A 56,194-nucleotide genomic window follows, 5' to 3' on the forward strand; every position below is an offset into this window, starting at 1 on the left:
ACGTCGCGCGGGGGGTGTCGATCTGCTGGAGGACGCCGTCCTTCATGACCGCCACGCGGTCGCCGAGCGTCATGGCCTCGACCTGGTCGTGCGTGACGTAGACGGTGGTCGTGCCGAGGCGGCGCTGCAGCTGCGCGATCTGGGCACGGGTCTGGACGCGGAGCTTGGCGTCGAGGTTCGACAGCGGCTCGTCCATCAGGAAGACCTGCGGGGAGCGCACGATCGCGCGCCCCATCGCGACGCGCTGGCGCTGGCCGCCGGACAGGGCCTTCGGCTTGCGGTCGAGGTACTCGGTGAGTCCGAGCATCTCGGCCGCCTCGGCCACGCGCTGCTTGATCTCGCTCTTGGGGGTGCCGGCGATCTTGAGCGCGAAGCCCATGTTCTCGGCGACCGACATGTGCGGGTAGAGCGCGTAGTTCTGGAAGACCATCGCAATGTCGCGCGACTTCGGCGGCAGGTCGGTGACGTCGCGGTCGCCGATGAGGATCCGGCCGGCGTCGACGTCCTCGAGCCCGGCGAGCATGCGCAGGGAGGTGGACTTGCCGCAGCCGGAGGGTCCGACGAGGACGAGGAACTCCCCGTCCGCGACCTCGAGCTCGAGCTGGTCGACGGCCGGGCGCTCCTGGCCCGGGAAGACGCGCGTCGCCTTCTGGAAGGTGACAGATGCCATGACGAAAACATCCCTTCAGCGGCAGGAACGTGCCGCACGATCCGAGTGAAGTGGTGACGACCCGGGGCCGGGCCTGCGCTCATTGTTGCTGAGAACGACATATCCGTCCACGGGTTGCGCCGAACCGTTATGGACGCGGTGACCGGTCGAGTCCGGTTTGTGCCAGGCGTTGGCGCTGCTCACCGCCCCGCGCAGTGGCCCCGAGGTCTTCTCCCGGCTTGGACGGCACTGATAGATTCGCCCGTTGTGACGACGCCCCCCGAGCACCGCGCCGACACGGCACCCACCCGGATCTCCGATCCGGTCTTCGTCGACGCCTCCGGCCGGCGCGCTCACAAGGCACGGCGCTGGGCACTGGTGCTGGCCCTCCCCGCAGCGGCGTACGTCGTCGCGCTCGGCAGCAGCGTGCTCGGCGGCCCGTCGCTGCCGTCGGCGCTCCTGCCGCCCGCGGTGCCGGATGCCGCGGCGCCCGCGCAGGACAACGGTCCGCGGCCGTCCACCGCCGGCTCGAGCGACCCGACGGTCGATCCCGCCGCTGCTGACGATGCCGGCACCGACAGCACCGAGCGCGGAGCCGACGGCGCCGACGGCGGCGATGGGGCTGACGACCCTGCGCCGGGCAACGGCTCCGACGACACCGACGACACCACCCCGTCGCCGACCGAGCAGGTGACGGCGCCGGCCCCGACGACGCCCGCCCCGACCACGGCTGCACCGACCACGCCCGCTCCGACGACGCCGTCAGCGACGCCGACGCAGGGCCGGCCGGCCTCTCCGGGCAACAGCGACACCGCTCAGGACGCCCACAAGCCGACCGAGGCGCCGGGCAAGCCCAAGGCGACCCCGACCCCCTGACGATGCCTTCGCACGCGGCACCGCGCCACCGCACGGTGCGAGACGTCAAGCCCCGAGCGCACTGGGTGCTGCTCGTGGTGCTGCTGCCGACCCTCCTCGCCGCCCTGCTGGTCCAGGGCTACGCCCGCCACATGTTCGGCACGGCGGCGGACGGCTCCGTGAAGCCGTCGGGCGAGGCCGGCACCGTGCCCTCGGCGGTGTCCGACGGCGGTCCGATCGTCGACGCCCGCGGCGACCAGGTCCGTACGCTCTCGCCGGAGCGCCGTACCGTCGCGCTGACCTTCGACGACGGGCCCGACCCGCGCTGGACCCCGGAGATCCTGGACGTGCTGGCCGAGCACGGCGTCCATGCGACGTTCTTCGTGGTCGGCACCCAGATCGCCGACCATCCAGGTCTGACGCGCCGGATCCTCGCCGAGGGCCACGAGATCGGGATGCACACGTTCACGCACACCGACCTCGGCCAGATCGGCGACTGGCGCCGCGGCTTCGAGCTGCGCGAGTCGCAGCTGATCCTGAACGGCGCGACCGGCACGACGAGCTCGCTGCTGCGCCCGCCCTACTCGTCCACGCCCGACGCCGTCGACGACGTCCAGTGGCGTGCCCTGGAGTCCGTCGGCGGGGCCGGATACGTCTCCGTCCTCTCGACGCTCGACAGCGAGGACTGGCGCCGGCCGGGCGTCGACGCGATCGTGGCCAACTCGACGCCGACCTCCGACGCCGGCGAGATCCTGCTGATGCACGACGCCGGCGGCGACCGCAGCCAGACCGTCGCGGCCCTCGACGAGCTCCTCCCCCAGCTGAAGGCGTCGGGTGTACGCGTGGGCAGCGTCGGCGAGACCTCCGGGCTGTCGGCGGCCACGGGCTCGGCGTCGGCGGTCCAGGAGTGGCAGGGGCGCGCGCTCCTGCTCGCCTTCAACGCGAGCACCTGGGTCCTGCGGATCTTCACCGTGCTGCTCCTCGCCGCGGGCGCCCTCGCGGTCGGCCGGTCGCTCCTCCTGGTGGTGGCCGCGCGCCGGCACCGGCGACGCGGCACCGACCGCTGGGGGCCTGTCCCGTCACGCGCGGAGTGCCCGCCCGTGACGGTCGTCGTGCCCGCGTTCAACGAGAGCGCCGGCATCGAGGCCGCCGTACGCTCCCTGGTCGCCTCCGACGTCCCGGTCGAGGTCATCGTGGTCGACGACGGGTCGACGGACGACACCGCGGCTCTCGTGGAGTCCCTCGCCCTCCCCGGCGTCCGCCTGATCCGCCAGCAGAACGCCGGCAAGCCCGCGGCGCTCAACACCGGCATCGCCGCGGCGTCGCACGAGATCGTCGTGATGGTCGACGGCGACACCGTCTTCGAGCCGAGCACCATCCGTCATCTGCTGATCCCGTTCCGCGATCCTGAGGTCGGAGCGGTCTCGGGCAACGCCAAGGTCGCCAACCGCGGAGGCCTGCTCGGCCGCTGGCAGCACATCGAGTACGTGGTCGGCTTCAACCTCGACCGCCGACTGTTCGACCTCGCCGAGTGCATGCCGACGGTCCCGGGCGCGATCGGCGCGTTCCGGCGCTCCGCGCTCCTCGCGGTCGGCGGCGTCAGCGACGAGACGCTGGCCGAGGACACCGACCTCACCATGGCGCTGCTGCGCTCCGGGTGGCGGGTCGTCTACCAGGAGGACGCGCGCGCCTGGACGGAGGCGCCGGCCACGCTCGACGCGCTCTGGCGTCAGCGCTACCGCTGGTGCTACGGCACGCTGCAGGCGATGTGGAAGCACCGCGGCGCGTACGTCCAGGGCGGACGTGCCGGGCGCTTCGGCCGCCGCGGCCTGACCTACCTGACGCTCTTCCAGGTGCTGCTGCCGCTGCTCGCCCCCGTGGTGGACGTGTTCGCGATCTACGGCCTGATCTTCCTCGACCCGGTGAACGTGATCGGGCTCTGGCTCGCCTTCCTCGCGCTGCAGCTGGCGACGAGCGTGTACGCGTTCCGGCTCGACGGCGAACGCCTGGCGCCGCTGTGGACGCTCGCGCTCCAGCAGGTCGTCTACCGCCAGCTGATGTACCTCGTCGTGATCCAGTCGGTGTGGACCTCCGTCGCGGGTGTGCGGCTGAGGTGGCAGCGCATGGAGCGGTACGGGTCCCTCCGCGCGCCGGAGGAGGTCGAGCCGGCCGCCGCCGCTCCGACCCGCGCACCGGCCCACGCCGGGTCCACGACACCGACCGGTGCGTCGGTGGGGACGGCCGACGACCCCCGATAGGGTCGGAGGCGTGGACCCGCTCTTCGCCCCACCGGCCGAGGCCTGGCACCCGGTCTCGGTCAAGCTCCGTACGCTGCACCGGCTGATGCTGGTCGTCTGGACCGTCGTCCCGGCCGTGGTCGCGATCGCCGTGGTCGCGCTGGTCCTGCAGTGGTGGTGGCTCGTCGCGCTGCTCGCGGCCGTCGCCGTCGCCGTGATCGTGTGGGGCTGGTTCTGGGCGGCGCGCAACCAGGCGGCGTGGGGCTTCGCCGAGAACGCCGAGGACCTCTGGATCCGGCACGGCGTCGCGTGGCGGCAGATCGTCGCCGTGCCGTACGGGCGCGTCCAGTACGTCGACGTCACCGCGGGGCCGCTCGAGCGGTCGTACGGGATCGCGAAGGTCTCCCTGCATACGGCGAGCTCCCAGACCTCGGCCGTGATCCCCGGCATCCCCGCCGACGAGGCGGCACGGCTGCGCGACCGCCTGACCGAGCTCGGGAAGACCCGTGGCTCCGGGATCTGAGCAGCCCCCGCTCCCCCCGCAGCAGGCGCCGGCCACGGTCGGCCAGCGGACCCACCCGGCGAGCGCCCTGGTGCGCGTGTGGATCTGGATCGCTGCCGGTCTGGTGGCGTTCGGGCGCGACGCGGCCGAGGGCGGGCCGGAGCGCAGCCTGCTGTCCGTGCTCTGGGTCGGGCTCGCGATCGTCGGCGCGGCGGCGGTCCTCGGCGTCGCGTTCGGCTACCTGTCGTGGCGGTTCACGCGCTACTTCATCGACGGTCGCGAGGTCCGCGTGGAGAGCGGGATCCTCACCCGCCGCTCCCGGCGTGCGCCGTACGAGCGGATCCAGTCGGTCGACGTGGCCGAGCCGTTCGCGGCGCGGATCTTCGGGCTCTGCGAGCTGCGGATCGAGCTCGCCGGCGGCGACGACTCGCGCGTCTCCCTCCAGTACCTGCGCCGGAGCGAGGCCGACCGGCTGCGCGCGATCCTGCTTCAGCGAGCGTACGAGGCGGGCTCGCAGGCGATCCGCTCCACGATGACCGTCGCACCGTACGACGCCACGGCACCGGCGGCGCCCGGTGACGCGCCCGCGGTGCCACCGTCGTACGAGGGTGGTGCGGCGCCGTACCCGCCGCCCGTGGTCCCCCACCTCGACATGTCGCCGCCGATCCTCGTCGTCAAGCCCACCCGGCTCGTCGTCGCGACGGTGCTGTCGGCGGAGTTCCTCGTCCCAGCGCTGTTCCTGAGCGCGATCGTGGTCGGTGGGGTGGTGTTCCCGGGCGTCATCGTCTTCGGTGTCCTGCCGCTCCTGCTCTGGGCCGGCCAGGTGATCATGTCGCGGGTGGTCGCGCAGTGGGACTTCACGCTGCGCCGAGCGCCCACGGGTCTGCACGTCACCCGCGGGCTGCTGTCGCGGATCTCGCAGACCGTCCCGTACGACCGGGTGCAGGCGGTCGTCGCGCACCAGGCCGCGCTGTGGCGACCGCTGCGCCTCCTCCGCGCCGAGGTCACGGTCGCCGGGGCGTCGCACGACTCCGACGACTCCGGCAGCGCGACCCTGGTGCCGGTCGCGACCCCGGAGGAGGTCCGGCGGGTGCTCGGCGAGCTGTTCGGCGACGTCGATCCCGCCTCGATCCCGCGCGTGCGGGCGCCTCGACGCTCGTGGCTGTTCGCGCCGATCGGGTGGCGGTTCCGTGCGGCCGGGTCGGACGCCCGTGCGTTCGTCACCGAGCAGGGGTGGATCACGCACCGGACCGACCTCGTCCCGCACGCGAAGACGCAGTCCGTCGCGATCTCGCAGGGGCCGCTCCAGCGTTTCCTCGGCGTCGCGGACATCACCGTGCACACGCCGGACGGGCCGGTCGCGGCGACGGGCCGCTCGCTGGTCGCGTCGGACGTGCGCGCCCTCGCGGAGACCCAGCTCGCCCTGGCCCGTCAGGCCCGTGCGTCCGTCGGCGAGGGGTGACCGCGTCGCTATGCTCCCGGGTATGAGCGGCCGGCTGGTCTTGCGCGACGGGCACTTCCGCGATCCCGAGAGCGGCACCGTCGTCGACGGCGACCTCCTCGTCGAGGACGGCGTGGTGCGCGAGATCGGCAGCGTCGGAGCCACCGACGCCCCCGTGCTCGACCTCGGTGGAGCCACGGTGGTGCCCGGGTTCATCGACGCCCACTTCCACGCGTACAGCACGTGCATGGGCGGGCTCGAGCTCGAGCGGCGGTCCCTGAGCTACGTCGCGATCAACGCGACGAAGCGCCTCGGCGCGTGCCTCGCCCGCGGGTTCACCACGGTCCGCGACGTCGCCGGCGGCGATGCCGGGCTCGCGCAGGCGCTCGACGAGGACCTCGTCGCCGCACCCCGCTACCTCTACAGCGGGCCGGCGCTCAGCCAGACCGGCGGTCACGGAGACCCGCGCCCGGCGACGCTCGACGTGTGCTTCCACGAGGGCCACATGAACGAGGTCGTGGACGGCGTCGACGACCTCCGCCGCGCGGTACGCCGCCGCTTCCGCCAAGGCGCCCACGTCATCAAGATCATGACGTCGGGCGGCGTGGTGTCACCGGTCGACCCGATCCGCGTCCCGCAGTACTCCGCGGAGGAGATCGCCGCCGTCGTGGACGAGGCGACGCGGCGCGGCAGCTACGTCGCGGCGCACTCCTACTCGAGCGAGGCCGTCATCCACTCGGTCACGAACGGCGTCCGCTCGATCGAGCACGGCAACCTCATCGACGCGGCCGCGGCGCACGCGATGGCCGAGCACGGCGCCTACCTCGTGCCGACGCTCGCCGCGTACGACTCCATGGCGCGCCGCGCGGACGAGGTCGGGCTCTCGGCGGTGGGCCGCGCGAAGAACGCGGAGGTTCTCGACTCGGGCCGAGAGGCGATCAGCCTGGCAGCCGCTGCGGGCGTCCCGGTCGGCTTCGGCAGCGACCTCATGGGCGATCTCGAGGACGATCAGCTCCGCGGGCTGCAGCTGCAGGCCGAGGTCCAGACGCCTGCGGAGCTGCTGCGGTCGGTCACGACCGTCAACGCGGGGCTGATCCGGCGGCCGGAGCTCGGCCGCCTCGCCGTCGGCTCCCCGGCGGACCTCGTCGCCCTCGCGGCCGACCCGGTCGACGACGTCGAGGTGCTCTGGGACGCGTCGCGCCCACGGACCGTCGTCCGGGCCGGGATCCCGGTGCGCGTCCCGGCGTAGCGGGTCAGCCGCCCGAGGTCGCGTCCTCGGCGTCGGGATCGATCGCGTCCACCTCGCGCGACGTCAGCCAACCGTCGGGCAGCGCGACCTTGCGCGCGCTCCCCTGGCGGCCGCGCGGCTTGCCCAGCTCGCCGAGCGGGTACGGCTCGTCGTGGTCGAGGTCGGCGAGGAGCGCGTCGAGATCGGCCAGCGAGCTGATCGTCGCCAGCGCGTGCCGCATGCGCCCGCCCGCCCGGAAGCCCTTGAGGTACCACGCGACGTGCTTGCGGAACTCGATGCAGCCGCGCTCCTCCCCCATGTCCGCGGAGAGCAGCTCGGCGTGGCGGCGCATCCACCCGGCCACCTCGCCGAGCGTCGGCAGCGCGGTAGCGTCCTCGCCGGCGAAGGCCGCGGCCAGGTCGCGGAACAGCCACGGCCGCCCCAGGCACCCGCGTCCGACGACCACACCGTCGACCCCGGTCTGCTCGACCATCGCGACCGCGTCGGAGGCCTCCCAGATGTCGCCGTTGCCGAGCACGGGGATGTCGACGGCCTGCTTGAGGGTCGCGATCGACTCCCAGTCGGCGGTGCCGGAGTAGTGCTGCGCCGCCGTCCGTCCGTGCAGCGCGATGGCGGCGCACCCCGCGTCCTGGGCGATCCGTCCCGCGTCGAGGTACGTCAGGTGGTCCTCGTCGATGCCCTTGCGCGTCTTCATCGTCACCGGGACGCCGTACGGCTGCGCCGCGCCGACCGCCTCCGTGAGGATCTCGCCGAGCAGCGTCGCCTTCCACGGCAGCGCCGCTCCCCCGCCCTTGCGGGTGATCTTGGGGACCGGGCAGCCGAAGTTGAGGTCCACGTGGCCGACGCCGTACTCCTCGCAGAGGATCCGCACCGCCTTGCCGATGTACACCGGGTCGATGCCGTACAGCTGCACCGAGCGCACCGTCTCCGCCTCGGCGAAGCGCAGCATCCGCAGGCTGATCGGGTCGCCCTCGACGATGCCGCGCGACGTGATCATCTCGCAGACGTAGAGCCCCGCACCCTGCTCCGCGCACAGCTGTCGGAACGCGGCGTTGGTGACGCCGGCCATCGGCGCGAGCACGACCGGCGTCGCGACCTCGAGGTCGCCGAGGCGCAGCGGTCGTGCGGGTGCGGTGGTGGCGGTGGGCATGGCGTCCATTCTCGCAGGCGTGGCCAACCGACGGGTCTTGGAACGGTCGTTGGTCGAGTAGGGCGGGGCGCTCGCGGAGCCCGTATCGAGACCCGCGTGCGGTCTCGATACACCTCGCCGAGCGGCTCGGCTGCTCGACCAGCGTCAGGCGGCGTACGTCTCGAGGAAGCGCGCGATCCGGCCGACGGCGTCCTCGAGGTCCTCGACCCGCGGCAGCGTGACGAGGCGGAAGTGGTCCGGAGTCGGCCAGTTGAACCCGGTGCCCTGCACGACGAGAAGCTTCTGCTCCCGGAGCAGCTCGTAGGCGAACTTCTCGTCGTCGACGATCGGGTACATCTGCGGGTCGAGCCGCGGGAACATGTACAGCGCGCCCTTCGGCTTCACGACGCTGACACCGGGGATCTGGGTGAGCAGGTCGTACGCCCGGTTGCGCTGCTCGAGGAGCCGCCCGCCCGGGAGCAGCAGCGCGTTGATCGACTGACGACCGCCGAGCGCGGTCGCGATCGCGTACTGCGAGGGCACGTTGGGGCACAGCCGCATGTTGGCGAGCATGTTGAGGCCCTCGACGTAGCTGTGGGCGTGGTGCTTCGGGCCGGAGAGCATCATCCAGCCGCTGCGGAACCCCGCGACCCGGTACGCCTTGGAGAGGCCGTTGAAGGTCACGCACAGAATGTCGTCGGCGACCGACGCCATCAGGGTGTGCTCGGCGTCGTCGTACAGGATCTTGTCGTAGATCTCGTCGGCGTAGACGATCAGGTCGTTCTCGCGCGCGACCTGCGCGATCTCCTCCAGCACCGCCGGCTCGTACACGGCACCGGTGGGGTTGTTGGGGTTGATGACGACGATCGCCTTGGTGCGGTCGGTGACCTTGGAGCGGATGTCGGCGAGGTCGGGGTTCCAGTCGGAGGCCTCGTCGCAGCGGTAGTGCACCGCCGTGCCGCCGGCGAGGCTCACCGCCGCGGTCCACAGCGGGTAGTCCGGCATCGGGACGAGGACCTCGTCGCCGTCGTCCAGCAGCGCCTGCATCGCCATCACGATGAGCTCGGAGACGCCGTTGCCGAGGTAGACGTCCTCGACGTCGACGCCGGGGATCCGCTCCTCGTAGTGCTGGACGACCGCGCGCCGGGCCGGCATGAGGCCCTTGGAGTCGCTGTAGCCCTGGGCCTGGTGCAGGTTGGCGATGATGTCGACGAGGATCTCGTCGGGTGCCTCGAAGCCGAACGGGGCCGGGTTGCCGATGTTGAGCTTGAGGATGCGGTGCCCCTCGTCCTCGAGGCGCTTGGCCTCCTCGAGCACCGGTCCGCGGATGTCGTACAGGACGTCGGCCAGCTTCGTGGACTGCATCACCTCGCGCATGGGCCAAGCATGCCAGCGTGACTCAGGCCACAGGCCAGGAGACCGGGGTGCTCGCGGGATCGCTGGTGCGGACCTGCACGGACTGCAGCGTCGCGCCCTTCGGCACGAGCAGCACGAAGCAGCCCTTCCACGTCGCGCCGGCGTCGAACGCCTTCGGCAGCGCGCCACCCGGGCAAGGCTTGAACGCCTCCCCCGCGAAGGTGGTCGGCGGGAAGTAGGCCGGCGTCGAGTCGAAGCCGTACACGGGCACCGCGGCACCGCCGAGCGGGTCCGGCCCGTCGTTGCGGACCTGGACCTGCACGTAGTACGGCGTCGAGGTCGCCGACGCCGGGTCGAGCACGTAGCCGTCCAGGTCGGCGATCTTGCCGGGCTTCACCGACGCGACCGTGACGGTGATGGCGCTCGCAGCCTCGCCCACGGGGTAGCCGACCGTCGCGGGCTTGCCCAGCGCGACCTTCGTCCCCGCCTCGGTCAGCGTCACGCCCTCCGGGACGTCCACCGCCGAGGTCGTCTCGGGCGCCGCCTTGGCGGTGTCGTCACCCTTGTCGTCGCCGCTGCACCCGGCGAGCGCCAAGCCCCCGGCCAGCACCGCGGCGAGGCTCAGCGCGGTCAGCGCCCCACCCCGCGTCGTACGACGGGTCGTCCGCCGGCTCATGCGCCGATCAGCCGGGCGGCGAGGTAGGCCGGGACCTGGTCGAGGGCGACGCGCTCCTGCGTCATCGTGTCGCGCTCGCGGATCGTCACCGCGTTGTCGTCGAGGGTGTCGAAGTCGACGGTGATGCAGAACGGCGTGCCGATCTCGTCCTGGCGACGGTAGCGGCGGCCGATTGCCCCGGCGTCGTCGAACTCGACGTTCCACGACTGCCGCAGCTCCGCAGCGAGGTCGCGCGCCGCCGGGCTCAGACGCTCGTTGCGCGAGAGCGGGAGCACCGCGGCCTTGACCGGCGACAGGCGCGGGTCGAGGGCGAGCACCGTGCGCTTGTCCACGCCGCCCTTGGCGTTGGGGGCCTCGTCCTCGCGGAACGCGTCGACGAGGAACGCCATCATGGAGCGGTTCACGCCGGCTGCGGGCTCGATGACGTACGGCGTCCAGCGCTCGCCGAGCTCCTGGTCGAAGTAGGACAGGTCGTTGCCGGAGTGCTTCGCGTGCGTGCCGAGGTCGAAGTCGGTGCGGTTGGCGACGCCCTCGAGCTCGCCCCACTCCGAGCCGGCGAACCGGAAGCGGTACTCGATGTCGACCGTGCGCTTGGAGTAGTGCGACAGCTTCTCCTTCGGGTGCTCGTAGAGCCGAAGGTTGTCCGCGGCCACCCCGAGGTCGGTGTACCAGCGCATGCGCTCGTCGATCCAGTACTGGTGCCACTCCTCGTCGGTGCCGGGCTTGACGAAGAACTCCATCTCCATCTGCTCGAACTCGCGGGTGCGGAAGATGAAGTTGCCGGGCGTGATCTCGTTGCGGAACGACTTGCCCATCTGCGCGATGCCGAACGGCGGCTTCTTGCGGGCGGCGGCCATCACGAGCGCGAAGTTGACGAAGATGCCCTGCGCGGTCTCCGGGCGGAGGTAGTGCAGGCCCTCCTCGGAGTCGACCGGACCGAGGAACGTCTTGAGCAGGCCGGAGAACTGGCGCGGCTCGGTCCACTGGCCGCGGGTGCCGCAGTTGGGGCACACGACGTCGGTCATCGGCACGTCGTCGGGGTTGTCGAGGCCCTTCTTCTCCGCGTACGCCTCCTGGAGGTGGTCCTGGCGGAACCGCTTGTGGCAGTGCTGGCACTCGATCAGCGGGTCGGTGAAGACGTCGACGTGGCCGGAGGCCTCCCAGACCGGGCGCGGCAGGATCACCGAGGAGTCGAGGCCGACGACGTCGTCACGGCGCTGCACCATCGCACGCCACCACTGGCGCTTGATGTTCTCCTTGAGCTCGACGCCGAGCGGACCGTAGTCCCACGCGGAGCGGGTGCCTCCGTAGATCTCGCCGCTGGGGAAGACGAACCCCCGGCGCTTGGAGAGGCTGACGACGTTGTCGATCACAGAGGCAGGCACAGGGGTGCTCCGTTTCCGGCTGGGTGTCGGCGGGCATGGGCGGAGCGCCGTGGCGTACCGCGCCCGAGATGGCCGGTCCAGGCTACCCGACGCCCCGCCGGCCCTACTCCCGCCCGGCCGACACCCAGGTCGGGTCGGCCGAGCGCCCGCCGACGACGGCGCCGGAGACCTCGTCGAGCGCGGCCAGCGCCGCGGCGTCGAGCCGTACCGACAGCGCGCCGAGGTTCTCGTCGACGCGCTCGGCCCGCCGCGTTCCCGGGATAGGGACGACCGGGAGGCCCCAGCGGGCGCTCTGCGCGTGGACCCAGGCGAGGGCGACCTGCGCCGGCGTCACGCCGGCGTCCTCGGCGACCGCGCGGACCGCCTGGACGACGACCTGGTTGGCGTCGAGGTTGTCGGCGTCGAAGCGCGGGAACGTGCGGCGCATGTCGCCCTCGGGGATCGTCGTACCGACGGACCCGGCGAGGAACCCGCGCCCGAGCGGCGAGTACGGGACGAAGCCGACACCGAGCTCGGCTGCGGTCGGGACCACGTGGCGCTCGACGTCACGGCTCCAGATCGACCACTCGCTCTGCACGGCGGCGATCGGGTGCACGGCGTGGGCACGCCGCAGCTCGTCGGCGGTGACCTCCGACAGGCCGAGGTGCCGGACCTTGCCCTGCGCGACGAGCTCGGCCATCGCGCCCACCGTCTCCTCGATCGGGACCCGGGTGTCGACGCGGTGCAGGTAGTAGAGGTCGATGACATCGGTGCCGAGGCGCCGCAGCGACTCCTCCGCGCACTCGTGGACGTACGGGGCGTCACCACGGGCGGCACGCTCGCCGACCCGGATGTTGCCCGAGACCCCGAACTTCGTCGCGACCTGGACGGCGCCGGGGCGCGTCACGAGGAGGCGCCCGACCAGCTCCTCGTTGGTGCCGTTGCCGTACACGTTGGCGGTGTCGACGAACGTCACGCCCACGTCGACGGCGTGCTCGAGGGTCGCGAGGGCGCTGTCGGGATCGGTGCCGCCGTAGACGGCGGTCAGCGCCATCGCGCCGAATCCCTGCGGGCTGGTGCGCAGCCCGTCTCCGAGGTCGAGGGTCTCCAGGCTCATGCCGACGGCCAAGACGTGGCGCGGCTCACGTATTCCCGTCGCGCGGCGCGTCGTCCTGCACCGCGTCGGCGACGACGTCCTCGTACGCATCGGTGTAGGCCGACGGCTCCCCCAGCGCGAACGCGTACGGCCCGGCGGAGGCGACCTTCACGTCGTACGACGAGAGGGCTCGTCGGTACGCGCCGACGCTCTCCCACCGTGTGGTGAGGGTCCACAGCGTGGGGTCGTCCAGGTTGCGCCCGACGAAGCCGTCGCCGAAGCCCGGTCGCGCGCCGAGGGCGTCGGCGACGGCGCGCAGCTCGGCGGCGAAGGCGTCGGCACGCGCGGACGGGACGCGGAACCTCGTGATGACCAGCACGCGCGCAGCGTATCCACCGGCGGCGGCGTGCGGCAGGATGACGGCATGAGCGACCTGTACGAGCGCATGGTGGACTCCCGCGGCGCGCGGATCGCCGTCCCGATCGTCGCGGCGGTGCTGCTGGTGGTGGGCCTGGCGGCGGACCCGTGGATCGGCATCCCGGCGCTGCTGGTCCTCATCGTCTTCGTGGCCTGGCTGGCCTATCGCTCCCCGGACTCGACCTCCGGGCTCGCACGGCTCCGCGTCCTCATGGTCGGCATCCTCGTCGCCGTGGCGGTCGGGCGCTTCCTCACCGCGGTGCTCGGCTGACGCACTGCCACGAGAAAGTGATTTGAGAATGATTCTCAAACGCAATACGCTGCAGTCATGCCTCGTACCCCCTCGCTCCGCCGACCCCTGTCCGCTCTCGCCCTCGCGCCGCTGGCCCTCGGCCTCGCCGCCTGCGGCTCGGACGGGTCGGGAGCGGGCTCTGACGGGATCACGGTGGTCGCCGGTGCGTACCCCTTCGCGTACGTCGTCGAGCAGATCGGGGGCACCATGGTGGACGTGGACAACCTGACGCAGCCCGGCGTCGAGCCCCACGACGTGGAGCTCACGGCCAAGCAGCTCGGCGCCGTGACCGACGCCGACCTCGTCGTCTTCCTGCACGGGTTCCAGCCGCAGGTCGACGAGGCCGTGGACCAGAGCGACCTCTCCGACGAGGCCACGCTCGACGTCGCCGACGTGGTCGACCTCCTCGACGCCACCGACGACGGCCACACCGAGCACGAGGAGGACGCGGACGCGCACGCGGAGGAGGACGGCCACGCTGAAGAGGGCCACGACCACGGCGGCGAGGACCCGCACGTGTGGCTGGACCCGAAGCGCATGGTCGAGATCTCCGGCGCCGTCGCGGACCGGCTCGCCGAGATCGACCCGGACAACGCCGACGCCTACCGCAAGAACGCCGCCGCCCTGGACGCGGAGCTGACCGACCTCGACGAGGCGTTCCGTACCGGCCTCGCGCAGTGCGAGACCCGCAGCTTCGTGACCAGCCACGCCGCGTTCGGCTACCTCGCCGACGCCTACGACCTCACGCAGATCCCGATCGCCGGGATCGAGCCCAACACCGAGCCCTCCACCCAGCAGCTCGCGCGCATCGTGGACCTCGTGGAGACCGAGAACATCACCACGGTCTTCACCGAGGAGCTCACCAGCCCGCGCACCGCGGACACGATCGCCCGCGAGGCCGGGGTCACGACCGCCGTGCTGTCCCCGATCGAGGGCCTCACCGACGACGACAGCGACGAGACCTACCTGACGCTCATGCGGGAGAACCTCGCCGCCCTCCAGAAGGCGAACCGCTGCTCATGACCGCTCGACACGGCACCGCCCCCCGTACGACCGACCCGCTCCTCGTCGACGACGTCCACGTCGCGCTCGGCGGGCGGGAGGTCGTCCGCGGGGTCTCCCTCGCCGTGCACCCGTCGGAGTTCGTCGTGCTGCTCGGCAGCAACGGGTCGGGCAAGACGACGCTGATGCGGGCGGCGATGGGCGTGATCCCGATCGCGGCGGGCGAGGTCCGGCTGTTCGGCACGCCGCTGCGACGCTTCCGCGACCGGCAGCGGATCGGCTACGTCCCGCAGCGCTCGACCGCGGCCGCCGGCGTGCCGTCGACGGTGCGCGAGGTCGTGATGAGCGGCCGGCTGTCCCGCCGCCCGTTCGCCGGCCTGTCCTCGCGCGCGGACCGGCGCAGCGTCGCCGAGGCGATCGCGCTGGTCGACCTGGAGGACTACGCCGACGCACCCGCGGCCGAGCTGTCGGGCGGCCAGCAGCAGCGCGTCATGATCGCGCGGGGCCTCGCCTCGCGCCCCGACCTGCTGGTCATGGACGAGCCGACCGCCGGGGTCGACGCCCGCAGCCAGCTCGCGCTCGCCGAGCTGTTCGGCCGGCTGCTCGCGGAGGGACGCGCGATCTTCATGGTCGCCCACGAGCTCGGCCCGTTCGAGCCGATGATCGACCGCGCCGTCGTCCTGCGCGCCGGCCGCGTCGCGTACGACGGCCCGTGCTCCGGCGGCGACCTCGCCGCGGCGTCCGAGCCGCACAACCAGCACCACCCGCACCTCGTCGTGCCGCAGCAGCGGGTGGGGATCGACGAGTCCGGAGCGTGGCCCGCGTGAACGACATCCTGTCCTACGACTTCATGCAGCGGGCCCTGCTCGCCGCGCTCATCACCGGGCTGACCGCGCCGGCCATCGGGACGTACCTCGTGCAGCGCCGCCTCGCGCTCCTCGGCGACGGCATCGGGCACATCGCGCTCACCGGCGTCGCGGCCGGCCTGCTCACCAACACCCAGCCGCTCGTCACGGCGGTGATCGTCAGCGTCCTGGGCGCGGTCGCGATCGAGCTGCTGCGCACGTACGGCCGGACGAGCGGCGACGTCGCGCTCGCGCTGCTCTTCTACGGCGGCATCGCCGGCGGGGTCATGCTGACGAACCTCGCGGGCGGGTCGGCAGCCACGCTCAACAGCTACCTGTTCGGGTCGATCACCACCATCGACGCCAACGACCTGCTCATCGTCGGCATCCTCGGTGCCGTCGTCCTCCTGCTGGCGGTCGGCCTCTCCCCACAGCTGTTCGCCGTCTGCCAGGACGAGGAGCACGCCCGCGTCTCCGGCGTGCCGGTGCAGGCGTACGCGATGCTGATCGCGGTCCTCGCCGCGGTGACGGTCACGGTGTCCATGCGCACGGTCGGCCTCCTCCTCGTCTCGGCCCTGATGGTGGTGCCGGTCGCCGCCGCGCAGCAGCTGAGCCGCAGCTTCCGCGGGACCTTCGTGATGGCGATGGTCATCGGCACGTTCTCCGCCGTCGCGGGCGTGCTCGGGAGCTACGAGATCGACACGCAGCCGGGTCCGACGATCGTGATCGTCGCGCTCGCGGTGTTCCTGGTGATCGCGGTCGTCGGGCACTCCGTACGCTCGTTCCGACGGCGCACCAGCGTCGTACCCGATCCCGTGGAGGAGGCCGCATGACCGAGGCGCCCCTGCGCACGACCCGCCAGCGCCGAGCCGTCGCCGCCGTCATGGAGGACCTCGACGGCTTCGCGAGCGCCCGCGAGATCCACGACGCGCTGCGCGACCGGGGCGAGTCGGTGGGCCTCTCCACCGTCTACCGCAACCTGCAGGCGCTTGCCGACGCCGAGGAGGTCGACCAGCTCCGCAGCGACGACGGCGAGGTCCTGTACCGCCGCTGCGTCACCGACCACCATCACCACCACCTGGTGTGCCGCGAGTGCGGCCGCACCGTCGAGGTGCAGGGCCCGGCGCTCGAGCGCTGGGTGGAGCAGGTCGGCTCGGAGAACGGGTTCCGGCAGATGTCCCACACCCTCGAGATCTTCGGGACCTGCGACCGGTGCCGCTGACGCTCGACGAGACTGACTGGCGCGAGCGCGCGCAGCGTCACCGCGAGCGCGCCGAGCCGTACGTCGCGGGCCGCCGTGAGCGTCGCCAGCACGGCGCGAAGCATCCGGTCGACGACTTCCTCTTCGAGTACTACGGCTACTCCCCCGCCCGCCTGACCCGCTGGCACCCCGGCGTCGGGGTGCTGCTCGGCGGTGACGCGTCGGAGTACGAGGCGCTCGGGTCGTACCGCCGCTACGCCGGCGGGGTCGGCGCGGACCTCGAGCGGATCGCCGGACGCCGGGACGGGTTCTCCTGGATCCGCGACCTGCTGGCGCTCACCGCGTCACGCTCGGCCCGGACCGACTGCTTCGGCCTGCACGAGTGGGCGATGGTCTACCGGCAGAGCCCGCAGGAGGTACGGCACGCGTCGTGGCCGCTGCGCCTCGGCCCGGCCGGGACCGACGCCGTCGTCGAGGCCCACCAGCTGCGGTGCACGCACGTCGACGCGTACCGGTTCTTCACCCCCGAGGCCGCGCCCCGCAACGCGCTCGCGCCGAGCCGGGAGACGCAGCGCGCGCTCGAGCAGCCGGGGTGCCTCCACGCCGGCATGGACCTCTACAAGTGGGCGATGAAGCTCGTCCCGTACGGCGACTCCGACCTGCTGCTGGACTGCTTCGCCCTCGCGCGCGACGTCCGCGAGCTCGACATGCGCGCGGCGCCGTACGACCTCGCTGCCCTCGGCTACGAGCCGGTGCGGATCGAGACGCCGGCGGGCAAGGCCGAGTACGTCCGGCTCCAGCGGGAGCACGCGGAGCGGGCGGCCGGGCTGCGGGAGCGTCTGGTCGCCGACTACGACCGGGTCCTGGCCTGCGCCTGACCGGTGTCGCGGCCCCTCGCGACAGCCCAGGGCGGGCTACGACGACCACGGCGCACGGGTCCAGCGCGGGTGGAGGACCGCCGTCTGCCCTCCACCCGCGCGTCTGAGCGCTGTCAGCAGTGCGTGACCGGCTGAGAGCGAGTCGGGTACACCTCTACCGTGACCGCCCACCGCCGCCCGGCGAAGGGTTGCGGTCAGCGTGAGTGCAAACGACACCGGCGGTTCTCGCCGACTGAGAATGCAGCACCTGCCCCTCGAGTCACGCTAAGGTCGCTCTAGTCGCCTAACTTTATTCACTTAATACCCAGGCTGAGGCGCCGCGACGAATCGAGGGCTCGTGAACACCTTCCTGCAGGACAGCTCGACCGCCGGGCTCGTGCTCCGTACCGTGCTCCACCACGGGGTCGCCTTCCGCGACCAGATCGCGGAGGCCACCGGCCTGAGCGCCGCCACGGTCGGACGCCAGGTGACCGCCCTGGCGCGCTGTGGACTTCTGCGGGAGCGCCCCGACTGCACGCGCAGCGGGCACGTGGGACGACCGAGCATCCCCGTGGAGGTCGACGACCGCAGGCTGTCCGCGGGCGCCGTCCACATCGGCCGCCTCGTGACCACGGTCGCCCTCACCGACCTGCGCGGCCGGGTCCTCGGCATCGCGCACCTGCCGACCCGCGGCAGCGACCGCGACCTCGTCACCGCCGCCGCACGGAGACTGGTCGGGCTGCAGGCCGGGATCGGGGACCGGGTGCTGGTGACCGCAGCGGTCGTCGCGCCGTGGGAGGCGCTGGACCGCTCGCCCGTGGTCGCCGGTCGTACGCTGCGCGACGTCACCACGCTGCCGACCGCGACGGCCGACCACGTCGCCGCCGTCGCCGCCGCCGACCTCCTGTCTTCCCCGGACCACGCCCAGGGCACGACCGCGTACGTCTACGCCCGCGAGACCGTCGGCGTCGCGTCCGTCCACGACGGTGTGGTCCCCTCGGGCGGCCGCCGCACCGGCAGCGTGACCCACCTCCCCACCACCTCGGACGCCCCCTGCTCGTGCGGCTCCCGCGGATGCCTCGGAGCCACCGTCGCCGCGATCGGCCCGGCCGCGCACGCGGCAGGGATCGTGTCCCGCCCCGACGTGGAGCTGGTGCACGCCGCCGCGCTCGCCGGCGACCCGACCGCGCACGACCTGCTCATGACGCGCGCCGACCACCTCGGCCGAGCCGTCGCGATCATCCGCGACCTGCTCGACCCGCACCGCGTCGTGCTCGCCGGGCAGGCCTTCACCGCCTACCCCCCGGCCGCGTCGGTGGTGCTGGAGGCGTTCCGCCGGACGACCAGCCTCGGCCCGGTCCCGATCACGTTGTCGCGCTTCGGGGCGGAGGTGCAGGCCGCCGCCGCGGGAGCGATCGCGCTCGGGCCCGTCTACCGCGACCCGGTCGCGGCCCTCGACCGGCACGAGCGGCTCGTCCAGCGCTCGCGCAACACGCGTCGCCCGCGCCCGAACGGCGCGGCGGTCTCGCGCACGAGCACGCCTGCGGCCCGGCTCCAGCCGGCGTGACGCGCCGGCACGTTCCGTAACGGATACGTTTCGCATCTGGGAGAAACTGCTCCTCCTCGGCCTGCCCTTCTTCCGAAGGGCGAGACAGGTGGTTCCCTGTCATGCTGCTCGTGCGAGAGGATCGCCGCACTCACGAGCCCAAGGAGCAACATGTTCCGTCAGATCTCGATAGGTATCGCAAGCCTTGCCACCATCGCCGCCGTCACCGCTCCGGTCTCCACCGCGAGCGCCACGGCGGAGCCCACGATCCCGTCTCCCAAGATCAGCGTGAAGCACTGGGACGGGATCTCCGACTTCCTGCGCGGCACGTGGGAGGGGGTCGTCCCGTCGGTCGGCGGGAGCCTGGCCATCAGCCCCGCCTCTCGCCGCACCACCACCTACACCGACCCGTTCGGGGACGGCACCGCCACGACGTACGTGTACGGCCGGTGGACCTCGCCGGTCGTGACCCCGGGCTACGCGATCGACGAGTCGATCACCTCGTGGAACGCGCAGACACCGACCGGCACGTTCGTCGAGACCACGTTCCGCGGCAAGCTCGCCGACGGCACCTGGACGAAGTGGTACGTCATGGGCCGCTGGGCCTCCGGCGACGACTTCGCCGCGGGCGACATCCACCGGACCTCGCTCGACGGCCAGGGCGACGCCAACGCCAACATCTGGACCGACACCTTCTCGGCCCGGACCGGCCACGAGCCCGTGGCGTACCAGACCCGCGTGACGCTGCTGCGCCCCGAGGGCAGCAGCAAGAGCCCGCGCCTGGACGGCGTGACGACGATGACCAACGAGCTGCTCTCCGGCGACGACGGCGTCACGAGCGAGTTCACGCTCGGCCGCCACGTCGAGCTGCCGGTCCCCCGGTTCTCGCAGAACATCCACAAGGGCGAGTACCCGGAGTTCGGCGGCGGCGGACAGGTCTGGTGCTCCCCCACGTCCACGACGATGGTCCAGTACTACTGGGGCAAGAAGTACGAGGTGCCCGCGAGCGAGCTCGCCGACATCGTCGCGCCGAACGGCGACCCGCAGGTCGACTACGCGGCGATCAAGACGTGGGACTACACCTACGAGGGCGCCGGCAACTGGCCCTTCAACGCGGCGTACGCGCACACGTTCGGTCTCGACACGTTCGTGACGCGACTGCGTTCGCTCGCCGAGGCGGAGCGGCTGGTCGCGGCCGGCATCCCGGTGATCACCTCGCTGTCGTGGGACCTCGAGGAGATGCCGGAGGCCGGGTACGACACCAACGGGCACCTCATGGTCATCATCGGCTTCACCGCCGACGGGGACCCGATCCTCAACGATCCTGCGTCGAGCAGCAACGAGGCGGTCCGCAACGTCTACACCCGCGAGAACTTCGAGAAGGTGTGGCAGGACTCGACGGGCGGCGTCTCGTACCTCTACCGCCCGCCGGGCAAGAAGCTGCCGGGAGGCGCCACCAACTGGTGACGCGCTGACGGAGAGCCGACCAAGGACTCGGCATCGCAGCTGCTCCGGCAGCTGCGATGTCGAGTTCTTTTGTTGCCGGAACCGCTCAAACACCCGATGAATGACCGGATCCGGTCAGCGTGTTGACCGTCACAAATCCCGTCGTTACGTTGCTTGGGACGTTTCACCCGCACGATGACATCCGATGTCTTCATCGGCTCACGCTCTCCGGGGAAGGTCCCACTGTCATGCGCTCTCGCTCCCGCACGCTCGCTGCCGTGCTCGCCGGCCTCCTGGTCGCTGCCGGTACGGCCCTCGTCACCCCGTCTGCTCCCGCGACCGCATCCGCTCCCGCGGCACCACCGCCCACGCCGTACACACCGGACGAGGAGTCCCTGGGACAGCACCAGGCACCGGAGTGGTTCAAGGACGCGAAGCTCGGCTTCTTCGTCCACTGGGGCCCGTACTCGGTCCCCGCCTTCGCCCCGCCCGACGGAGGCGGCGCGCGACAAGGCTCCGACAAGTACGCCGAGTGGTACTGGTACGAGATGAACCACCCGGGCAGCCCGACGTCGAAGCACCACGCCGAGACGTACGGCGAGGACTTCCCGTACGACCGGTTCGTCGAGGAGTGGAAGCCGAGCGCGTTCGACCCGAAGGCATGGCTCGACCTCTTCGTGGACGGTGGCGCCAAGTACTTCGTGATGGTCTCCAAGCACCACGACGGCTGGGCACTCTGGGACACGAAGACGTCCGACCGCGACACGGTCGCCCACGGCCCGAAGCGCGACTTCGTGCGCGAGCTCTTCGACGCCGCCGAGGACTACCCGCTCAAGAAGGGGCTCTACTACTCCCTCGCCGAGTGGTACAACCCCGCCGGCGGCTGGGACCCGCCGGAGCACAGCCTCACCGAGGGGCCGAAGAACCCGTACACGGGTGCGCCGATCCCCTACACCGGCTACGAACCGGTCGCCGACGACGTCATGGACCACCAGTACCCGCAGATGCTGGAGCTCGTCGACGAGTTCGACCCGGACCTGCTGTGGTGCGACATCGGGGAGCACGTGCCGAACAACAGCCTGGAGGTCATGGCTCGCTACTACATCCAGGCGCAGGACCGGAAGCGGCCGAAGGAGGTGGCCGTCAACGACCGCTGCGGGCCGTCGGTCCACGACTTCACGACGCCGGAGTACCGCAACCAGCCCGACATCGAGACGGACATGTGGGAGGCGACGCGCGGGATCGGCCACTCCTTCGGCTACAACGCGGAGGAGGACGTCGAGGACTACCTCAGCGACGAGGAGCTGATCCACAGCTTCGTGGACACGGTGAGCAAGGGCGGCAACCTGCTGCTCAACATCGGACCGCGCGGCGACGGCTCGATCCCCGAGATCCAGGCGGACCGCGTGCGCGCCCTGGGCGACTGGCTGAAGGTCAACGGCGAGGCGATCTACGGCAGCACCTACTGGAAGACCGCCGCCGACCCGCGGAGCAACGTGCCCGTGCGCTACACGGTCAAGGACGACGCCGTCTACGCGACCGCGCTCGCGTGGCCCGGTGAGCAGCTGCGCCTCGACGGGACCCTCCCCCTGAGGAGCACGACCGACATCACGTTGCTCGGCGGCGACGGGAAGCCGTTGCCGTGGAAGCGCGAGAACGGCGTGCTGACCGTGGACCTTCCACGCACCGGCACCGCGTCCACGTCCAGCCGGCACGCGTACACGTTCAAGATCCCCACCCGCGGCGCGCACCAGGTCGTGCACGCCTCGCTCGACGTCCCGGCGCAGCCGCCCGCCGCAGGAGAGCCCGTCCCCGCCACGGTCACCGTGACGAACCCGGGTCCGAAGCGGTCGACCGAGGGGCGGGTGACCCTCGACGTCCCCGACGGCTGGAGTGCGACGCCGACGAGCGCGGTCGTCCCTGAGCTGGAGCCCGGTGCCTCGACGACCCTGGCGTTCTCGGTCGGCGCACCAGCCGACGCTCCTCCGCGCCGCTACAGCGTGACGGCCGAGGTCCGCCTGGGACCGACGACGTACCAGGCCTCGGACAGCATCCTGCTCAGCGACCTCGTGAAGGTCGTCTCCCCGGAGAAGCTGAACGCGCTCGAGGTCGCCGAGGTGGGCGCCTCGCCGTACGTCGACCGGACCTGGCGGATCGAGCAGCTGCCCGAACACCTCGACGGCCAGCTGCTCGTCCCCGGCGCGAACGACGACAAGCAGCGCCAGGAGGGTCCGATGAGCGTCGTGGACGGACGGGCGAGGGTCACCGGCGGCAACGTCACCCTCGCGCGCGACGGCGCGGGCTGGTCGGACTACGACGTCGAGGTGACGGTCCGACCGCACACGCGCGGCGCGGGCGTCATGTTCCGCAGCCCGGACCGGTCCAACGGCTACATGTGGCAGCTCTACCCCGGCAGCGGCCTGACTCCGCACGTGCTCGAGAACGGGACGTTCCGGCGGCTCGCGACCACCATCCCGGTCAGCGTCGAGGCGGGGAAGGAGTACCGGCTCCGCATCGAGGCGCGCGGATCGACCCTGCGCACGTTCCTCGACGGCACGCTCGTCGACGAGCGGACGGACAGCACCTTCGCCACCGGTGGCGTGGGATTCCGCGAGGCGTCGAACGAGGTCGGCGAGTTCGACGACGTCCGCGTCGCCGACCCGGCGGGGGCGGTGCTCCTCGAGGACGACTTCGGCAGCGGACTCGAGCGGTGGGCGAACGACACCATGACCGACTACCTGGTCGTCGACCTCGCCCGTGACGCGGAGGTCTACGTCGCCTTCGACGAGCGCGGGGCTCCGGAGAACGGCGACTGGTGGCCGCAGTGGCTCGACCGCGTCGGCTTCGTACGGACCGACGAACGGGTCGTCACGAGCGAGCCGTCCGGCAGCGCGATGGTGCTGCTCAAGGCGACCCTCCCCGCAGGGCGGCACGTGCTGGGTCCGAACGCGGCCACGACCAGCCAGTCGACGAGCTACTTCACGATCGTCAACGAGGCCGGTTGACGGACACCTGCGAGCACCATCGGGGCGTCAGCCCCGGTGGTGCCGCAGCCCGTACGTGAACGCGTCGAGCAGCGCCTCCCACGAGGCCTCGACGATGTTGTGGCCGACGCCGACCGTGGTCCAGGTGTCCTTGCCGTCGCTGGTGCCGATGAGGACCCTGATCCCCGCGTCGGTGCCGCCCGACTCGTCGAGGATCCGCACCCGGTAGTCGTTGAGCCCGAAGGCGGACACGTCCGGGAACGCCTGCTCGATCGCCTTGCGCAGCGCGTGGTCGAGCGCCGAGACGGGACCGTTGCCCTCCCCCGTCACGACGTAGCGGCTGCCTCCGGCGCTGAGCTTCACCGTCGCCTCCGACGGCGCCTCCTCGCCGGCCGCGTGGTGCGACTCGGTGATGACGCGCCACGACTCGACGTCGAAGTACGACGGCCGCTCGCCCTCGACCAGCTCGGCGAGGAGCAGCTCGAACGACGCGTCGGCGGCCTCGAACGTGTAGCCCGCCTGCTCGCGCTCCTTCACGACGTCGGTGACGCGGGCGAGGGTGGCCGGGTCGTCGGTGAGGTCGAACCCGAGCTCCTTGCCCTTGAGCTCGATCGTCGCCCGTCCCGCCATCTCCGACACGAGCAGCCGCATGTCGTTGCCCACGAGCTCGGGATCGATGTGCTGGTAGAGGTCCGGGTCGACGCGGATCGCGCTCGCGTGCAGCCCGGCCTTGTGAGCGAAGGCGGAGACGCCCGTGTACGGCTGCCGCGCGCCCGGCGGGTAGTTCGTCACCTCGGCGATCGCGTGCGCGATCCTCGTCGCCTCCCGCAGCGAGCCTGCGGGCATCACCTTCATGCCGAGCTTGAGCTCGAGGTTGGCGACCGACGTGATCAGGTCGGCGTTGCCGGTGCGCTCGCCGTACCCGTTGATGCATCCCTGGAGGTGCGTCGCCCCGGCCTGGACGGCCGCCACCGAGTTCGCGACCGCGCAGCCGGTGTCGTTGTGCGCGTGGATGCCGAGCCGCGCCCCTGTCGCCTCGGCGACCTCGGCGACGATCTCGCCGAGCCAGTGCGGGAGCATGCCGCCGTTGGTGTCGCACAGCACCACAACCTCTGCGCCGGCCTCGGCGGCGGTCCGGACCACCTCGACCGCGTACGCCTGGTTGGCCCGGTAGCCGTCGAAGAAGTGCTCGCAGTCGAGGAAGACGCGCTGGCCCTCGGCCCGCAGGTGCGTCACGGTGTCGCGGACCATCGCGAGGTTCTCCTTCAGCGTGGTCCGCAGGGCGAGCTCGACGTGCCGGTCGTGGCTCTTGGCGACGAGCGTGACGACGGACGCGCCGGAGTCGCGCAGGGCGCCCACGAGGGGGTCGTCGGCAGCGGTCGAGCCGGCGCGACGGGTCGCGCCGAACGCCGCGAGCGTGGCGTGCCGCAGGCTCAGCTCGGTGCGGGCGCGGGCGAAGAACTCGGTGTCCTTCGGGTTGGAGCCTGGCCAGCCGCCCTCGATGTAGCCGACGCCCAGGTCGTCGAGGTGACGCGAGATCACCAGCTTGTCGGCGACGGAGAGGTTGAGGCCCTCCTGCTGCGCACCGTCGCGCAGCGTCGTGTCGTAGACGTGGAACGTGGGGTCGGGCTCGGGCGTCATGATGGTCTTTCCTCGCTGACGGTCGACGAGCGGTGCTCGCCAATAAAAAAAGCCCCTCGGAGTACGAGAGGCTGCGCGTCGGACCCGGATCGCGGGTCAGACGCGCTGGACGATAATCACGGCCGTGAAGCTGTGCATGGGGTCACTCTAGACTGACCGCACCATGACTTCCAACGCCGCCCCAGAGTCCCTCACCAACCTGACCGTCCGTCTCGCCAGCCGTCCGCAGGGCGAGCCGACCGTCGCCAACTTCGCGCTCGACGTGGAGCCGGTGGAGGAACCAGGCCCGGACCAGGTCCTCCTGCGCACGATCTACCTCTCCCTCGACCCCTACATGCGCGGCCGGATGTCCGACGCCGAGTCGTACGCCGTGCCGGTCCCGGTCGGCGGCGTGATGGAGGGCGGCACGGTCTGCCAGGTGGTCGCGTCCAGGTCCGACATGCACGAGGTCGGCGACATCGTCCTCGCCCACACCGGCTGGCAGCAGTACGCCGTCGCGTCGGACAAGGCCGTACGCCGCATCGACCCCGCCCGCGGCCCGATCTCGACCGCGCTCGGCGTGCTCGGGATGCCGGGCTTCACCGCGTACGCCGGTCTCCTCGTGATCGGCGACCCGCAGCCGACCGAGACGGTGGTCGTCGCCGCGGCCGCCGGTCCGGTCGGCTCCGCGGTGGGCCAGATCGCGCAGATCAAGGGCGCGCGGGCGGTCGGCATCGCCGGCGGGCCGGAGAAGGTCGCGTACGTCAAGGACGAGCTCGGCTTCGAGGTCGCGCTCGACCACCGCTCCCCCGACTTCGTCGACGAGCTCGCCGAGGCGACGCCCGAGGGCATCGACGTCTACTTCGAGAACGTCGGCGGCAAGGTCTTCGAGGCGGTGCTGCCGCGGATGAACGAGTTCGGGCGCATCCCGGTGTGCGGGCTCGTCTCGCAGTACAACGCCACCGGCCTCCCCGAGGGTCCCAACCTCGCCCCTGCGCTGATGAACCGCATCCTCGTCCGCAGCCTCACGGTGCGCGGCTTCATCCAGCGGGAGTTCGTCAAGGCGCACTACCGCCAGTTCCAGCAGGACATGGGCGAGTGGCTCTCCGCGGGCACAGTCCGCTACAAGGAGGATGTCGTCCAGGGCCTCGAGAATGCCCCGGAGGCGTTCCTCGGCATGCTCCAGGGGGCCAACTTCGGCAAGCTCGTCGTCCAGGTCGGCGCGGACCCGACCAAGCCGTGAGGCGCCCCGTCCCGGTCCCGGGCACGGTCGCGGCGCTGTACGTCGTGCTGACCGACGAGCCGCTCGAGTCCGACCTCCCGTCTCCCCCGCTGCCACCCCCGAGCCTGCTGCTCGCCCGCGGCTCCAGTCCCAAGGCGGTCCGCTTCGCCGAGTCGCTGACCTACGCGACCGCCGTCACCGCGGAGTCCGACGTGGCCGACGCGCTGGAGACCGAGCGACGCACGCAGGCGGCTGCCCGCGCGCTCGCGGCCGAGCACGTGGGTGTCGTGGTCGACACCGCGGTGCCGCGCCTCCTGGGACCCGACGCTCCCCACCCCGACCTGCTGTGCGTGAGCCAGTGGTTCGTGCTCGAGCACCCGGACGAGACGACGACCACCACTCACGGGCTGGCGCGCTTCGGGCTGCCGGAGATCCGGGTGCCCGACGTCGACGGCGGCGCGCTGCCGATGTACGACGCGGTGCTCACCGGGGTGGCGCAGCGGGTCGTCGAGGAGTGGCCCGAGAACGACCCCGTCGGGCCGGCCACGATCACGCTGCGCGACGTCGCCCGTGGCTACGGCGACGCCGGGGCGGGCGGGGACGACCCGACGCTGACCCGCAGCGTCGACGTGACGCTCGCCTACGACGCCGACGAGGACCACCTCACGGTGACCCTGCACGACGATCCGGCGACCGCCCTGTTCAGCGCCTGACCGCTGCCCGGCCCAGGTCCGTTCCGAGCAGCCGGCCGAAAGTGAGCGCCGGGGTCACGAGCATGCCCGAGCAGAAGCTGTTGCCGCAGGTGGCGCCGGCGCCGATGACCTCGCCCACGGCGTACAGGCCGTCGATCGCCGTCCCGGACCCGTCCCGAACCGCGAACGACGCGTCGACGTCGAGCCCTTGGAACGTGACGAGCGTGATCGCGTGGTTGCGCACGGCGTAGAACGGCGCTCGGGCGATCGGCGCCGGGAGGAAGCGCCGCCCGTGCTCCGGATCGCGGCCCGCCTCGACGGCCCGGTTGTACGCCGCGACCGTCACGCGCAGCCCTTCGGCGTCGATGCCGGCGAGGTCCGCGAGCTCCTGGAGCGTGTCCGCCGCGTGCAGTCCCGGTCGCTGGTTCATCATCGCGCGCACCTCCCCGGGCTCCTTGCCGACGATCAGCTGCCGGTCGCCTCCCGAGGCCGCGTCGAGCGCCGCGTCGTCGAAGACCGTCCAGAACGTGCGGTCGGGGACGCCGGCGAGCGCACGCTCCTTGAGGTCGATGGACTCCTCGTCCTCCGCGACCCAGCGGCTCCCCTCCTTGCTCACGTAGATCTCCCACGGCGGGCGCTCGCTGGTGAGGCGCTGCCGGTCCGACCAGTTGGCGCGCCCCGGCGTGCGTGGGTCGGGCAGCCCTCCGAACGTCGGCAGCGAGGTGCCCTGGCCCTGCAGCCGGGCCCCGACCGCCATGCCGAGGTGGAGGCCGTCGCCGGTGGCGGTGCGGGCGGTCGCCGAGACCAGCGGCGCCCCCTCGAGCTCGGCGAAGAGGTCGGGGTCGGCGCCGTACCCGCCGGTGGCCAGCACCACCGCTCCGGCCGACACCACGACCTCGCGACCGTCGCGGTAGACCTCGACCCCGACGACGGCACCGGAGTCGTCCGTGCACAGCTCCGTCACCGCCGCGTTCGTCCACAGCGTCAGGTCGCGGTCCGCGCAGGCCCGCCCCAGCACCGGCCGCAGCACGTCGAGCACCGACATCGCCTCGTCGGTGCCGTAGTAGGTGCGCGGCGTCGTGTACGGCTCGTGGCCGTACACGATCCGCGGCGTCTCCGGCGCGAAGGAGAAGCCGCGCTCGTCGAGCCAGTCGACCGTCGCCGCCGCCTCGCGCACGAGGACTCGCGCGAGGTCCTCACGCGCGGTCCCCCGGCTGATCCGGCGGATGTCCTCGAGGTGGGCCTCGGGCGTGTCCTCGATCCCGCGTTCACGCTGCCGCCGGGTGCCGGCCGCCGCGAGGTGGCCCCCGCTGACGTGGAGGCTGCCACCGATGCGCGTGTCCTTCTCGACGAGGAGCACCCGCGCCCCGGCGTCGGCGGCACTCACCGCGCACGGGATCCCGGCGGTCCCCGCCCCGACCACGACGACGTCGTACGCCTCGCTCATGCCGGCATCTCCCCCGCCTCGACCACCAGGTGCGGCACCTCGTACGGCGGGCGTACGACCGCGGCCCGGGTCACCCCGAACGGCGCCAGGGCCATCGCCACCGGCTCGCCCGCCGCGGCCCCGGCGCGTGCGCGTACCCCGTCCAGGTCGTCGGTGACCACGACCGCCCCGACCAGGCCGCGACGCGGAGCGACGGCCCGCCCGCGCAGCGACGTCCCGGCCGTCCTGCCGTGCTCGACCGTGTAGGTCACCAGGCCCACGTACGGCTCGTCGGCCGCCGTCCCGATGCAGCGCCCCTCCATCCGCACCCGGGTCCCGGCCCCCACGAGGCTCGCGACGGAGGCACCGTCGACCGCGTACTCGTGCACGACCTTCCACCCGAGGACGTCGGCGTAGAACCGCTCGGCGGCGTCCACGTCGGTCACCGGCGCGGTGATGCCGAGCACCTCGCTGACGGCGCGGTCGGTCACCCGGACGTACGGGTCGAGGGCCCCGGGCGCCCCGCCGAGCAGCGCGACCGTGAGGGCGTCGGCACCGCGGACGTGCGCCTCGCGGAGCCCGATCCCGGCCATGTCGTACTCCCCGTCGGGTGTGGACACCGCGAACCCGGCCGCCGCGGCGCCCTCGGCAGCGGCGGCGAGGTCCGGCGCGTGGAAGTCGACGACCTTGAAGGCGTCGCGGTCCAGCGGAGCGCCTGGATCTCGGACGGTCTCGTCCGACGGCGCGGCATGGCGGCACACGACGGCGCCCGCAGGGACTCCCGGCGTCTGCAGTGCGAGGAGCGTCGTCTCGCCGGCGCCGGGCCCGAGCAGGGCCTCGGCACCGCGCCGGTCGAGCACCGTCTCGCCGCGCACCTCCATCCCGAGCGCCGCGACGAACAGGTCGCGCTGCTCGTCGAGCTCGCGAGCCGAGACGAGGGGTCCGTAGAGGCGGGAGCCAGGTGCGAGCACGACGCTCCTCTGTGACGCGGCGCGCTGGGGATCTCGACCCCTCGTCACACCTGACGGAATGGTGTTCCATTATTGCCGTACTCTCACTCGACGCGAAAGAGACCCTCCCCATGACCGCACCCCGCCGCGTCCCCGCCGTCGTGCTCCGTCGTCGCCCGCGCGGACTGCCCGCCCCGGACGACCTCGTCCTCGCGGACACCGAGCTTCCCTCACTCGCCGACGGCGAGGTCCACCTCGCGGTCCTCGACCTCTCGCTGGACCCCTACCTGCGCTCGACCCTGGCGGGACGCCACCTCGGCGACGCTCCGGTCGCGCTCGGCGACGTGGTCCCCGGACGCTCCGTCGGCCGCGTCGTCGCGTCCCGCGCCGCCGACGTCGCCGTCGGGACGCTGGTGCTCGCCGAGACCGGCTGGCGCGCCGAGGCCGTCGTCGCGGCGAAGACCGCCACCCCGGTCCGGGTCCCCGACGGTGTCCCCCCGTCCGCCGCACTGGGAGCGCTCGGGATGCCCGGGCTCACCGCGTACGCCGCCGTCGTGCGCCACCTCGCGCCCCGCCCGGGCGAGACCGTGGTCGTCGGCGCGGCGACCGGTGGGGTGGGCTCCGTCGCCGGCGCGCTCCTGCGCCGCCGCGGGGCGAGGACGGTCGCGCTGGTCGGCGACGACGCGAAGGCCGAGGACGCGACCGCGCGGCTCGGCTACGCGGAGGCCGTCGTACGAGGGCGGGACGGCTGGGAGGAGGCGCTGGCGACGGCGTGCCCCGACGGGATCGACGGCTACCTGCACATGGGCGACATGCCGACCCTCCACGCGGCCGTCCGACTGCTCGCACCGAGGGCCCGGGTGTCGCTGTGCGGGCTGATGGACCAGTACAACGGCGGGCCGCCGACGATGCTCCCCGCGGGCGCGGTCATGATGGCACGCGCGACGGTGCACGGGATGGTCGTGTACGACCACGACGACCTCGCCGACGCGCAGCACGACGAGGTCGCCGCGCTGCTCGCCGACGGCACGCTCGTGCTGCACGAGGAGCGCCACGAGGGACTCGCGGCCGCCCCCGAGGCGTTCGCCCGGCTCATGGCCGGGCGCAACCGCGGCAAGGTCGTCGTCGCCGTCGGGTGCTGACCGGCGACGACGACCGGCGCCTCAGGCGATGCGGTGCATCCAGCCGTGGGTGTCCTCGGCGCGGCCGTACTGCAGGTCGATGAGCGCCTCGCGGATGGCCATCGTGACCTTGCCGCCCTCGCCCTCGCTGCTGACGACCTCGCCGCCGTCCCAGCGCAGCGCGCCCACCGGCGTGACGACCGCCGCGGTGCCACAGGCGAACACCTCGGTGACGCGCCCGCTCCGGACGCCGTCGATCCACTCGTCGATGCTGAAGCGGCGCTGCTCGACCGTGTGGCCGAGGTCAGCGGCGATGGTGCCGATCGCGTCGCGCGTGATGCCCTCGAGGATCGAGTCGCTCGCCGGCGTCACGATCGTGCCGTCGTCGTGGACGAAGTAGAGGTTCATCCCGCCGAGCTCCTCGATGTAGGTGTGCTCCTCGGAGTCGAGGAACACGACCTGCTCGCACCCGTGCTCGGCGGCGATCTGCTGCGGGAGGAGGCTCGACGCGTAGTTGCCGCCGCACTTGGCCGCACCCGTGCCGCCCGCGCCGGCGCGGCCGTACTCGCGGGTGAGCCAGATGTTGACCGGCTTGACCCCGCCCGAGAAGTAGGCGCCGGCGGGCGAGGCGATCACGCAGTAGGTGACGTGCTTGCTCGGCCGCACGCCGAGGAAGACCTCGGAGGCGAACATGAACGGGCGGAGGTAGAGGCTGGCCTCCCCGCCGGTCGGCACCCACGAGCGGTCGGTCTCGACCAGCGCGTCGATCGAGCCGACGAACCAGTCGACCGGGAGCTCAGGGAGCGCGAGGCGGTGTGCCGAGCGCTGGAACCGGCGGGCGTTCTCGTCGGGACGGAACGTCCAGACGGTGCCGTCGGCGTGCGCGTACGCCTTGAGACCCTCGAAGATCTCCTGGGCGTAGTGCAGGACGGCCGTCGCCGGGTCGAGCTGGAGCGGACCGTACGGCTTGATCGTCGGGTCGGCCCAGCCGGTCTCGGGCGTCCACTCGGCGGTGAACATGTGGTCGGTGAAGTGCAGCCCGAATCCCGGGTTGGCGAGGATCTCGGCACGGCGCTGCTCAGGCACGGGCGTCGGCGAGGGCTCCAGCGCGTACGAGAACGTGGCGTCGGCGGAGGTGGTCATGGTTGGCACGGTATCTGACCTTTCGGACGGTGACGAGAAGTGGTCTGGATCACTTCTCGGATACGTCACCGGCCACGCGCGCCGCGATGGCCTCCCCCACCTCCTTGGTGGTGCGCCTGCCCGTGCGGGTGCTGATGTCGGCGGCGACCGCGCGGTCGACCTGCGCCGCGGCCTCGGGCAGACCGAGGTGGTCGAGAAGGAGCGCGACGGAGCCGATCGCGGCCGTCGGGTCGGCGATGCCCTGCCCTGCGATGTCGGGGGCGGAGCCGTGCACCGGCTCGAACATGCTCGGCGCCGTACGGTCGGGGTTGATGTTGCCGCTCGCGGCGAGGCCGATGCCCCCGGAGATGGCTCCCGCGAGGTCGGTGATGATGTCGCCGAAGAGGTTGTCGGTCACGATGACGTCGAACCGGGCCGGGTCGGTGACGAGGAAGATCGTGGCCGCGTCGACGTGGAGGTAGTCGACGGTCACGTCGGGGAAGTCAGGGGCGACCGCGTCCACGATGCGCGACCACAGGCCGCCCGCGTGGACGAGCACGTTGGTCTTGTGCACGAGCGTGAGCTTCTTGCGCCGGGCCTGGGCTCGGGCGAAGGCGTCGCGCACGACGCGCTCCACACCGAACGCGGTGTTGAGGCTGACCTCGGTCGCAACCTCCTGAGGGGTGCCGCCGCGAAGTCGGCCGCCGTTGCCGACGTACGGGCCCTCGGTGCCCTCGCGCACGACGACGAAGTCCACGTCGCCGGGGTCGCGGAGCGGGGAGTCCACCTGTGAGTACGTCTTCGTGGGACGCAGGTTCACGTAGTGGTCGAGCTCGAAGCGCAGACGCAGGAGCAGGTTGCGCTCCAGGAGTCCGGCGGGGATGCGGGGATCGCCCGGCTTGCCGCCGATCGCTCCGAGAAGGATCGCGTCGTGGCCGCGGATCTCGGCCAGCGTCGCGTCGGGGAGGACCTCTCCGGTCTCGAGGTAGTGCTCGGCGCCCAGGACGTACGGCGTCTGGGCGAACGTGATGCCGTGGGCGCGCGCGACCTCGTCGAGGACGCGGGTCGCCTCGGCGACGACCTCGGGGCCGATCCCGTCTCCGGGGATCACGGCCAGGGAGAAGCTCTGTGTCATGGTGTGCACTCTACTCGTGCCGGTCCCAGCATCTGATACCGGCGTCTCGGATGGTGGTCACCCGCTGCCATGAGCGGGTCAGGCGCCCGGCCTAGTTGTCGTCCGGCCTCGGACCGCCGTTGTCGCGCAGGTCCAGCGCGGTCTGGACAGGGTTGCGCGGACCCTCGTCACGGCTCTGCTCGGACCAGTGGCGGCTCGGGCCCCACTCGGAGTACTGCATCTCGTACATCGGTCTCTCCTGTTCGGTGTGATGGATCCGGTCCCTGCGGCCGATGGCGCTGAGAACCGATTCCCCGGAACGGGAGGAGCGTGTGCGGTGCGGGATCCTCGCTGCGGGTCGTCGGCCAACGCCAAGCTCCGCGGCGAGGTGTCGGCCTAGGAGGCCTCGCCGCGGCAGCCGAGGATTACGACCTGCTTCCGCATGATGGTCCGACCGTACGTGGCGCCCCGGCGACCTGTCAGCGGATCGGCCAAACGATCTCGCTGAGTGAGACTCGTGTCCGGGCTCTGACATGTGGAAGACTCGTCGTGTGAGCGCCCCCACCGAAGTTCCTCCTCTCGTCGCGCGCGCCCTGGACCTCTCCCGTCGCAGGGGCTTCATCACGGCGACCCGCAACGAGACCGGACGCCTGCTCGCCGCGCTCGCCGCGTCCCGCAAGGGCACGCTCGCCGAGCTCGGCACGGGGTGCGGGGTCGGCTCCGCGTGGCTGTCCAGCGGGGTCGCCAAGGACGCTCGGATCGTGAGCGCCGAGCTGGACCCCAACCTCGCCGAGGCGGTCCAGGACCTGTTTTCCGACACCCCGTCGATCGAGGTGACCTCCGGCGACTGGAGCGCGCTCGAGCAGCACGCCCCGTTCTCCCTGCTGTTCGTCGACGTCCGCGACGTGAAGCGGTCGGTCGACCTGGTCGCCGACCTCATGGAGCCCGGCGGCATCGCCGTCCTCGACGACTTCACGCCGTCCCAGTCCTGGCCGCCGATCTACGAGGGCCGGGTCGACGTCGTCCGCGAGCAGTGGCTCACCGACGAGCGGTTCGTCGCCGTCGAGGTGATGGTCTCGCCCGACGCGTCGGTGATCCTCGCGACCCGCGTCTGACGTCCGACCCGCGCGCGGCCCCGTGCTGGTGCGCCAGTCGTCACTCAGCGCCGGACGGTGACGACTCAGGCACCAACGGTGCAGCGGCCTCGGGCTCGCTCACGCGGACCTGGACCAGCGGCAGGAACGCCTGGACGAGCGGTCCGATCGCCAGCGCGTACAGGACGGTGCCGACGCCGACCGTACCGCCGAGCAGCCAGCCGAGGGCCAGGACGGTGATCTCGACCGAGGTCCGCATCAGGCGGACGCTGTAGCCGGTGCGGCGCACGAGCCCGAGGAACAGCCCGTCGCGCGGCCCAGGACCGAGGTGGGCCCCGATGTAGAGGGCACCGGCAAGGCCGTTGAGCACGACGCCGGCCACGAGCATGACGGCGCGCAGGACCAGCGAGTCAGGCTGCTCGAGCAGGGCGAGCCCCTGGTCGACGGCGATGCCGATGAGCACCACGTTGAGCAGGGTCCCGATCCCCGGCCACTGCTTCAGCGGGATCCACAGCAGCAGGACCAGGGCACCGACCAGCATCGTGATCTGCCCGAAGGTGAGCGGCAGGTAGCCGGTCAGGCCCTCGTGGAAGACGTCCCAGGGGTCGAGCCCGAGCCCCGCCTCGATCATGAGCGCCATCGACCAGCCGTAGAGCATGAGCCCGAAGACGAGCTGCGGGAGGCGGCGTACGAGGCGTCCGGTCCGGAGCTGGGCGAGGGGCGAGAGGGACACCGGGGTGTACGCGGGACGGGCCATAGCCTCTATCCTCCGCACGATTGGCCTACCTTTCGATAGCCAATCGTGAAAGAGTGGTCTACATGGCTCCCACGTCCGTCCTCTCGGCCGAACGCCTCCGCGCGCTGCTCGAGATCGCCCCCGAGGACCCGCCGGGCTACCGCGAGCTCGCCGACCTCGTCAGGCTGCTGATCCTGGACGGACGGATCTCCGCCGGCACCCGCCTCCCCAGCGAGCGGGAGCTGACGTCCGCGCTGCCGGTCAGCCGCACGACCGTCACCCGGGCGTACGCGACGCTGCGCGAGGCCGGGCTGCTCGTCTCCCGCCGCGGCTCGGGCAGCGTCGTCGCGCTCCCCCGCGGCAGCCGCCCGCCGTACATGCCGCAGCCGGGCTCCACGATGGTCGGCTGGACGATCGCCGCCGGGCACGCGGCCCCGGGCGTGGGTCTCGCGTACGGGCGCGCGCTCGAGCAGCTGCCGGAGCACCTCACCGAGACCGGGTACGAGACGGCGGGCGTGCCCGTGCTGCGCGAGCTGGTCGCGCAGCGCTACGTCGAGCGCGGGCTCCCGACCGACCCTGACCAGATCATCGTGACGTCCGGCGCGCAGTCCGCACTCACCCTCGTGGCGCGGACGCTCGCAGCGCGCGGAGACCGGGTCGCGGTCGAGAGCCCCACCTACCCGAACGCTATCGACGCGCTGCGCCGCAACGGCCTGCGGGTCCTCGGTGTCCCGCACGACGGACGCCGGCTCGATCTCGACGCGCTCGCCGCCTCCGTGCGGGCGGCGCCGATCGCGTGGGCGTACCTGATCCCCGACTTCCACAACCCGACCGGCACGCTGATGGACGACGTCACCCGCCAGGACGTCGCGTCGATCCTGCGCCGGTCGACCACGACGCCGATCGTCGACGAGACGATGGCCGAGCTCGCGCTCGACGTCGACGAGCGCGCGATGCCGGTCCCGCTGGCGGCGCACCACCCGGGCGCGGTCACGCTGGGATCGGCCAGCAAGACGTTCTGGGGCGGCCTGCGGATCGGCTGGATCCGCGCCCCGCACGCGGTCGTCCCGCGCCTCGTCGCCGCCCGGGAGACGTTCGACATCGGCACGCCGGTCCTCGAGCAGCTCGCCGTCGCCGAGCTGCTGCGGGTGCGCGAGGAGGTGCTCGACGGGCGCCGTGCACGCCTGCGCGACCGCCGTGAGGAGCTCGTGGCGGCGCTGCGCGAGCGACTCCCCGACTGGAGCCTCAACTCCCCCGTCGGCGGGCTGTCGCTGTGGATCCGGCTGCCCGCGCGGGCGTCGAGCCGGCTCGCGGTCGCCGCGGAGTCGCACGACCTCCTCCTCACCGCGGGTCCGCGGTTCTTCCCCGACGGGGGCGGCGAGACCTCGCTGCGCCTGCCGTACGCCCGCAGCGCCGAGCACCTCGCCGACGCCGTCGACCGGCTCGCCCTCGCGTGGGAGACGGTGCTCGCGGGCCGCGCCGCGCCGTCGACGTCGCGCCGGCGTCCCGCGCTCACGGCCTAGCGCGGGCCGGACCCCGAGACCTCCGGCCAGGTCTCGCCACGCCACGACGCGTCCCAGAACATCCACTCGAACCGCGTCGCCCGCTCGTACGCCGCGAGCATGTCTCCGCGACGTGCGTCGGTGACGCCCTCCGCGAGGCGGTCGGTCCACTCCTCCATCCGCGTGACCGCGGCGTCGAAGGCCGGGTCGGAGTAGGTGTCGATCCAGGCGCGGTACGGGTGCGCGGCATCGTCGGCCCGCAGCGCCACCGCCTTGCCGACCTCGAGATAGACGCGGAAGCACGGCAGCACGCCGGCGACCCCGACCTCGACCGGCGCGTACGCGGCGTCGGCCAGCAGGCTCCCCGCGTACGCCCGGCAGGTCGGCGTGGGCTCCGGCGCGTCAGGGGCGTCCGGGTCGATGCCGAGCGGCGCGAGGAATCCCTGGTGCAGCAGCCGCTCGGCCTGCACGGCCTCCGCAGCCGCCCCGGCCAGCTCCGCGGCCAGCGCCGGGTCGCCCGCGCGGGCCGACAGCATCGCCAGCGTGCTCGCGTAGCGCGACAGGTAGTGCGCGTCGTCGAGCAGATACCGAGCGAAGACCCCCTGCGGCAACGAGCCGTCGGCGAGACCGGCGACGAAGGGGTGCGCGAGGATCGCGTCGTACCAGTCCGCGACGTGCTCCCACGCCGCCTCCGAGAAGGCGCTCCTGCCCGTCGTCCTCACGTCGTTCGTCCGCACCGTGCTCATCCTCGCTGCCTCCACAGGTGATCGACCGGGCCGTGCCCGTGCCCCACCGAACGGTCGGCGCCGCTGCGCAGCGCACCGGTGAGGAAGTCCTTGGCCATCGCCACCGCGTCGCGCAGGGGCATCCCGAGCGCGATGCCCGAGGCGATCGCCGACGAGAGCGTGCAGCCGGTGCCGTGCGTGTTCGGGGTGTCGATCCGAGGCGCCGCGAACACGCGCACACCGTCGTCGTCGGCCAGGACGTCGACGCTCTCCGGACCGCCGAGGTGGCCGCCCTTCACCAGCACCGCGGCAGCGCCCACCTCGCGCAGACCGAGAGCGACGTCCTCCAGCGCCTCCGCGTCCTTCGCCGGCTCCGCCCGGCCGAGCACGGCTGCCTCGGGCACGTTGGGCGTGATGACGGTCGCCAGCGGCAGCAGCGTCGTACGGATCGCGTCCACCGTGTCCTCCGGCACGAGCCGGTCGCCCGACGTCGCCACCATCACCGGGTCGAGGACCACCGGCACGTCGTGCCGCGCGAGCACCTCGGCGATGGCGCCCACGACGTCGGCGGTGCCGAGCATGCCGATCTTGATCGCGCCCACGTCGAGGTCGTCGAGCACGGCGCGCACCTGGTCGGCCACGAACGACGGCGGGACGGCGTGGATGCCGGTGACGCCACGCGTGTTCTGGACGGTCAGGGCGGTGAGCGCGGCAGCGCCGTACACGCCGAGCGCGCCCGCCGTCTTGAGGTCGGCCTGGATGCCCGCTCCCCCCGACGGGTCGGACCCCGCGATCGAGAGCATGACGGGAAGGCTGTTCACGAGGAACCTCCTGTCCGGGCCGCGAGTGCGGTGTCGACCTGGGCACGCAGCCTCCGCGCCGCGGCCCCCGGATCGGGTGCCGAGCAGATCGCCGACACGACGCACACCCCGTCCGCTCCGGCGGCGACGACGGACGCCGCGTTGTCCGCGTTGATGCCACCGATCGCGACCAGCGGCAGGGTGGCCGGGATCGCGTCGCGCAGGCGGCGTACGCCGTCCAGGCCCCACGGCGCCGTGGTGTCGGTCTTCGTCGGCGTGGGCCACACCGGGCTGACCGCGAGATAGCTGCACGCCGCCAGCGCCGCCGCGTCGTCGAGCTGCGCCAGGTCGTGCAGCGACCAGCCGACCGCCACGTCGTCGCCGAGCACCGCGCGCACGTCGGCCGGATGGAGGTCGTCGGGCCCGACGTGGAGCCCCGCACCGGGGAGCGCCCGCGCCACCTCGAGGTCGTCGTTGACGAGGAACGTCGCGCCGGTCCCGCCGATCCGCTCGACGATACGCGACCCCATTCGGACGAGACCGTCACGCGAAGCCGTCTTGTCGCGCAGCTGGACCGTCGTGACGCCGCCGGCGACCGCGTCCGCCACCACGTCGACCAGGTCGGCCTCCCTCGGCACGTCACCCGTGACGAGGTAGAGACGCAGGTCGCTCGGGCGTCCGGACATCAGCGGGAGACGACGGCGGCGACGGCGTCCGAGGACAGCGTCGAGAGGGCGTCCAGGAGGCGCCAGCGCAGCGACCCGGGACCCTCGGCGAGCGGGGCCGCCTGCTCGACCGCCGCGGTGAGGATCGCCAGGGCGCTCGCGGACGCCTCGAACGCGTCGTCGTGGACGGCGCAGGCGGCGGCGACCAGGGCGCTCGCCGAGCAGCCCAGCGCCGTGATCATCGGAGCGCGGGCGTCGCCGCCGCGGATCTCCGCGGTGCGGGTGCCGTCGGTGACGACGTCCACGGCCCCCGTCATGGCGACGACGGTCTCGAGCTTGGAGGCCAACGCCTCGGCGTCGGTCCGCACCTCGGCGGTGTCGGCGTCGGCGTCGACGCCGCGACCGGCGCCGGTGGCCGTCGCGATCGCGAGGATCTCGCTGGCGTTCCCGCGGATGACCGTCGGCCGCCGCTCGATCAGCGTCGCGACCGTGTCGCGCCGGTACGAGGTGGCGCCGACCGCGACCGGGTCGAGGATCCACGGCTTTCCGGAGGCCGCGGCGACGTCGACGGCCGCCAGCATCCCCTCCACCCACGGCGGGGACAAGGTGCCGATGTTCGCGACGACCGCCTGCGCGATGCCGGCGAACTCCCCCGCCTCGCGAGCGTCGTGCACCATCGCGGGCGACGCACCCGCGGCGTTCAGCAGGTTGGCGGCGATGTCCATCGACACGTAGTTCGTGATCACCTGGACCAGCGGGCCGGACGCCCTGAGCTGGTCGTGGACGTGGACAGCAGTGCGTGGTTCGAGCATCAGGCTCCCTCTCGCCGGTATGACCCGGATCAGGTTCGGCGGGTGTGTTCTCAGCCTCGTGGGCACCCCGGCCTCTCAACTGCTGGTGACGATAACAGAGTGCCGCCGAACCCCTTCCGCAGGTGGCGCCGTGCCCGGTACGGTGCGGGCAGCCCACCCGTCCCCTTCCCCCGAGGGTTACGAATGGAACCGGCTCGTCGCGTCCGTCGTGCCTGGCGCCGCGGAGGTACGCGCGAGGTCTACCTCGCCTCCCGCCGCTGGCTCGCGCGGCTCATCTACCCCGGAGACCTGCCGCGCCCCCGAGAACGACGACGGCGGTGAGCCCGGTCCCCTCGCGATCACCTCGCGTGGGACCAGGCTCACCGCCGCTGCGGGAGCCGAGCGCTACCGCGCCCTACCGACGAGCGCTACCGCGCCCTACCGACGTGGCGCTACCGCGCCCTACCGACGAGCGCTACCGCGCTGCCGTGCCCTCGGTGTAGTCGTCGTCCGAGCTCTTCACCCACGCCATGAGCTTGCGCAGCTCGCGGCCGGTCGCCTCGATCGGGTGCTGCTCGCCCTCGGCGCGCAGCTTCTTGAACTCCGGCGCACCGGCGTCCTGGTCGGCGATGAAGCGCTCGGCGAACGCGCCGTTCTGGATGTCGGCGAGGACGGCCTGCATGTTCTCCTTGACACGCGCGTCCACGACCCGCGGGCCGGAGACGTAGTCGCCGTACTCGGCGGTGTCGGACACCGACCAGCGCTGCTTGGCGATGCCACCCTCGTACATGAGGTCGACGATCAGCTTCAGCTCGTGGAGGCACTCGAAGTACGCGACCTCCGGCTGGTAGCCGGCCTCGGTCAGCGTCTCGAAGCCCGCCTGGACGAGCGCCGACACGCCACCGCAGAGGACGGCCTGCTCACCGAACAGGTCGGTCTCGGTCTCCTCGGTGAAGGTCGTCTTGATGCCGCCGGCACGCAGGCCGCCGATCGCCTTCGCGTACGAGAGCGCGAGCGCCCACGCGTTGCCGGTCGCGTCCTGCTCGACCGCGACGAGCACCGGCACGCCGCGACCCTCGACGTACTCACGACGCACCAGGTGACCCGGGCCCTTCGGCGCGATCATCGCGACGTCGACACCGGCCGGCGGCTTCACGTAGCCGTAGCGGATGTTGAAGCCGTGCCCGAAGATCAGGGCGTCGCCGTCGTTGAGGTTGGGCTCGATCGCCTCGGCGTACAGGCTGCGCTGCGCCGGGTCCGGAGCGAGGACGACGATGACGTCGGCCTCGGCGCACGCCTCGGCCGGGGTGAGCACCCGAAGGCCCTCGTTCTCGGCCTTCGCGCGGCTCTTCGAGCCCTCGGGGAGGCCGACGCGGACGTCGACGCCCGAGTCACGCAGCGACAGCGCGTGGGCGTGGCCCTGGCTGCCGTAGCCGAGGACGGCCACGCTGCGGCCCTGGATGACGCTCAGGTCGGCGTCGTCGTCATAGAACAGCTCAGGCACGGGGTTACTCCTTCTCGTGGTGCCGAGTGGCACCGGTGTGGTGCCGTTGGGTGGGGCGTGCGGCCGTGTTCGACCGTACGCTCAGGCGGTCTGGGTGGATGCGCCGGGGACCGATCGCAGCGTCCGGTCGGTGATCGACCGCCCGCCGCGTCCGATCGCGACACGTCCGGACTGGGCGATCTCGCGGATCCCGAACGGCTCGAGCACCCGCAGCATCGCCCCGAGCTTGCCGGGGTCGCCGGTGGCCTCGATCGTCACCGCGTCGACCGCGACGTCGACGACCTTCGCCCGGAACAGCTGGACGGTCTCGAGGACCTGCCCGCGGGTCTGGGAGTCGGCACGGACCTTGATCAGCATCAGCTCGCGCTCGACCGCGCTGGCCGGCTCGAGCTCGACGATCTTGAGGACGTTGACGAGCTTGTTGAGCTGCTTGGTGACCTGCTCGAGCGGGAGCTCGTCGACGTTCACCACGATCGTCATCCGCGAGATCTCGGGGATCTCCGTCTGGCCGACCGCGAGCGAGTCGATGTTGAAGCCGCGGCGCATGAAGAGGCTCGCGACGCGGGCGAGGACACCGGGGGTGTTCTCGACCAGGACGGACAGGGTGTGCTTGCTCATGCGGCTTACAGCTCCTCGTCGCCGAAGTCGGGCGCCATGTCGCGCGCGATCTGGATCATGTCGTTGCTGACTCCGGCGGGGACCATCGGCCACACCATCGCGTCACGGTGCACCACGAAGTCGATGACGACCGGGACGTCGGTGATCGACATCGCCTTCTCGATGACGTCGTCGAGGTCCTCCGCGCGCTCGCAGCGCAGGCCCACGCACCCGTACGCGTCGGCGAGCTTCACGAAGTCGGGGATGCGGGCGGCGTCGGCGCCGGTCTGCAGGTCGGTGTTGGAGTAGCGGCCCTCGTAGAAGAGCGTCTGCCACTGCCGGACCATGCCCAGCGACGAGTTGTTGATGACGGCGACCTTGATCGGGATACCCTCGAGCGCGCACGTCGCGAGCTCCTGGTTGGTCATCTGGAAGCACCCGTCACCGTCGATCGCCCACACGACCTCGCCGGCCCGGGCGACCTGCGCTCCCATCGCCGCCGGGACGGAGAAGCCCATCGTCCCCATGCCGCCGGAGTTGATCCAGCGCGCGGGGCGCTCGTGCCCGATGAAGTTGGCGGCCCACATCTGGTGCTGGCCGACGCCGGCGGTGTACGTCGCGGTGGGACCCGCGATCTCGCCGATCCGCTGGATCACGCGCTGCGGCGACAGGGTCCCGTCCTCCGGCTCGTCGTACCCGAGCGGGTAGCGCGACGACAGCGCCTGCATCTGCTCGCGCCAGGCCGCGTAGTCGGCGGGGTGCTCGGCGTACTCGGCCTGCAGGGCGACGACGAGGTCGGCGATCACCTCGCGGCAGTCACCGACGATCGGCACGTCGGCGGTGCGGTTCTTGGAGATCTCGGCCGGGTCGATGTCGGCGTGGATGACCTTCGCGCCCGGTGCGAACGACCCGAGGTCACCGGTCACCCGGTCGTCGAACCGGGCGCCGAGCGAGATCAGCAGGTCGCTCTTCTGCAGCGCGCCGACCGCGGCCACCGTGCCGTGCATGCCCGGCATGCCGAGGTGCAGCTCGTGGCTGTCGGGGAACGCCCCCCGCGCCATCAGCGTCGTGACGACCGGGATTCCCGTCATCTCGGCGAGCACCTTGAGCTCGGTCGAGGCGTTGGCCTTCACGACGCCACCACCGACGTACAGGACCGGACGCTCGGCGGCGGCGATCAGGCGCGCCGCCTCACGGACCTGCTTGCCGTGCGGCTTGGTCGTCGGCCGGTAGCCCGGCAGGTGCAGCTCGGTCGGCCACGTGAAGGTGGTCGTGGCCTGCAGCGCGTCCTTGGAGATGTCGACGAGGACCGGGCCGGGTCGCCCCGTCGCGGCGATGTGGAACGCCTCGGCGATCGCGGTGGGGATCTCGTCGGCGTCGGTCACGAGGTAGCTGTGCTTGGTGATCGGCATCGTGATGCCGCGGATGTCGGCCTCCTGGAAGGCATCCGTCCCGATCGCGCGGCTGGGGACCTGCCCCGTCACGGCCACCATCGGGACGGAGTCCATGTAGGCGTCGGCGATCGGCGTCACGAGGTTCGTGGCACCCGGCCCGGAGGTCGCCATGCAGACGCCGACCTTGCCGCTGGCCACCGCGTAGCCCTGGGCCGCGTGCCCGGCTCCCTGCTCGTGGCGGACAAGGATGTGGCGAAGCTTCTGCGAGTCCATGAGCGGGTCGTACGCCGGAAGGATCGCCCCGCCAGGAATGCCGAAGACGACCTCGACCCCGGCGTGCTCCAGCGCCCGGACGAGGCTTTGAGCCCCGGTGATCTGCTCGCTCATCGCTGTCCCTTCATGCCGACCGGCCTCGGTGCCGGTTCCTCGGGTGGGGCGGGTGCCCTCGTGCTGCTGTCTTCTCACGGCCTCTGCCTTCTCGATGACAAGAAAAAACCCCTCGGCCCGCCTGGGCATTCGAGGGGTGACGCGGGACCGGAAGCCGGTCGCGCGTCAGTGACGTACGAGAAGAATGTTGCGCACGAGTCAAGAGTGCGCGACCCGATCCCGAGGGTCAAGCCAGCACCCATCGCGTCTCACATAGCGAGACCGCCGTCCCACATGACGGCGGCCTCGCTGTGGTTCCGGTGCAGGATCAGCCCAGCACGGCGCCGTCCGCCGCGGAGCCGACGAGCTTCGCGTACTTCGCGAGGACGCCGCGCGGCGGCACGGACGGGAGCTTCGGCGACCAGCCGTCCTTGCGCCGCTCGAGCTCCTCCGGGTCGATCTCGACGTCGAGGCGGCGGTTGGCGACGTCGAGCGTGATCGGGTCACCGTCGGCGACGAAGGCGATCGGTCCCCCGTCGACGGCCTCCGGGGCGACGTGCCCGACGCACAGGCCCGTCGTCCCGCCGGAGAACCGCCCGTCGGTGAGGAGGAGGACGTCCTTGCCGAGGCCGGCGCCCTTGATGGCCCCCGTGATCGCGAGCATCTCGCGCATGCCCGGACCACCCTTCGGACCCTCGTAGCGGATGACGACGACGTCGCCCGCGACGATCGTCCCGTCCTCCAGCGCGTCCATCGCCGACCGCTCGCCGTCGAAGACGCGCGCGGTGCCGGTGAAGACCGACTCGTCGAAGCCCGCGCTCTTCACGACCGCACCCTGCGGCGCCAGCGTGCCCTCGAGGATCGTGAGGCCGCCGGTCGCGTGGATCGGGTTGTCGAGCTTGCGGATGACGTCGCCGTCGACCGCGGTCTTGACCAGCGCGTCGAGGTTCTCGGCCATGGTCTTGCCCGTGACGGTGAGGGTGTCGCCGTTCATCAGGCCGGCGTCGAGGAGCGCCTTCATGATCACGGGGATGCCGCCGACCTTGTCGACGTCGTTCATCACGTAGCGACCGAACGGCTTGAGGTCACCGAGGTGCGGGACCTTCTCGCCGATCCGGGAGAAGTCGTCGAGCGTCAGGTCGACCTCGGCCTCGCGGGCGATCGCGAGCAGGTGCAGCACCGCGTTGGTCGAGCCGCCGAGCGCCATGACGACGGCGATCGCGTTCTCGAAGGCGGGCTTGGTCATGATCTGGCGTGCCGTGATGCCCTCGCGGAGCAGGTTGACGACCGCCTCGCCGGAACGACGGGCGAACCCGTCGCGGCGGCTGTCGACCGCCGGCGGCGCGGCCGAGCCCGGCAGCGACATGCCGAGCGCCTCCGCGACGGAGGCCATGGTGTTGGCGGTGTACATGCCGCCGCACGCACCCTCGCCCGGACAGATCGCCCGCTCGATGCGGTCGACCTCCTCGCGGGTGATCAAGCCCTTGACGCAGGCGCCCACCGCCTCGAAGGCGTCGATGATCGTGACGTCCTTGCCGTCGACCTGACCCGGCATCGTCGAGCCGGCGTACAGGAACACGCTCGACAGGTCGAGCCGCGCGGCCGCCATGAGCATGCCGGGGAGGCTCTTGTCGCAGCCGGCGAGGAGGACCGAGCCGTCGAGGCGCTCGGCCATCATCACGGTCTCGACCGAGTCGGCGATGACCTCGCGCGACACGAGCGAGTAGTGCATGCCCTCGTGGCCCATCGAGATGCCGTCGGAGACCGAGATCGTGCCGAACTCGAGCGGGTAGCCGCCGGCGGCGTGCACGCCGTTCTTCACCGCGTCCGACAGCCGGTCGAGCGACAGGTTGCACGGGGTGATCTCGTTCCAGCTGGAGGCGACGCCGATCTGGGGCTTGGCCCAGTCCTCGTCTCCCATGCCGACGGCGCGGAGCATGCCGCGCGAGGCGGTGCTCTCCAGTCCGTCGGTCACGTCACGGCTGCGGGGCTTGATGTCGGGGGTCTCGGACGCCATGCATGCAAGATTACGACCGTGCTGCCGCCCACGGCGGAGAGGGACCGCGAGCTGGACTCAGCGGCCGGGCGGGAGGACGTACGGCGCGAACGCGAGGTAGGCGCACGCCACCGCCCAGATGACGCTGATCATCGTGCCGATGATGAACCTCTCCGCGGTGCCGGCCATCGCCTGCACCTTGAGCTCCGGGTAGCGCCCCAGGCCCTTGACGGCGAGCACGATCGCGACCCCCTCGGGCCAGCGTGCGGCGAGGGCGCCGAACACGGCGACCCGCTCGAGGCCGCCGACCCACGCCCCTCCCCGCAGGACCTCGGCCGCCGCCGTGACCGTACGGCCGTGGGTGTCGCCGGACCGCGAGGCGTCGATCGTCTCGAACGCGGCCGTGGTCACGACCCCTCCTCCGGCCACGGCGAGCACCATCGCGAAGAGCACGAGGATGTCGTGGCGTACGCCGGTCACGGGATCCTCGAAGATGCTCGCCACCACGCCGAACACGAGCGCGAGCCCGAGCACGGCACCGACCAGCTGCCGCGCGAGGTCTGTGCGCGCGAAGGCCCATCCGAGCAGGGCGAGGCACGCGGCGGCGATCACCAGCACGTAGGTCGTCATCGCCCGTCCTCGGGTGCGCTCGTCGGGTGGTCGGTCTTCTGCTCGGGGTCGCAGGCGGCCAGGAGGTGCGCGGCGAGCGTACGGCCTCGGCGCTCCTCGGTCCACCCCGCCACGGCGAGGCGGCTGCTCATCGCCTGCGCGGTGATCCCGAGCCCTGCCGCAGCAGCCCGCTGCGTCCCTCCGTCCGCCATCGCGTCGACGGCCTCCCAGCCTGCGTCGGTCCTGCGGGTGATCAGGCCGGCGAGGAGCCAGAACGCCGTCTCCGCGTCCTCGGCGAGCCGCGCGTCGTCGGCCCGGACGCACACCGGCTGCGGCTCGGACTTGGCGCGCTCGACCGCCTCGCGCGCGTGGACGTACGCGGGGCCGCGGCCGGCGCGCGCGGTCTCCGGGACCGGTCCTTCGACGACGCCGGCCCCGATGCCGATCCACCACCGGCCGTCGCGCAGCGCGGACGCGACGAGGTCGGCGACCGCGAACGGGTCGTCGAGCAGGCCCTGGACCTCGTCGCCTGCCGTGCGCTCGAAGGGACGGACCGGCGTGACGCGTCCCGCGAAGGACGAGAGCAGCTCGGGGACCGCGTCGTCGCCGCGGCGACTGCCCCGTTGATCGAGCGTCATCACATACATCGCAGCCTCCGTCAAAGACTCGGCGTTGATCTCTTGAGATCAAGGCTGCAACGCTGAGTTCGGAATGTCAAGGGCACAGGATTGATCCCCTCCCCGCGTTTGCCGGGCGGGGCGTCAGACCATCGCGGCGCGGACGCACATCACGTCGGGGAGGTGGGTCGCCACCTCGGACCACGTCTCCCCCTCGTCGGCGCTGGCGAAGACGCTGCCGTCCCGGCCACCGAGGTAGAGCCCGGCGGGGAGCCCGTACGCGGTCGCGTCGTCGGCGCGGAAAGCGTCGCGCATCACCGCCGCGTAGTACGTGTCGGGCAGCCCCTTGCCCAGCTCCCGCCAGGTCTCCCCGGCGTCGTCGGAGCGCCAGACCCGCGCCTGCGCGTCGGGCGGCATGCGGTCGCCGTCCGCGACCAGCGGGAAGACGTACACCGTGTCGGGGCGGCCCGGGTGGACGACGATCGGGAACCCGAAGTCGCTCGGCAGCCCGTCCGCGATCGAGGTCCAGGTGTCGCCGCCGTCGTCGGAGCGGTAGACACCGTGATGGTTCTGCGCATACATCTGCTGCGGCTTGTCGGGGTGCGACGCGACCTTGTGGACGCACTGCCCGTACTCCGGCCAGGGGTCGGGGAAGAAGTAGGCCTTGATGCCGACGTTGTGCGGGTCCCACGTCGTCCCGCCGTCCTCCGTGCGGTAGACGCCGCCGGTCGACATCGCGACGGTGACCCGGTCCGGGTCGGCGAGGTCCGGCACCACGGTGTGGATCGCCTGGCCGCCGAACCCGGCCTCCCAGTGCGGACGGTGCGGGTGGTCCCAGAGCCCGCGGACGAAGGAGAACGTCTCACCACGGTCGGTGGAGCGGAACAGCGCGGAGGGCTGCGTCCCGGCCCAGACCTCGTCGGGCTGCGCACCCGGCGTCAGCTGCCACACCTGCTCGAGCGCCACGCCGGCGTCCTCCGGGAAGCGGATCCCGCCACCGGGCGTCTCCGACCAGGTCTCGCCGAGGTCGTCGGACCAGCTGACCTGCGGCCCCCAGTGCTCGCTCATCGTCCCGACGAGCAGGCGCGGCCCGCCTCCGCGAGCACTCTCGCCGCGGGTGTCGATGCACGCGGAGTAGACGGCGTTCATCGGGAACAACGGACCCTGCAGGTCCCAGGTCCGGCGGTCGGGCGAGCGGCCGATCCAGAGTCCCTTGCGCGTCCCGACCAGCAGCATCGCGTCCATGCGGCTCACCCTCCAGTCACCTTCGAACAACCGCAGCGTTATTCCTAATAGGAACTCTCGCTACGCTAGGGACATGGCAGCCGACCTGTCAACGACCTCGTACGCGCTCCTCGGCCTGCTCGCGCTCGACCCCGACGACGCCCCGGAAGGCCTCACCGGCTACGAGCTCAAGCAGCGGTGCGACCTGACCATGCGCTACTACTGGGTCTCGCCCGCGACCAGCCAGGTCTACACCGAGCTGGCACGTCTCGCGGACCTGGGCCTCGTCGACGCGACCGACGCCCCGAACGGCCGGCGGAGCACGCGGCGGTACGCCCTCGCCGAGGCCGGCCGCGCGCGCCTGCTCACCTGGCTCGAGACGTCGGAGCCGGCCTTCCCGGTCCTGAAGCACCCGGTGGCGCTGCGGCTGATGTTCGCCCACATGGTCGCCCCCGAGCACGTGGAGCGCTGGCTCGACGTCTACATCTCCCAGCTCGAGGAGCGCACCGCCGACCTGCGGGCGGTGCGCGAGATGCTCGGCGACGACCCGCGGCTCCGCTCGCCCGCGACGGTCGCCGACTGGGGACTCTCCTACTTCGCCAACGAGAGCGAGATCGCCAACGGGCTGCGCAAGCGCGGAGGGGATCTCAGCACCTGAACCCCCGTCGCGTACCGTCGAGACGGCCGTCCACCTCACGAAAGGGTCCCCGTGGCTCGCATCGCCCTCGCCAGCTCCGCCTCGTACGTCGACGACCCCGAGATCAAGGTCCTGAGCGAAGCGCTCGCGGCCGTCGGTCACGAGGTCGCGGTCGAGGTGTGGGACGACGAAGCCGTCGACTGGCACGCGTACGCGCTCACCGTCGTCCGCTCGACCTGGGACTACACCGACCACCGCGATGCCTTCGTGGAGTGGGCCCGCCGGGTCCCGCGGCTGCGCAACCGCGCCGAGGTGATCGCGTGGAACACCCACAAGACCTACCTCCGCGACCTGGCCGAGGCCGGGTGCCCGGTCATCCCGACCGCCTGGGACGTGACGGACGAGCAGACCCTCGTCGCGCACGCCGACGCGTGGCGGCTCCCGGTCGGCGAGACCGAGTGGGTCGTCAAGCCTGCGGTGTCAGCGGGCTCGCGCGACACCGCCCGCTGGTCGGACGTGGACGACGCGCTCGCGCACAGCCGGTCGCTCGTCGAGGCCGGACGGACGGCGATGCTGCAGCCGTACGTCGCCTCGGTCGACGCCCAGGGCGAGACGGCCGTCCTCTTCGCCGGGGGCGACTACTCGCACGCCGTGATCAAGGGCGCCCTGCTGGCTCCTGGCGAGGGGGTGCGCGACGACCGCGACTCCCGCGAGCGCATCACCCCGACCACCGCAACGGACGACCAGCTCGACGTCGCGCGTCAGGCGCTGCGGGCTGCGAGCCAGGCGCTGGGCGGCGGGCTCGACCTGCTGTACGCCCGGGTCGACCTGGTCGCAGGCCCCGACGGCGCTCCCCAGGTCATCGAGCTCGAGCTGACCGAGCCGTCGCTGTTCCTGCCGAACGTCGACGGTGCCGCCGAGCGGTTCGCCGCGGCGATCACCACGACGGTGAACTCCCTGGGACGCGTCTAGAGTCGACGCATGAGCGTCCGTGACCGGCTCGCAGCAGAGCTGTTCTCCCGGGTGGCGGGTGCCGACGGACCGGGACGGCGCGCGCGGATCCATGACGCCGTCGGACCACGTCGGTTCGGTCCGGACGACCCGATCCAGCGCGTCCACGGTGACGCCTCGATGTTCGTCGGCGGGATCCGGGCACTCCTGCTGCAGTCCCTGCACCCTCTCGCGATGGCGGCCGTGGACCAGCACTCCGGGTTCCGCAGCGACCCCTGGGGTCGGCTGCAGCGGACCAGCGGCTTCCTTGCGGAGACGACGTTCGGGACGGTCGAGACGTCGGAGCGGGCGGTACGCATCGTCCGCGCCGTGCACCGGCGCGTCCACGGGACGGCACCGGACGGGCGCGCGTACGCCGCCGACGACCCGGACCTTCTGACCTGGGTGCACGTGGCCGAGGTCGACAGCTTCCTGCGGGCGCACGACCGGTACGGCGCCCGCCGGCTGGACGCCGATGAGCGCGACCGCTACGTGGCACAGGCGGCGGAGGTGGCCTGGGCGCTGGGAGCCGACGACCCACCGACCGATGTTGCCGGCCTCGACGCACGGCTCGACGCCTTCCGACCCGAGCTCGCCTCGACGCCGGCCGCCCGCGAGGCGGCGCGGTTCCTCCTGCTGACGCCACCGGTGCCGTGGTCGCTGCGGCCCGGGTACGCCGCCCTGGCCGGCGCCGCGGTCGGGCTGCTCCCCCGGTGGGCCCGTGCTCCGCTGCGGCTGCCGTGGCTCCCCGTCACGGAGACGCTCGCGTTCCGGACCGCCGGCTCCGTCGCGACCCGGACGATCCGGTGGGCGATGCAGCCGGCCCCTCCTGCCCGGGCCGTGGTCAGCGGCTCGGTGGGACCTGGTTGATCAGCTCCTCGCCCGCAGCCAGCCGGCGCAGCTGGTCGCGGACGAGCGCGACGACCCTTGGCCGCATCGCCGAGGTGCCCCCGGCGACGTGGGGTGTGATGAGCGTGTTGGGAGCACGCCAGAGCGGGTGGTCCGCCGGCAGCGGCTCCGGGTCGGTGACGTCGAGCGCGGCACGCAGGCGCCCTCGCGCCAGCTCCGCGAGGAGCGCCTCGGTGTCCACGACGGGGCCCCGCGCGAGGTTGACGAGCAGCGCGCCGTCCTTCAACGCCGCGAGGAAGTCGGCGTCGACCAGGTGCCGCGTCGCGTCGGTGAGCGGCGTGAGCACCACGACGACGTCGACGGTCGGGAGGAGCTCGGGGAGCTCAGAGGAGGCGTGCACCCCGTCGCGGGCGTGGCCGGCGACGCGGACGACATCGACCTCGAACCCCGCGAGCCGGCGCTCGAGCGCCTGCCCGATGCTGCCGTAGCCGAGGATCATCACGGTCCGGTCGGCCAGCGCGGTCCACCACCGGTACGGCAGCCACTCGGCGTTCTCCTGCGCCCGTACGAACTCCGGGATCCCGCGCAGCGCGGAGATCATCAGGCCGACCCCGAGCTCCGCGGTCGCGGCGTCGTGGACGCCGCGGGCGTTGCAGAGCGTGACGCCCGCGGGGACCTGCGCCGCGATCCCGTCGGTGCCCGCGGACTGGGCCTGGATCACCCGGAGCCGCGGCATGCGCGCGGCCAGCTCGCCCAGCGGGAACGAGAGCGCGTACGGGATCACCCAGGCCTCGACGTCGGCGAGGACGTCGTCGGCCGGGAGATCCTCGGCGGCGCCGGAGAACCGGACGAGCGTGATGCCGTCGGGAGCGTCGAGCTCCTCGGGGGCGAACGGGGTGAGCGCGACGGTCATGCGGTCAGGCGAGCTTCTCGAGGATCAGCTCGCGGACCCGACCGGCGTCGGCCTGGCCCCGCATGTCCTTCATGACCGCACCGATGAGTGCGCCTGCCGCCGCGACCTTGCCGTCGCGGATCTTGGCCGCCACGTCCGGGTTCGACTCGATCGCACGGTCGACGGCCTCGGCGAGCGCACCGTCGTCCGAGACGACCTCGAGCCCTCGTGCCGCGACGATCTCCTCGGGCGTCCCCTCGCCCGCGACGAGGCCGTCGAAGACCTGGCGCGCGAGCTTGTCGTTGATGCGCTTGGCGTCGACCAGCGCCTGCACCTCCGCCACCTGCGCCGGCGTCACGCCGATCGCGTCGATCGGGGTGCCGGTGTCGTTCGCGCGACGCGCCAGCTCGCCGAGCCACCACTTGCGGGCCGCGGTCGGCGTGGCCCCGGCGGCGACGGTCGCCTCGATCAGGTCGAGCGCACCCGCCCCGACGACGTCGCGCATCTCGAGGTCGGAGTAGCCCCACTCCCCCTGCAGACGCGCGCGACGCTCGGCCGGCGGCTCCGGGAGCGTCGCCCGCAGCTCCTCGACCCACTCGTCCGACGGCGCCACCGGGACGAGGTCGGGCTCGGGGAAGTAGCGGTAGTCCTCGGCGTCGGACTTCTCGCGTCCCGACGTCGTGACCCCGGTGTCCTCGTGCCAGTGCCGGGTCTCCTGGACGACCTTCTGGCCGGCGTCCAGCACGCCCGCGTGACGCTCCACCTCGTAGCGGACCGCCCGCTCCACCGAACGCAGCGAGTTGACGTTCTTGGTCTCCGAGCGGGTGCCGAAGACGCCGGCGTCCTTGGGCATCAGCGACAGGTTCACGTCGCAGCGCATCGAGCCCTGCTCCATCCGCGCGTCGGAGACGTCGAGCGCCTTCACGAGCTCGCGCAGGTGGGCGACGTACGCGCGCGCGACCTGCGGGGCGTACTTCCCGGCACCGACGATCGGCTTCGTGACGATCTCGATCAGCGGGATGCCGGCACGGTTGTAGTCGACCAGCGAGTAGTCGGCGCCGTGGATGCGACCCGTGGCTCCGCCGACGTGCAGCGACTTGCCGGTGTCCTCCTCCATGTGCGCGCGCTCGATCTCGACGCGGAACACCTGCGGTCCCTCGTCGGTCTCGATCGTCACCTCGGTCCAGCCGTCGAAGCAGATCGGCTCGTCGTACTGCGAGGTCTGGAAGTTCTTCGGCATGTCCGGGTAGAAGTAGTTCTTCCGGGCGAAGCGCGACCACGGCGCGATCGAGCAGTTGAGCGCGAGCCCGATCCGGATCGCCGACTCGACAGCCTTGCCGTTGACGACCGGCAGCGCGCCCGGGAGGCCCAGGCACGTCGGGCAGACCTGGGTGTTGGGCTCCGCCCCGAACTCCGTCGCGCAGCCGCAGAACATCTTGGACGCGGTGTTGAGCTCGACGTGGACCTCGAGCCCCATCACGGGGTCGTACGTCTCGAGAGCCTGGTCGAACGGGACCAGCTCCGTACGGGTCGCGGTCATCGGGTTCCTTCCGTGGAAGACGCAGCCTCGGCGGTCGCGGCCAGCTCGGGCGCGCGGCTCAGCAGCGGCGCGCCCCACTGCTCGAGCAGCAGCCGCTCCAGCGCGGCGCCCACGTTGTAGAGACGGTCGTCGCCCATCGCGGGAGCGAGCACCTGGATGCCGACGGGCAGCCCGTCCTCGTCCGCCACGCCGGCCGGGAGCGAGAGCCCGGGGACCCCGGCGAGGTTCGCGGGGATGGTGGCGACGTCCTGGAGGTACATCGACATCGGGTCGTCGAGCTTGCTCCCGAGGGGGAACGCGGTCGTCGGCGACGTCGGGGAGACGAGCACGTCGACCTGCTCGAACGCCCGCGCGAAGTCCTGCGCGATGAGCGTCCGGACCTTCTGCGCCGACCCGTAGTAGGCGTCGTAGTAGCCGCTCGACAGGGCGTAGGTGCCGATGATGATGCGACGCTTCACCTCGTCGCCGAAGCCGGCCTCGCGGGTCGCGGCCATCACCTGCTCGGCGCTCGGGTCGGCGACGCCCTGCGGGTGGACGCGCAGCCCGTAGCGCATCGCGTCGAACTTGGCGAGGTTGCTGCTCGCCTCGGCCGGGAGGATCAGGTAGTAGGTCGAGAGCGCGTACTCGAAGCTCGGGCACGAGACCTCGACGATGTCCGCGCCGGCCTTGCTCAGCAGTGCCACGGCCTCGTCGAAGCGCGTCCGCACGCCGGGCTGGTAGCCCTCGCCGCCGAGCTGCTTGACGATGCCGATCCGAAGGCCGGAGACGTCGGCCCGACGAGCGGCCTCGACGACCGGCGGGACGGGCGCGTCGATGCTCGTGGAGTCGAGCGGGTCGTGGCCGCCGATGAGGTCGTGCAGCAGCGCCGCGTCGAGCACGGTCCGGGTCACCGGTCCAGCCTGGTCGAGCGACGACGCGAGCGCGATGAGCCCGTAGCGGGACACGCCGCCGTACGTCGGCTTCACGCCCACCGTGCCGGTGACGGCCGCGGGCTGGCGGATCGAGCCGCCGGTGTCGGTGCCGATCGCGAGCGGAGCCTCGTACGCCCCCACCGCGGCCGCCGAGCCGCCTCCTGATCCGCCGGGGATCCGGTCGAGGTCCCACGGGTTGCGGGTCGGGCCGTAGGCGGAGTGCTCGGTCGAGGAGCCCATCGCGAACTCGTCCATGTTGGTCTTGCCCAGGATCGGGAGACCGGCGGCGCGGATGCGCCGGGCGACGAACGCGTCGTACGGCGGGACCCAGCCCTCGAGGATCCGCGAGCCCGCCGTGGTGGCGATGCCGGCGGTGGCGATGACGTCCTTGACCGCGATCGGCACACCGGCGAGCGGGTGCAGCGTCTCCCCCGCGGCGCGACGCGCGTCGACGTCGCGCGCGGTGTCCAGCGCTCCCTCGGCGTCCAGCGCGAGGAACGCGTTGATGTCTCCGTCGACCGCGGCGATCCGGTCGAGGTGGTCCCGCGTGACCTCGACGGACGAGACCTCGCCCGCGGCCAGCTTCGTGGCGATCTCGGCGGCGCTCAGGCGGATCGTGCTCATGCGTCCTCCCCGAGGATCTTGGGGACGGCGAAGCGCTGCTGCTCGACGACCGGCGCACCCGCGAGAGCCTGCTCCGGGGTCAGGCCAGGTGTCACGACGTCCTCGCGGAAGACGTTGGACAGCGGCACGGCGTGCGAGGTCGGCGGCACGTCGGCGGCCGCCACCTCGGCGACCTGGGCGACCGACTCGAGGATGACCGTGAGCTCAGGGGTGAGGCGGTCGAGCTCGGCGTCGGAGAGGTCGATGCGCGCGAGGTTCGCCAGGTGGGCGACGTCAGCGCGCGAGATCCCGTCGGACAACGGAGAGTCCCTTCGAGCGTGGGTGGGGTTACCGACCCATCCTAGGGCGTCGCCCCTCGCCGCCGTCCCCGCGCGGTCACCTGACCTGGCGCACCGACGCCGAGACGTACGCGTCCGAACCCGACGTGTAGATCCCGACCTCCGTCGAGTACCCGCTGAAGTCGCCTTCCTGCCGGTCCGCGGCGCTGCCCAGCCAGGACGCCCCGGACTCGTCGGTGAGCCCGAGGCCGACCAGCTCCTGCCCGAGCACGGCGCGCGCCTGCGTCTCGTCGACCGGGGTGTCGTACGAGGCTCCGCGGACGGACACGTTCCAGCTCGACGAGGTGTCGTGGTCGATGCCGAGGACCCGGACACCGGTCTTGCCGTCGTTCTTCTCGCACGAGACGGAGTCCGCCTCGTCCTTCTTGCAGGTGAACCCCTTGGCGGTCAGCGTCGGCGTCAGCGTCGCGGTGTCCTTCGGCGAGGGCCCTGCAGCCGGCGCGACGTCGGTTCCCTCCGCGCGGACCTGGAAGCCGTCCCCGTACGCGGTGAACGTGGCGTCCGCCCCGAGGTCCTCCGGACCGAGGTTCGTGTCGGCGGCAGCCGCGGCCACGAGCGCCGCGCCCTTGCCGTCGAAAAGCGTGTCGCCGACCGCCTTCGCCGCGACCTCGGTGATCGCGGCCGGGTCGTCGACGAGGTAGGCCGCCAGGTCGACGTCGGTCACGGCGCCGTCGGCCAGGCTGATGCGCAGCGTCGCGCGCTGCGGGTCCTCCCCTGCCACGAACGAGTGGCAGCGCACGAGCGAGCCGGCGACGGTCGTGTAGCAGGACCAGCTCTCGTCCGCCTCGAGAGCGGCGGTGAGGTCGGTGACCGTGCCCTCCGACATCGGGTCGCCCGCGCCGTCGCCGTCGCTGCCGTCGTCCCCGCCGTCGGTGCCCTTCTCGTCGTCGCCGCCGGCCTCGGTGGACGAGGACGACTCGGAGTCGCCGGAGCCGTCGTCGAGGACGTTGATGCCGACGACCACGGCCGCGACGACCAACGCGAGCGCGACGACCGCGCCGACGACGACGAGGACGATGTTGCGGCTCCGGTTGCTCCCGTTGCCGCCCTGCGGCGGGGTCGGCGACCACTGCGGTGCGCCGTACGCGGGCTGCTGCGGGTATCCGCCGGGTCCTTGCGCACCCCACTGCAGGGTCGGCGGACCTTGGGCCGGCGGTCCCTGCGGCGGCGGGCCTTGCGGGGGCGGACCCCAGCCCGGAGGGGGCCCGTACGGCGGCGGTGGCGGGCCCTGCGGCGACTGGCCGTGCGGGGGCTGGCCGTGGGGCGGCTGGCCCTGCGGCGGCTGGCCCTGCGGCGGCTGGCCCTGCGGCGGCTGGCCCTGCGAGGGCTGGCCCTGCGGCGGGACGGGCGGCTGCGGGCCGTTCGGGTGCGACATCGGTCCTCCGGGGAAGGGTGGCGCTCCATTGTGGACGGTGACCGGTCCGACCCCGCACCCGGGAGGTCAGCCCACAGGACCCACGGTCATGCTGACGACCGCGGCGGGGTCCCCGGAGAGGATCCGCAGCTCCAGCGCGACGCCCTCGACGTCGCCGCGCTCCTGGTCCCGGAGGAAGAGACCGACGTCCGGCACGAGCTCGAGGCTGACGAGTATCCCTTCGAGCGCGGAGAGCGCCTCTTCCTCCGGGAGGTCGACGCCCTCGCCGCCACGGACGTCCAGGACCCAGGTGGTCGCGCCGCCGGCGTCCGTCCCTCGCATGCGGTACGCGTAGGTGCCGTCGCTCTTCGCGCACGTGACCGCGCCGGCACCGGCCGGCGCGCAGCGGAACCGCATCCCGGCGAGCGCGTCGCCCAGCTCGGTGGTGGACGGCGGTGAGGGTGTCGGGTTCGGGGTCGGCTCGTACGCGGCGATCCGCAGCCCGAACCCGTCCTCGGTCGGCGTGAAGACCACCGGGCTCCCGAGGGCCTCCTCCCCGAGCGCCCGGTCCTCGGCGACGGCGTCGGCGAGGATCTCGCCGCGGCCACCGAGCAGCGCGTCACCGACGACCCGGGCGGTCGGCGCGGTCAGCGTTGCCGGATCGGAGACACCGGACGTGACGACGTCGAGGCGGGTGAGCTCGCCCGCGTCGTCCAGATCGATCCTCAGCGTCGCCCGCTGCGGCTGGTCGCCGGGCACCAGGTAGTGGCAGCGGACGACCGAGTCGGGCACGGCGTCGTAGCACCACCACGCGTCCTCCTGGAGGTCCTCCCACAGGGTGACGACCCCGTCGTAGCTCCACGGCTCGTCGACGACGTAGCCGTCCCCCGCCGGATCCGCCGCCGCGTCGAGGAGGGCCGGGAACACCCGGGCGCCGACCACGGTGGCGACGACCAGCACGACGAACGCGACCGCGCTCGCTGCGATCGCGAGGACGAGCGCGCCCGTGCGTCGGCGAGGCGCGTACG

Annotated in this window: 53 protein-coding genes and 1 riboswitch (2 of these 54 only partly in view); of the genes, 22 read left to right on the forward strand and 31 right to left on the reverse strand. The window is 72.3% G+C overall.

Annotation, left to right across the window (positions count from 1 at the left end):
* On the reverse strand, positions 1-670 hold the 5' portion of the coding sequence (locus ACQSSQ_RS19775) for an ABC transporter ATP-binding protein (RefSeq protein WP_431328840.1). 404 nt of this gene lie to the left of the window's left edge; 670 of the gene's 1,074 nt are visible here — the first part of the coding sequence; its start codon is at positions 668-670; the stop codon falls past the left edge of the window.
* A gap of 246 nt (positions 671-916) precedes the next feature.
* Here ACQSSQ_RS19775 and ACQSSQ_RS19780 point away from each other — a divergent pair, with 246 nt between their 5' ends.
* Genes ACQSSQ_RS19780 through ACQSSQ_RS19800 form a run of 5 tightly spaced genes read left to right on the forward strand, consistent with a single transcriptional unit; the run spans position 917 to position 6,933 of the window.
* Positions 917-1,525 carry a hypothetical protein gene (locus ACQSSQ_RS19780; protein ID WP_431328841.1) on the forward strand — a complete coding sequence of 203 codons (609 nt, stop codon included), beginning with the start codon at positions 917-919 and terminating at the stop codon, positions 1,523-1,525.
* Positions 1,526-1,527: 2 nt separating this feature from the next.
* Positions 1,528-3,762, forward strand: a complete 2,235-nt coding sequence (locus tag ACQSSQ_RS19785; protein ID WP_431328842.1) for a bifunctional polysaccharide deacetylase/glycosyltransferase family 2 protein — start codon at positions 1,528-1,530, stop codon at positions 3,760-3,762.
* Between the two features lie 10 nt (positions 3,763-3,772).
* Entirely contained in the window at positions 3,773-4,264 is a 492-nt protein-coding gene (locus tag ACQSSQ_RS19790) for a PH domain-containing protein (protein ID WP_431328843.1), read from the forward strand.
* The gene (locus tag ACQSSQ_RS19795) at positions 4,248-5,705 is read left to right on the forward strand and encodes a PH domain-containing protein (RefSeq protein ID WP_431328844.1); all 1,458 of its coding nucleotides are present in this window, start codon (positions 4,248-4,250) and stop codon (positions 5,703-5,705) included. Before ACQSSQ_RS19790 ends, ACQSSQ_RS19795 begins: the two co-directional genes overlap by 17 nt.
* 22 nt (positions 5,706-5,727) lie before the next feature.
* Positions 5,728-6,933 carry a metal-dependent hydrolase family protein gene (locus ACQSSQ_RS19800; RefSeq protein WP_431328845.1) on the forward strand — a complete coding sequence of 402 codons (1,206 nt, stop codon included), beginning with the start codon at positions 5,728-5,730 and terminating at the stop codon, positions 6,931-6,933.
* A 4-nt stretch (positions 6,934-6,937) separates the two neighbouring features.
* Here ACQSSQ_RS19800 and dusB read toward each other — a convergent pair whose 3' ends face one another.
* From dusB to ACQSSQ_RS19830, 6 genes are all read right to left on the reverse strand, one after another.
* Positions 6,938-8,092 (reverse strand): tRNA dihydrouridine synthase DusB, encoded by a 1,155-nt coding sequence (dusB, locus tag ACQSSQ_RS19805; protein WP_431328846.1) that lies wholly within the window; start codon positions 8,090-8,092, stop codon positions 6,938-6,940.
* Between the two features lie 135 nt (positions 8,093-8,227).
* On the reverse strand, positions 8,228-9,439 hold the full coding sequence (locus ACQSSQ_RS19810; protein WP_431328847.1) for a pyridoxal phosphate-dependent aminotransferase: 1,212 nt from the start codon (positions 9,437-9,439) through the stop codon (positions 8,228-8,230).
* A 22-nt stretch (positions 9,440-9,461) separates the two neighbouring features.
* Positions 9,462-10,094, reverse strand: a complete 633-nt coding sequence (locus ACQSSQ_RS19815; protein WP_431328848.1) for a hypothetical protein — start codon at positions 10,092-10,094, stop codon at positions 9,462-9,464.
* Positions 10,091-11,479: a glycine--tRNA ligase gene (locus tag ACQSSQ_RS19820; protein ID WP_431328849.1), complete on the reverse strand. Its 1,389-nt coding sequence runs from the start codon at positions 11,477-11,479 to the stop codon at positions 10,091-10,093. The genes ACQSSQ_RS19815 and ACQSSQ_RS19820 overlap by 4 nt, the downstream gene beginning before the upstream one ends.
* Positions 11,480-11,582: 103 nt before the next feature.
* On the reverse strand, positions 11,583-12,575 hold the full coding sequence (locus tag ACQSSQ_RS19825) for an aldo/keto reductase (RefSeq protein ID WP_431328850.1): 993 nt from the start codon (positions 12,573-12,575) through the stop codon (positions 11,583-11,585).
* A gap of 25 nt (positions 12,576-12,600) precedes the next feature.
* Positions 12,601-12,933, reverse strand: a complete 333-nt coding sequence (locus ACQSSQ_RS19830) for an antibiotic biosynthesis monooxygenase family protein (protein ID WP_431328851.1) — start codon at positions 12,931-12,933, stop codon at positions 12,601-12,603.
* A 27-nt stretch (positions 12,934-12,960) separates the two neighbouring features.
* Between ACQSSQ_RS19830 and ACQSSQ_RS19835 the strand changes: the two genes are divergently transcribed.
* From ACQSSQ_RS19835 to ACQSSQ_RS19875, 9 genes are all read left to right on the forward strand, one after another.
* Complete coding sequence (locus tag ACQSSQ_RS19835) at positions 12,961-13,242, forward strand: DUF6703 family protein (protein ID WP_431328852.1); 282 nt, start codon at positions 12,961-12,963, stop codon at positions 13,240-13,242.
* Positions 13,243-13,299: 57 nt separating this feature from the next.
* A complete protein-coding gene (locus ACQSSQ_RS19840) occupies positions 13,300-14,286 on the forward strand; it encodes a metal ABC transporter substrate-binding protein (protein ID WP_431328853.1) in 987 nt (328 codons plus the stop codon).
* The gene (locus ACQSSQ_RS19845) at positions 14,283-15,092 is read left to right on the forward strand and encodes a metal ABC transporter ATP-binding protein (RefSeq protein WP_431328854.1); all 810 of its coding nucleotides are present in this window, start codon (positions 14,283-14,285) and stop codon (positions 15,090-15,092) included. Before ACQSSQ_RS19840 ends, ACQSSQ_RS19845 begins: the two co-directional genes overlap by 4 nt.
* Positions 15,089-15,943 carry a metal ABC transporter permease gene (locus ACQSSQ_RS19850; protein ID WP_431328855.1) on the forward strand — a complete coding sequence of 285 codons (855 nt, stop codon included), beginning with the start codon at positions 15,089-15,091 and terminating at the stop codon, positions 15,941-15,943. The genes ACQSSQ_RS19845 and ACQSSQ_RS19850 overlap by 4 nt, the downstream gene beginning before the upstream one ends.
* Positions 15,940-16,332 (forward strand): Fur family transcriptional regulator, encoded by a 393-nt coding sequence (locus ACQSSQ_RS19855; protein WP_431328856.1) that lies wholly within the window; start codon positions 15,940-15,942, stop codon positions 16,330-16,332. Before ACQSSQ_RS19850 ends, ACQSSQ_RS19855 begins: the two co-directional genes overlap by 4 nt.
* On the forward strand, positions 16,323-17,189 hold the full coding sequence (locus tag ACQSSQ_RS19860) for a 3-methyladenine DNA glycosylase (protein ID WP_431328857.1): 867 nt from the start codon (positions 16,323-16,325) through the stop codon (positions 17,187-17,189). Before ACQSSQ_RS19855 ends, ACQSSQ_RS19860 begins: the two co-directional genes overlap by 10 nt.
* Before the next feature lie 337 nt (positions 17,190-17,526).
* Positions 17,527-18,735, forward strand: a complete 1,209-nt coding sequence (locus ACQSSQ_RS19865; RefSeq protein WP_431328858.1) for an ROK family protein — start codon at positions 17,527-17,529, stop codon at positions 18,733-18,735.
* A gap of 150 nt (positions 18,736-18,885) precedes the next feature.
* Positions 18,886-20,181 (forward strand): C39 family peptidase, encoded by a 1,296-nt coding sequence (locus ACQSSQ_RS19870; protein WP_431328859.1) that lies wholly within the window; start codon positions 18,886-18,888, stop codon positions 20,179-20,181.
* Between the two features lie 227 nt (positions 20,182-20,408).
* Positions 20,409-23,165, forward strand: coding sequence for an alpha-L-fucosidase (locus tag ACQSSQ_RS19875; protein WP_431328860.1), 2,757 nt, complete (start codon positions 20,409-20,411; stop codon positions 23,163-23,165).
* Between the two features lie 27 nt (positions 23,166-23,192).
* Here ACQSSQ_RS19875 and cimA read toward each other — a convergent pair whose 3' ends face one another.
* Positions 23,193-24,785 carry a citramalate synthase gene (gene cimA / locus ACQSSQ_RS19880; RefSeq protein ID WP_431328861.1) on the reverse strand — a complete coding sequence of 531 codons (1,593 nt, stop codon included), beginning with the start codon at positions 24,783-24,785 and terminating at the stop codon, positions 23,193-23,195.
* A 163-nt stretch (positions 24,786-24,948) separates the two neighbouring features.
* Between cimA and ACQSSQ_RS19885 the strand changes: the two genes are divergently transcribed.
* Positions 24,949-26,007: an NADP-dependent oxidoreductase gene (locus ACQSSQ_RS19885; RefSeq protein WP_431328862.1), complete on the forward strand. Its 1,059-nt coding sequence runs from the start codon at positions 24,949-24,951 to the stop codon at positions 26,005-26,007.
* A complete protein-coding gene (locus ACQSSQ_RS19890; protein WP_431328863.1) occupies positions 26,004-26,699 on the forward strand; it encodes a hypothetical protein in 696 nt (231 codons plus the stop codon). Before ACQSSQ_RS19885 ends, ACQSSQ_RS19890 begins: the two co-directional genes overlap by 4 nt.
* Here the strand turns inward: ACQSSQ_RS19890 and ACQSSQ_RS19895 are convergent.
* Together ACQSSQ_RS19895 and ACQSSQ_RS19900 are read right to left on the reverse strand one after the other, a co-directional pair.
* Complete coding sequence (locus tag ACQSSQ_RS19895; RefSeq protein ID WP_431328864.1) at positions 26,689-28,125, reverse strand: FAD-dependent oxidoreductase; 1,437 nt, start codon at positions 28,123-28,125, stop codon at positions 26,689-26,691. The genes ACQSSQ_RS19890 and ACQSSQ_RS19895 overlap by 11 nt on opposite strands.
* A complete protein-coding gene (locus ACQSSQ_RS19900; protein ID WP_431328865.1) occupies positions 28,122-29,075 on the reverse strand; it encodes a VOC family protein in 954 nt (317 codons plus the stop codon). The genes ACQSSQ_RS19895 and ACQSSQ_RS19900 overlap by 4 nt, the downstream gene beginning before the upstream one ends.
* 110 nt (positions 29,076-29,185) lie before the next feature.
* Here ACQSSQ_RS19900 and ACQSSQ_RS19905 point away from each other — a divergent pair, with 110 nt between their 5' ends.
* Positions 29,186-30,196 (forward strand): MDR family NADP-dependent oxidoreductase, encoded by a 1,011-nt coding sequence (locus ACQSSQ_RS19905; protein WP_431328866.1) that lies wholly within the window; start codon positions 29,186-29,188, stop codon positions 30,194-30,196.
* Positions 30,197-30,217: 21 nt separating this feature from the next.
* Here the strand turns inward: ACQSSQ_RS19905 and ACQSSQ_RS19910 are convergent, their stop codons facing one another.
* The 3 genes from ACQSSQ_RS19910 to ACQSSQ_RS19920 all read right to left on the reverse strand — a co-directional run bounded on the left by ACQSSQ_RS19910 (position 30,218) and on the right by ACQSSQ_RS19920 (position 32,661).
* Positions 30,218-31,318 (reverse strand): branched-chain amino acid aminotransferase, encoded by a 1,101-nt coding sequence (locus tag ACQSSQ_RS19910; protein WP_431328867.1) that lies wholly within the window; start codon positions 31,316-31,318, stop codon positions 30,218-30,220.
* A 49-nt stretch (positions 31,319-31,367) separates the two neighbouring features.
* Positions 31,368-32,432, reverse strand: a complete 1,065-nt coding sequence (locus ACQSSQ_RS19915) for a 3-isopropylmalate dehydrogenase (RefSeq protein WP_431328868.1) — start codon at positions 32,430-32,432, stop codon at positions 31,368-31,370.
* Positions 32,433-32,523: 91 nt separating this feature from the next.
* On the reverse strand, positions 32,524-32,661 hold the full coding sequence (locus tag ACQSSQ_RS19920) for a hypothetical protein (RefSeq protein ID WP_431328869.1): 138 nt from the start codon (positions 32,659-32,661) through the stop codon (positions 32,524-32,526).
* Between the two features lie 301 nt (positions 32,662-32,962).
* Here ACQSSQ_RS19920 and ACQSSQ_RS19925 point away from each other — a divergent pair, with 301 nt between their 5' ends.
* The gene (locus tag ACQSSQ_RS19925; protein ID WP_431328870.1) at positions 32,963-33,526 is read left to right on the forward strand and encodes an O-methyltransferase; all 564 of its coding nucleotides are present in this window, start codon (positions 32,963-32,965) and stop codon (positions 33,524-33,526) included.
* Between the two features lie 40 nt (positions 33,527-33,566).
* Here ACQSSQ_RS19925 and yczE read toward each other — a convergent pair whose 3' ends face one another.
* On the reverse strand, positions 33,567-34,262 hold the full coding sequence (yczE, locus tag ACQSSQ_RS19930) for a membrane protein YczE (RefSeq protein WP_431328871.1): 696 nt from the start codon (positions 34,260-34,262) through the stop codon (positions 33,567-33,569).
* Between the two features lie 62 nt (positions 34,263-34,324).
* Here yczE and yczR point away from each other — a divergent pair, with 62 nt between their 5' ends.
* Positions 34,325-35,764 (forward strand): MocR-like transcription factor YczR, encoded by a 1,440-nt coding sequence (yczR, locus tag ACQSSQ_RS19935; RefSeq protein ID WP_431328872.1) that lies wholly within the window; start codon positions 34,325-34,327, stop codon positions 35,762-35,764.
* On the opposite strand, the gene ACQSSQ_RS19940 is transcribed toward yczR, so the two are convergent.
* From ACQSSQ_RS19940 to ACQSSQ_RS19990, 11 genes are all read right to left on the reverse strand, one after another.
* The gene (locus ACQSSQ_RS19940) at positions 35,761-36,480 is read right to left on the reverse strand and encodes a TenA family protein (protein WP_431328873.1); all 720 of its coding nucleotides are present in this window, start codon (positions 36,478-36,480) and stop codon (positions 35,761-35,763) included. The two genes, yczR and ACQSSQ_RS19940, sit on opposite strands and share 4 nt — an antisense overlap.
* Positions 36,481-36,485: 5 nt before the next feature.
* Entirely contained in the window at positions 36,486-37,289 is an 804-nt protein-coding gene (gene thiD / locus ACQSSQ_RS19945) for a bifunctional hydroxymethylpyrimidine kinase/phosphomethylpyrimidine kinase (RefSeq protein WP_431328874.1), read from the reverse strand.
* Positions 37,286-37,954, reverse strand: coding sequence for a thiamine phosphate synthase (gene thiE, locus ACQSSQ_RS19950; protein ID WP_431328875.1), 669 nt, complete (start codon positions 37,952-37,954; stop codon positions 37,286-37,288). Before thiE ends, thiD begins: the two co-directional genes overlap by 4 nt.
* Complete coding sequence (thiM, locus tag ACQSSQ_RS19955; protein WP_431328876.1) at positions 37,954-38,745, reverse strand: hydroxyethylthiazole kinase; 792 nt, start codon at positions 38,743-38,745, stop codon at positions 37,954-37,956. Before thiM ends, thiE begins: the two co-directional genes overlap by 1 nt.
* Positions 38,734-38,825: riboswitch (TPP riboswitch) on the reverse strand. (Overlaps the previous gene by 12 nt.)
* Positions 38,826-39,199: 374 nt before the next feature.
* Complete coding sequence (ilvC, locus tag ACQSSQ_RS19960; RefSeq protein ID WP_431328877.1) at positions 39,200-40,228, reverse strand: ketol-acid reductoisomerase; 1,029 nt, start codon at positions 40,226-40,228, stop codon at positions 39,200-39,202.
* 81 nt (positions 40,229-40,309) lie between these two features.
* Positions 40,310-40,846 (reverse strand): acetolactate synthase small subunit, encoded by a 537-nt coding sequence (gene ilvN / locus ACQSSQ_RS19965; protein WP_431328878.1) that lies wholly within the window; start codon positions 40,844-40,846, stop codon positions 40,310-40,312.
* A 5-nt stretch (positions 40,847-40,851) separates the two neighbouring features.
* The gene (locus tag ACQSSQ_RS19970) at positions 40,852-42,606 is read right to left on the reverse strand and encodes an acetolactate synthase large subunit (RefSeq protein ID WP_431328879.1); all 1,755 of its coding nucleotides are present in this window, start codon (positions 42,604-42,606) and stop codon (positions 40,852-40,854) included.
* Between the two features lie 307 nt (positions 42,607-42,913).
* Complete coding sequence (gene ilvD / locus ACQSSQ_RS19975; protein ID WP_431328880.1) at positions 42,914-44,602, reverse strand: dihydroxy-acid dehydratase; 1,689 nt, start codon at positions 44,600-44,602, stop codon at positions 42,914-42,916.
* A gap of 57 nt (positions 44,603-44,659) precedes the next feature.
* Complete coding sequence (locus tag ACQSSQ_RS19980) at positions 44,660-45,211, reverse strand: hypothetical protein (RefSeq protein ID WP_431328881.1); 552 nt, start codon at positions 45,209-45,211, stop codon at positions 44,660-44,662.
* Positions 45,208-45,828: a hypothetical protein gene (locus ACQSSQ_RS19985; RefSeq protein ID WP_431328882.1), complete on the reverse strand. Its 621-nt coding sequence runs from the start codon at positions 45,826-45,828 to the stop codon at positions 45,208-45,210. Before ACQSSQ_RS19985 ends, ACQSSQ_RS19980 begins: the two co-directional genes overlap by 4 nt.
* A 123-nt stretch (positions 45,829-45,951) precedes the next feature.
* Positions 45,952-47,052 (reverse strand): WD40/YVTN/BNR-like repeat-containing protein, encoded by a 1,101-nt coding sequence (locus tag ACQSSQ_RS19990; RefSeq protein ID WP_431328911.1) that lies wholly within the window; start codon positions 47,050-47,052, stop codon positions 45,952-45,954.
* 73 nt (positions 47,053-47,125) lie between these two features.
* Between ACQSSQ_RS19990 and ACQSSQ_RS19995 the strand changes: the two genes are divergently transcribed.
* From ACQSSQ_RS19995 to ACQSSQ_RS20005, 3 genes are read left to right on the forward strand one after another with little or no spacing between them, the layout of a single operon-like run.
* A complete protein-coding gene (locus tag ACQSSQ_RS19995) occupies positions 47,126-47,689 on the forward strand; it encodes a PadR family transcriptional regulator (RefSeq protein ID WP_431328883.1) in 564 nt (187 codons plus the stop codon).
* A 51-nt stretch (positions 47,690-47,740) separates the two neighbouring features.
* Positions 47,741-48,640: an ATP-grasp domain-containing protein gene (locus ACQSSQ_RS20000; RefSeq protein WP_431328884.1), complete on the forward strand. Its 900-nt coding sequence runs from the start codon at positions 47,741-47,743 to the stop codon at positions 48,638-48,640.
* A gap of 9 nt (positions 48,641-48,649) precedes the next feature.
* Positions 48,650-49,528 carry an oxygenase MpaB family protein gene (locus ACQSSQ_RS20005; RefSeq protein ID WP_431328885.1) on the forward strand — a complete coding sequence of 293 codons (879 nt, stop codon included), beginning with the start codon at positions 48,650-48,652 and terminating at the stop codon, positions 49,526-49,528.
* Here ACQSSQ_RS20005 and ACQSSQ_RS20010 read toward each other — a convergent pair.
* The 6 genes from ACQSSQ_RS20010 to ACQSSQ_RS20035 all read right to left on the reverse strand — a co-directional run.
* Positions 49,503-50,420: a 2-hydroxyacid dehydrogenase gene (locus tag ACQSSQ_RS20010; protein WP_431328886.1), complete on the reverse strand. Its 918-nt coding sequence runs from the start codon at positions 50,418-50,420 to the stop codon at positions 49,503-49,505. The genes ACQSSQ_RS20005 and ACQSSQ_RS20010 overlap by 26 nt on opposite strands.
* A 4-nt stretch (positions 50,421-50,424) precedes the next feature.
* Positions 50,425-51,939 (reverse strand): Asp-tRNA(Asn)/Glu-tRNA(Gln) amidotransferase subunit GatB, encoded by a 1,515-nt coding sequence (gene gatB, locus ACQSSQ_RS20015; protein ID WP_431328887.1) that lies wholly within the window; start codon positions 51,937-51,939, stop codon positions 50,425-50,427.
* The gene (gene gatA, locus ACQSSQ_RS20020; RefSeq protein ID WP_431328888.1) at positions 51,936-53,474 is read right to left on the reverse strand and encodes an Asp-tRNA(Asn)/Glu-tRNA(Gln) amidotransferase subunit GatA; all 1,539 of its coding nucleotides are present in this window, start codon (positions 53,472-53,474) and stop codon (positions 51,936-51,938) included. The genes gatB and gatA overlap by 4 nt, the downstream gene beginning before the upstream one ends.
* Positions 53,471-53,773 carry an Asp-tRNA(Asn)/Glu-tRNA(Gln) amidotransferase subunit GatC gene (gene gatC / locus ACQSSQ_RS20025; RefSeq protein ID WP_431328889.1) on the reverse strand — a complete coding sequence of 101 codons (303 nt, stop codon included), beginning with the start codon at positions 53,771-53,773 and terminating at the stop codon, positions 53,471-53,473. The genes gatA and gatC overlap by 4 nt, the downstream gene beginning before the upstream one ends.
* 76 nt (positions 53,774-53,849) lie before the next feature.
* Entirely contained in the window at positions 53,850-55,187 is a 1,338-nt protein-coding gene (locus tag ACQSSQ_RS20030) for a hypothetical protein (protein WP_431328890.1), read from the reverse strand.
* Positions 55,188-55,253: 66 nt separating this feature from the next.
* Positions 55,254-56,194, reverse strand: partial view of a hypothetical protein gene (locus tag ACQSSQ_RS20035; RefSeq protein ID WP_431328891.1) — the 3' portion only. The gene runs 91 nt beyond the window's last position; only the last 941 of its 1,032 coding nucleotides appear in the window; its start codon lies off the right edge, out of view — the gene reads right to left on this strand; it ends in the stop codon at positions 55,254-55,256.

Origin of the sequence: Mumia spirodelae (assembly GCF_050632745.1) — a bacterium.
Lineage (GTDB): Bacteria > Actinomycetota > Actinomycetes > Propionibacteriales > Nocardioidaceae > Mumia.

Coding starts and splice junctions, on each gene's coding strand:
- dusB (WP_431328846.1), bottom strand. CDS start 8,092: ATGGACGCCATGCCCACCGCCACCACCGCACCCGCACGACCGCTGCGC.
- thiM (WP_431328876.1), bottom strand. CDS start 38,745: ATGCTCGAACCACGCACTGCTGTCCACGTCCACGACCAGCTCAGGGCG.
- ACQSSQ_RS19815 (WP_431328848.1), bottom strand. CDS start 10,094: ATGAGCCGGCGGACGACCCGTCGTACGACGCGGGGTGGGGCGCTGACC.
- yczR (WP_431328872.1), top strand. CDS start 34,325: ATGGCTCCCACGTCCGTCCTCTCGGCCGAACGCCTCCGCGCGCTGCTC.
- ACQSSQ_RS19905 (WP_431328866.1), top strand. CDS start 29,186: ATGACCGCACCCCGCCGCGTCCCCGCCGTCGTGCTCCGTCGTCGCCCG.
- gatA (WP_431328888.1), bottom strand. CDS start 53,474: ATGAGCACGATCCGCCTGAGCGCCGCCGAGATCGCCACGAAGCTGGCC.
- ACQSSQ_RS19995 (WP_431328883.1), top strand. CDS start 47,126: ATGGCAGCCGACCTGTCAACGACCTCGTACGCGCTCCTCGGCCTGCTC.
- thiE (WP_431328875.1), bottom strand. CDS start 37,954: ATGTCCGGACGCCCGAGCGACCTGCGTCTCTACCTCGTCACGGGTGAC.
- ACQSSQ_RS20030 (WP_431328890.1), bottom strand. CDS start 55,187: ATGTCGCACCCGAACGGCCCGCAGCCGCCCGTCCCGCCGCAGGGCCAG.
- ACQSSQ_RS19920 (WP_431328869.1), bottom strand. CDS start 32,661: ATGTACGAGATGCAGTACTCCGAGTGGGGCCCGAGCCGCCACTGGTCC.
- ACQSSQ_RS19910 (WP_431328867.1), bottom strand. CDS start 31,318: ATGACCACCTCCGCCGACGCCACGTTCTCGTACGCGCTGGAGCCCTCG.
- ACQSSQ_RS19810 (WP_431328847.1), bottom strand. CDS start 9,439: ATGCGCGAGGTGATGCAGTCCACGAAGCTGGCCGACGTCCTGTACGAC.
- ACQSSQ_RS19800 (WP_431328845.1), top strand. CDS start 5,728: ATGAGCGGCCGGCTGGTCTTGCGCGACGGGCACTTCCGCGATCCCGAG.
- gatB (WP_431328887.1), bottom strand. CDS start 51,939: ATGACCGCGACCCGTACGGAGCTGGTCCCGTTCGACCAGGCTCTCGAG.
- ACQSSQ_RS19785 (WP_431328842.1), top strand. CDS start 1,528: ATGCCTTCGCACGCGGCACCGCGCCACCGCACGGTGCGAGACGTCAAG.
- ACQSSQ_RS19875 (WP_431328860.1), top strand. CDS start 20,409: ATGCGCTCTCGCTCCCGCACGCTCGCTGCCGTGCTCGCCGGCCTCCTG.
- ACQSSQ_RS19885 (WP_431328862.1), top strand. CDS start 24,949: ATGACTTCCAACGCCGCCCCAGAGTCCCTCACCAACCTGACCGTCCGT.
- cimA (WP_431328861.1), bottom strand. CDS start 24,785: ATGACGCCCGAGCCCGACCCCACGTTCCACGTCTACGACACGACGCTG.
- yczE (WP_431328871.1), bottom strand. CDS start 34,262: ATGGCCCGTCCCGCGTACACCCCGGTGTCCCTCTCGCCCCTCGCCCAG.
- ACQSSQ_RS19845 (WP_431328854.1), top strand. CDS start 14,283: ATGACCGCTCGACACGGCACCGCCCCCCGTACGACCGACCCGCTCCTC.
- ACQSSQ_RS20010 (WP_431328886.1), bottom strand. CDS start 50,420: ATGACCGTCGCGCTCACCCCGTTCGCCCCCGAGGAGCTCGACGCTCCC.
- ACQSSQ_RS19970 (WP_431328879.1), bottom strand. CDS start 42,606: ATGAGCGAGCAGATCACCGGGGCTCAAAGCCTCGTCCGGGCGCTGGAG.
- ilvN (WP_431328878.1), bottom strand. CDS start 40,846: ATGAGCAAGCACACCCTGTCCGTCCTGGTCGAGAACACCCCCGGTGTC.
- ACQSSQ_RS20005 (WP_431328885.1), top strand. CDS start 48,650: ATGAGCGTCCGTGACCGGCTCGCAGCAGAGCTGTTCTCCCGGGTGGCG.
- ACQSSQ_RS19855 (WP_431328856.1), top strand. CDS start 15,940: ATGACCGAGGCGCCCCTGCGCACGACCCGCCAGCGCCGAGCCGTCGCC.
- ACQSSQ_RS19895 (WP_431328864.1), bottom strand. CDS start 28,125: ATGAGCGAGGCGTACGACGTCGTCGTGGTCGGGGCGGGGACCGCCGGG.
- ACQSSQ_RS19980 (WP_431328881.1), bottom strand. CDS start 45,211: ATGACGACCTACGTGCTGGTGATCGCCGCCGCGTGCCTCGCCCTGCTC.
- ACQSSQ_RS19990 (WP_431328911.1), bottom strand. CDS start 47,052: ATGGACGCGATGCTGCTGGTCGGGACGCGCAAGGGACTCTGGATCGGC.
- ACQSSQ_RS19985 (WP_431328882.1), bottom strand. CDS start 45,828: ATGACGCTCGATCAACGGGGCAGTCGCCGCGGCGACGACGCGGTCCCC.
- ACQSSQ_RS19870 (WP_431328859.1), top strand. CDS start 18,886: ATGTTCCGTCAGATCTCGATAGGTATCGCAAGCCTTGCCACCATCGCC.
- ACQSSQ_RS19915 (WP_431328868.1), bottom strand. CDS start 32,432: ATGACACAGAGCTTCTCCCTGGCCGTGATCCCCGGAGACGGGATCGGC.
- ilvD (WP_431328880.1), bottom strand. CDS start 44,602: ATGGCGTCCGAGACCCCCGACATCAAGCCCCGCAGCCGTGACGTGACC.
- ACQSSQ_RS19825 (WP_431328850.1), bottom strand. CDS start 12,575: ATGAGCCTGGAGACCCTCGACCTCGGAGACGGGCTGCGCACCAGCCCG.
- ACQSSQ_RS19840 (WP_431328853.1), top strand. CDS start 13,300: ATGCCTCGTACCCCCTCGCTCCGCCGACCCCTGTCCGCTCTCGCCCTC.